General features: G+C 68.1%; 46 protein-coding genes, 3 tRNA genes and 2 pseudogenes (1 of these 51 running past the window's edge). 21 read left to right on the forward strand and 30 right to left on the reverse strand.

The genetic code is table 11. From position 1 onward, the window contains the following. The first annotated feature begins 1147 nt into the window (after positions 1-1147). A complete protein-coding gene (locus HWY45_RS36940) occupies positions 1148-1315 on the forward strand; it encodes a hypothetical protein (RefSeq protein ID WP_244111003.1) in 168 nt (55 codons plus the stop codon). 1149 nt (positions 1316-2464) lie between these two features. Here HWY45_RS36940 and HWY45_RS23780 read toward each other — a convergent pair. From HWY45_RS23780 to HWY45_RS23800, 5 genes are all read right to left on the reverse strand, one after another. After that, entirely contained in the window at positions 2465-3865 is a 1401-nt protein-coding gene (locus HWY45_RS23780; protein WP_059567358.1) for a sensor domain-containing diguanylate cyclase, read from the reverse strand. 303 nt (positions 3866-4168) lie between these two features. Continuing rightward, positions 4169-5347 (reverse strand): acetyl-CoA C-acyltransferase, encoded by a 1179-nt coding sequence (locus HWY45_RS23785; protein WP_059885084.1) that lies wholly within the window; start codon positions 5345-5347, stop codon positions 4169-4171. A 124-nt stretch (positions 5348-5471) separates the two neighbouring features. Continuing rightward, positions 5472-6104: a bifunctional nicotinamidase/pyrazinamidase gene (gene pncA / locus HWY45_RS23790; protein ID WP_059567362.1), complete on the reverse strand. Its 633-nt coding sequence runs from the start codon at positions 6102-6104 to the stop codon at positions 5472-5474. Between the two features lie 37 nt (positions 6105-6141). Then, on the reverse strand, positions 6142-8226 hold the full coding sequence (locus tag HWY45_RS23795; RefSeq protein WP_059885086.1) for a 3-hydroxyacyl-CoA dehydrogenase NAD-binding domain-containing protein: 2085 nt from the start codon (positions 8224-8226) through the stop codon (positions 6142-6144). Between the two features lie 163 nt (positions 8227-8389). Further along, positions 8390-10033 (reverse strand): 3-(methylthio)propionyl-CoA ligase, encoded by a 1644-nt coding sequence (locus HWY45_RS23800; protein ID WP_059885088.1) that lies wholly within the window; start codon positions 10031-10033, stop codon positions 8390-8392. A 155-nt stretch (positions 10034-10188) separates the two neighbouring features. Here HWY45_RS23800 and HWY45_RS23805 point away from each other — a divergent pair, with 155 nt between their 5' ends. The 5 genes from HWY45_RS23805 (at position 10189) to HWY45_RS23825 (ending at position 13992) form a co-directional block, all read left to right on the forward strand. Next, positions 10189-11766: a protein adenylyltransferase SelO gene (locus HWY45_RS23805; RefSeq protein ID WP_059885090.1), complete on the forward strand. Its 1578-nt coding sequence runs from the start codon at positions 10189-10191 to the stop codon at positions 11764-11766. 38 nt (positions 11767-11804) lie between these two features. Beyond that, positions 11805-12236 carry a peptide-methionine (R)-S-oxide reductase MsrB gene (gene msrB / locus HWY45_RS23810; protein ID WP_059809479.1) on the forward strand — a complete coding sequence of 144 codons (432 nt, stop codon included), beginning with the start codon at positions 11805-11807 and terminating at the stop codon, positions 12234-12236. A gap of 114 nt (positions 12237-12350) precedes the next feature. Further along, the gene (locus tag HWY45_RS23815) at positions 12351-12881 is read left to right on the forward strand and encodes a septation protein A (RefSeq protein ID WP_059567373.1); all 531 of its coding nucleotides are present in this window, start codon (positions 12351-12353) and stop codon (positions 12879-12881) included. A gap of 1 nt (position 12882) precedes the next feature. After that, complete coding sequence (locus tag HWY45_RS23820) at positions 12883-13203, forward strand: BolA family protein (protein WP_017332008.1); 321 nt, start codon at positions 12883-12885, stop codon at positions 13201-13203. A 9-nt stretch (positions 13204-13212) separates the two neighbouring features. After that, positions 13213-13992: a peptidylprolyl isomerase gene (locus HWY45_RS23825; RefSeq protein WP_059567375.1), complete on the forward strand. Its 780-nt coding sequence runs from the start codon at positions 13213-13215 to the stop codon at positions 13990-13992. A gap of 74 nt (positions 13993-14066) precedes the next feature. On the opposite strand, the gene HWY45_RS23830 is transcribed toward HWY45_RS23825, so the two are convergent. Both HWY45_RS23830 and purL read right to left on the reverse strand, forming a co-directional pair. Continuing rightward, the gene (locus HWY45_RS23830) at positions 14067-14597 is read right to left on the reverse strand and encodes a GNAT family N-acetyltransferase (RefSeq protein WP_059885092.1); all 531 of its coding nucleotides are present in this window, start codon (positions 14595-14597) and stop codon (positions 14067-14069) included. 4 nt (positions 14598-14601) lie between these two features. Next, positions 14602-18666 carry a phosphoribosylformylglycinamidine synthase gene (gene purL / locus HWY45_RS23835; protein ID WP_059885094.1) on the reverse strand — a complete coding sequence of 1355 codons (4065 nt, stop codon included), beginning with the start codon at positions 18664-18666 and terminating at the stop codon, positions 14602-14604. A gap of 229 nt (positions 18667-18895) precedes the next feature. Between purL and HWY45_RS23840 the strand changes: the two genes are divergently transcribed. The 3 genes from HWY45_RS23840 to pgi all read left to right on the forward strand — a co-directional run bounded on the left by HWY45_RS23840 (position 18896) and on the right by pgi (position 23522). Then, on the forward strand, positions 18896-20200 hold the full coding sequence (locus tag HWY45_RS23840) for an FAD-dependent oxidoreductase (RefSeq protein WP_059885096.1): 1305 nt from the start codon (positions 18896-18898) through the stop codon (positions 20198-20200). Positions 20201-20243: 43 nt separating this feature from the next. After that, on the forward strand, positions 20244-21788 hold the full coding sequence (locus tag HWY45_RS23845; protein WP_059885099.1) for an NAD(P)H-hydrate dehydratase: 1545 nt from the start codon (positions 20244-20246) through the stop codon (positions 21786-21788). Positions 21789-21899: 111 nt separating this feature from the next. Continuing rightward, positions 21900-23522, forward strand: a complete 1623-nt coding sequence (gene pgi / locus HWY45_RS23850; RefSeq protein WP_059885101.1) for a glucose-6-phosphate isomerase — start codon at positions 21900-21902, stop codon at positions 23520-23522. Between the two features lie 56 nt (positions 23523-23578). On the opposite strand, the gene HWY45_RS23855 is transcribed toward pgi, so the two are convergent. Next, positions 23579-24292: an ABC transporter ATP-binding protein gene (locus HWY45_RS23855; RefSeq protein WP_017332015.1), complete on the reverse strand. Its 714-nt coding sequence runs from the start codon at positions 24290-24292 to the stop codon at positions 23579-23581. Here HWY45_RS23855 and HWY45_RS23860 point away from each other — a divergent pair. Further along, positions 24291-24968 (forward strand): arylesterase, encoded by a 678-nt coding sequence (locus tag HWY45_RS23860; protein ID WP_059885103.1) that lies wholly within the window; start codon positions 24291-24293, stop codon positions 24966-24968. The genes HWY45_RS23855 and HWY45_RS23860 overlap by 2 nt on opposite strands. Positions 24969-25056: 88 nt before the next feature. On the opposite strand, the gene HWY45_RS23865 is transcribed toward HWY45_RS23860, so the two are convergent. The 7 genes from HWY45_RS23865 to tig all read right to left on the reverse strand — a co-directional run bounded on the left by HWY45_RS23865 (position 25057) and on the right by tig (position 33855). Further along, positions 25057-26991, reverse strand: a complete 1935-nt coding sequence (locus tag HWY45_RS23865; protein ID WP_059885105.1) for a SurA N-terminal domain-containing protein — start codon at positions 26989-26991, stop codon at positions 25057-25059. 318 nt (positions 26992-27309) lie between these two features. Then, positions 27310-27386: transfer RNA gene (locus HWY45_RS23870), tRNA-Asp, on the reverse strand. A gap of 23 nt (positions 27387-27409) precedes the next feature. Further along, positions 27410-27485 (reverse strand) — tRNA-Val (locus HWY45_RS23875). 182 nt (positions 27486-27667) lie between these two features. Next, complete coding sequence (gene lon / locus HWY45_RS23880) at positions 27668-30091, reverse strand: endopeptidase La (protein ID WP_059567391.1); 2424 nt, start codon at positions 30089-30091, stop codon at positions 27668-27670. A gap of 195 nt (positions 30092-30286) precedes the next feature. After that, the gene (gene clpX / locus HWY45_RS23885; RefSeq protein ID WP_010092138.1) at positions 30287-31558 is read right to left on the reverse strand and encodes an ATP-dependent Clp protease ATP-binding subunit ClpX; all 1272 of its coding nucleotides are present in this window, start codon (positions 31556-31558) and stop codon (positions 30287-30289) included. A 156-nt stretch (positions 31559-31714) separates the two neighbouring features. Then, positions 31715-32368 carry an ATP-dependent Clp endopeptidase proteolytic subunit ClpP gene (clpP, locus tag HWY45_RS23890; protein ID WP_010092137.1) on the reverse strand — a complete coding sequence of 218 codons (654 nt, stop codon included), beginning with the start codon at positions 32366-32368 and terminating at the stop codon, positions 31715-31717. Positions 32369-32508: 140 nt separating this feature from the next. Continuing rightward, a complete protein-coding gene (tig, locus tag HWY45_RS23895) occupies positions 32509-33855 on the reverse strand; it encodes a trigger factor (protein WP_059567393.1) in 1347 nt (448 codons plus the stop codon). A 369-nt stretch (positions 33856-34224) separates the two neighbouring features. Here tig and HWY45_RS23900 point away from each other — a divergent pair, with 369 nt between their 5' ends. Both HWY45_RS23900 and HWY45_RS23905 read left to right on the forward strand, forming a co-directional pair. Then, positions 34225-35370, forward strand: a complete 1146-nt coding sequence (locus tag HWY45_RS23900; protein WP_059885107.1) for a glycerate kinase — start codon at positions 34225-34227, stop codon at positions 35368-35370. A gap of 62 nt (positions 35371-35432) precedes the next feature. Further along, positions 35433-35882, forward strand: a complete 450-nt coding sequence (locus HWY45_RS23905) for a MarR family winged helix-turn-helix transcriptional regulator (RefSeq protein ID WP_059885109.1) — start codon at positions 35433-35435, stop codon at positions 35880-35882. A 66-nt stretch (positions 35883-35948) separates the two neighbouring features. Here HWY45_RS23905 and HWY45_RS23910 read toward each other — a convergent pair whose 3' ends face one another. After that, positions 35949-36947 (reverse strand): 2-dehydropantoate 2-reductase, encoded by a 999-nt coding sequence (locus HWY45_RS23910; RefSeq protein WP_059809504.1) that lies wholly within the window; start codon positions 36945-36947, stop codon positions 35949-35951. 80 nt (positions 36948-37027) lie between these two features. Beyond that, positions 37028-37180, reverse strand: a pseudogene (locus HWY45_RS23915) (LuxR C-terminal-related transcriptional regulator); the annotation flags it as partial. Here HWY45_RS23915 and HWY45_RS23920 point away from each other — a divergent pair. After that, a pseudogene (locus HWY45_RS23920) lies at positions 37181-37407 on the forward strand (class II histone deacetylase); the annotation flags it as partial. Between the two features lie 107 nt (positions 37408-37514). After that, positions 37515-37730: a hypothetical protein gene (locus HWY45_RS23925; RefSeq protein ID WP_017332029.1), complete on the forward strand. Its 216-nt coding sequence runs from the start codon at positions 37515-37517 to the stop codon at positions 37728-37730. Between the two features lie 29 nt (positions 37731-37759). On the opposite strand, the gene HWY45_RS23930 is transcribed toward HWY45_RS23925, so the two are convergent. The 7 genes from HWY45_RS23930 to HWY45_RS23960 all read right to left on the reverse strand — a co-directional run bounded on the left by HWY45_RS23930 (position 37760) and on the right by HWY45_RS23960 (position 46797). Further along, a complete protein-coding gene (locus HWY45_RS23930; protein WP_059885113.1) occupies positions 37760-38803 on the reverse strand; it encodes a DUF4438 domain-containing protein in 1044 nt (347 codons plus the stop codon). A gap of 71 nt (positions 38804-38874) precedes the next feature. After that, positions 38875-39726 (reverse strand): hypothetical protein, encoded by an 852-nt coding sequence (locus HWY45_RS23935; protein ID WP_059885114.1) that lies wholly within the window; start codon positions 39724-39726, stop codon positions 38875-38877. Positions 39727-39748: 22 nt separating this feature from the next. Next, positions 39749-40837 carry a hypothetical protein gene (locus HWY45_RS23940; RefSeq protein ID WP_059567407.1) on the reverse strand — a complete coding sequence of 363 codons (1089 nt, stop codon included), beginning with the start codon at positions 40835-40837 and terminating at the stop codon, positions 39749-39751. A gap of 65 nt (positions 40838-40902) precedes the next feature. Continuing rightward, positions 40903-42990, reverse strand: coding sequence for a hypothetical protein (locus tag HWY45_RS23945; protein ID WP_059885116.1), 2088 nt, complete (start codon positions 42988-42990; stop codon positions 40903-40905). Positions 42991-43051: 61 nt separating this feature from the next. Beyond that, a complete protein-coding gene (locus HWY45_RS23950) occupies positions 43052-44323 on the reverse strand; it encodes a hypothetical protein (RefSeq protein WP_059885118.1) in 1272 nt (423 codons plus the stop codon). Positions 44324-44354: 31 nt separating this feature from the next. Then, a complete protein-coding gene (locus tag HWY45_RS23955; protein ID WP_059809517.1) occupies positions 44355-45434 on the reverse strand; it encodes a serine/threonine-protein kinase in 1080 nt (359 codons plus the stop codon). Positions 45435-45459: 25 nt separating this feature from the next. Beyond that, positions 45460-46797: a hypothetical protein gene (locus HWY45_RS23960; RefSeq protein ID WP_150999170.1), complete on the reverse strand. Its 1338-nt coding sequence runs from the start codon at positions 46795-46797 to the stop codon at positions 45460-45462. A gap of 396 nt (positions 46798-47193) precedes the next feature. On the opposite strand from HWY45_RS23960, the gene HWY45_RS23965 reads away from it, so the two are divergent. After that, a complete protein-coding gene (locus HWY45_RS23965) occupies positions 47194-47700 on the forward strand; it encodes a helix-turn-helix transcriptional regulator (protein ID WP_059885123.1) in 507 nt (168 codons plus the stop codon). A 75-nt stretch (positions 47701-47775) separates the two neighbouring features. Here the strand turns inward: HWY45_RS23965 and HWY45_RS23970 are convergent. After that, positions 47776-47862, reverse strand: a tRNA-Leu gene (locus tag HWY45_RS23970). 224 nt (positions 47863-48086) lie between these two features. Between HWY45_RS23970 and hpnD the strand changes: the two genes are divergently transcribed. Further along, the gene (hpnD, locus tag HWY45_RS23975; protein ID WP_059809538.1) at positions 48087-48920 is read left to right on the forward strand and encodes a presqualene diphosphate synthase HpnD; all 834 of its coding nucleotides are present in this window, start codon (positions 48087-48089) and stop codon (positions 48918-48920) included. 7 nt (positions 48921-48927) lie between these two features. Here the strand turns inward: hpnD and HWY45_RS23980 are convergent, their stop codons facing one another. The 3 genes from HWY45_RS23980 to HWY45_RS23990 all read right to left on the reverse strand — a co-directional run bounded on the left by HWY45_RS23980 (position 48928) and on the right by HWY45_RS23990 (position 52069). After that, positions 48928-50142 carry a DUF1501 domain-containing protein gene (locus tag HWY45_RS23980; RefSeq protein WP_059885205.1) on the reverse strand — a complete coding sequence of 405 codons (1215 nt, stop codon included), beginning with the start codon at positions 50140-50142 and terminating at the stop codon, positions 48928-48930. 61 nt (positions 50143-50203) lie between these two features. Then, the gene (locus tag HWY45_RS23985; protein WP_059885125.1) at positions 50204-51679 is read right to left on the reverse strand and encodes a DUF1800 domain-containing protein; all 1476 of its coding nucleotides are present in this window, start codon (positions 51677-51679) and stop codon (positions 50204-50206) included. 111 nt (positions 51680-51790) lie between these two features. Then, on the reverse strand, positions 51791-52069 hold the full coding sequence (locus HWY45_RS23990) for a hypothetical protein (protein WP_059565533.1): 279 nt from the start codon (positions 52067-52069) through the stop codon (positions 51791-51793). A 258-nt stretch (positions 52070-52327) separates the two neighbouring features. Between HWY45_RS23990 and ompR the strand changes: the two genes are divergently transcribed. The 4 genes from ompR (at position 52328) to HWY45_RS24010 (ending at position 55805) form a co-directional block, all read left to right on the forward strand. After that, entirely contained in the window at positions 52328-53062 is a 735-nt protein-coding gene (gene ompR, locus HWY45_RS23995; RefSeq protein ID WP_004192636.1) for an osmolarity response regulator transcription factor OmpR, read from the forward strand. A gap of 41 nt (positions 53063-53103) precedes the next feature. Then, complete coding sequence (locus HWY45_RS24000; protein WP_059565535.1) at positions 53104-54462, forward strand: ATP-binding protein; 1359 nt, start codon at positions 53104-53106, stop codon at positions 54460-54462. Positions 54463-54652: 190 nt separating this feature from the next. After that, entirely contained in the window at positions 54653-55201 is a 549-nt protein-coding gene (locus HWY45_RS24005; RefSeq protein ID WP_059565537.1) for a peroxiredoxin, read from the forward strand. A 76-nt stretch (positions 55202-55277) separates the two neighbouring features. Beyond that, complete coding sequence (locus HWY45_RS24010; RefSeq protein ID WP_006764102.1) at positions 55278-55805, forward strand: carboxymuconolactone decarboxylase family protein; 528 nt, start codon at positions 55278-55280, stop codon at positions 55803-55805. Positions 55806-55925: 120 nt separating this feature from the next. On the opposite strand, the gene ispF is transcribed toward HWY45_RS24010, so the two are convergent. Further along, positions 55926-56411 (reverse strand): 2-C-methyl-D-erythritol 2,4-cyclodiphosphate synthase, encoded by a 486-nt coding sequence (gene ispF, locus HWY45_RS24015; protein ID WP_059885127.1) that lies wholly within the window; start codon positions 56409-56411, stop codon positions 55926-55928. A 28-nt stretch (positions 56412-56439) separates the two neighbouring features. Next, positions 56440-57150, reverse strand: coding sequence for a 2-C-methyl-D-erythritol 4-phosphate cytidylyltransferase (ispD, locus tag HWY45_RS24020; protein WP_059885129.1), 711 nt, complete (start codon positions 57148-57150; stop codon positions 56440-56442). Positions 57151-57257: 107 nt separating this feature from the next. Here ispD and mfd point away from each other — a divergent pair, with 107 nt between their 5' ends. Continuing rightward, positions 57258-57671 carry the 5' end (the start) of a transcription-repair coupling factor gene (gene mfd, locus HWY45_RS24025; protein WP_059565542.1) on the forward strand. 3063 nt of this gene lie beyond the right edge of the window, so the window shows 414 of its 3477 coding nt (coding positions 1-414); its start codon is at positions 57258-57260; its stop codon lies beyond the right edge, outside the window.

The following is a 57671-nucleotide window of genomic DNA, read 5'->3' on the forward strand; positions in this document are numbered from 1 at the left end:
TCAAGCCAGCCTCGGCTTCCTTCAAGATGCCGATGATCTGTTCTTCGGTGAATCGCTTTTTCATTGCCGTTCCTCTCTGGAACGGACTCTACACCGTCACCGTACTAAACGCGGGGAGCAGGTCACTGCCCCTTAATTTTGCCACAAACACCATAGAAGGCCGAAAGCGTACCTGCTCAGTCTAGGCAGTAACGGGAAGAACAGAAAAAAGTGCGAACGGTTGCCGGTTTGCGTTCGTCCTTGGTCAAGGCTGCGTTACAGGCGGGAATCGTTTCTCGATATTGCTGACCAATGACCAAAATGAGAGCGGATCGGCCATGCGAATGGGCCTGTGACGACGTGGATGGGTGACTCTTCATGGCCGGCAGTCGCCGTCCGTGGTCACCGGCAACTGGCCGAACGGCGAACTTCGTGCGGTACCGTTCGGGCCGCTGGTAAACTCGGGCTGCCAAAGCAACTTTCCCCGGTCACATGAGCACGCGACCCACGGCAGCACCTGCAACCGTCACCTCAATGATGCAGCAGTATCTGCGCCTTATCTGACAAGCCCTGACGCACAAAGCTACGCCAAGACCTACGCCGATAGTTTTGGCGATGGGCCGCGACCGACCCAGAGCAGCCGGTGGTCGAATTAAGCTGCCCGGTTCGAAAACTGCGGCTCACCCTGTAGAACTAGTGTCATATGTCCAGATCCAGGTCTGAGGACTGAGCGCTATCGAATAGACTGCGCACAAGTTCATAGTCACGATATTGTTGGGTCGTCGAGAAGAAGTATTCCTTAAAATTCTTTTTGTTGTCATATTTAATGTTGAATCGACCGACCTCCTCCACATCGTCGAACCTGTACGTGATTGATAGCGTGTACGTATCTTGATCCGTTGTGACCCTCGACGCATCATCATCGTAACGCCACTTTACCTCTCCACTCTCTGTGCGCTCGCGGAGTTGGACTACAAGGTTTTGGATTTTCTCAGGCAGCATCATTTGCTCCGGTTCGCAGGGTTGTGTTGCTCGACTGCCTCTTTGACCGTGAGCAGCATTTTCAAAATGGTACGCTTTTGGCCTTTGTTGAGCCCAGCCCCAGCGTTCACTCTGGTTGCCGAAAGTAGCTGGAGTTCTATTTCACCTAGCTCGCTCAAGTCTGGCGTTGCTGGCGTTGCTGGCATTGCTGGCATTGCTGGCGTTGCTGGCGTTGCTGGCGTTGCTGGCGTTGCTGGCGTTGCTGGCGTTGCTGGCGTTGCTGGCGTTGCTGGCGTTGCTGGTGTCGCTGCCGTCGCTGCCGTCGCTAGCGTTGCCGGCAAGGCCGCGCTCGTAGAGACATTGAACTTCGGGATAGTGCGGACACAAAGCTTCCGGAACTGTTGAAAGGCGCCAAGTGCGGCATCGTATCGTTCCTCGAGGACAGCACGCAAAGTGACGTCGATGGCCGAAATGCAGTCGCTAATCATCGAGGCGTCCTCCACTCGCCTCACCGCTGCGAGCGCCTCCTCCGTTTGCTTCTGCAGCGTCTTCGTGGCCTGGATCGAATAGGCGATCTCGGAAATGGCCAGCCATAGCGCAACGAGCGTAGCCACAGTTCCCCAGTATGAAACTATGTTCAGGTTCTCCTGGACAGGAACAATGTCACCACGGTAAATAAACGCGAGGGTTGCGCCGACAATGGCAACAACCCAAAAGATGCGCCGAGTATATATGTTGAGCATTCGGTAAATTATTCTTAGCAGGTCTCGCGACGCATTCTAAGTCGAAACTGCGCGAAGATGGGCGATCGGTGTCTTTCAGATGGCGGGAAGTGGATGCCATCGAAGGCCCGCTCCTGGCCGGTAGCTGTCGCTCGCCATCGGCAACAACCGGCCGGATGGCGACGAATCCAGTCTAACGGCTCAACATCCATGGTCGCGCTGTGGCCAGTCGATCCAGCACATGAAAAAGGGGGTATTAGAGTGGGTATCAAACGCCCACTTCGCCAACTAATTCATTACCAATCATCATCTTACAATCACAAATGTCAATGCAGTTTCCACATGACAATATGTCGAATCACTTCTTTGCTCCTGTTCGTGATGCTCCGCCGCACTGGCCGAGCCCTCTGCTGGCCGGGCATGCCCGGTGCGCCATCGTTCGCCTTCGGTCGCGATGATTCGCGATCGGACGGGAAAAAGCGCGTATCGAATCGGGTGGCCGACCGAATGTGCGGCGACGATACCCGCTTTTCCCCCTCCTGCTTGCCGACGTCAGCGCCCGGCAAGCGAAGGCAGGCACCAAGCCTACCAAACTTACCGGCTTCGATGGGTTGTATCTGGAGGGTGGCCGTTCGTGGCCGTGCGCGGGCCAGCGATGTCACGCACCTGAAAAACCGACCGGCGTCGCGACGCGTGAATCACCAGGGATGGGCATGCATCTCCACCGCGAACCGGGCCGCGATGAAGACGCTGGACTGGCACGTACTCGCGGCTTCAGGCCATCAATGCGCGACAACCCGATTGCGCCCTTCCCGCTTCGCCTGGTACAGCCGTTCGTCGACCGCGCGCAGCAGCGCGTCGACCGTGCCGCCGTCGATCCCGTATTGCGCGACGCCGACGCTGACCGTCACCTGCACCCGCTTGAAATCGAGCCCGAACGGCGCGCTCGCGATCGCCGAGCGCACGCGCTCGGCCGTCATCCGCGCGCCCTCGAGCGGCATCTCCGGCAGCAGCGCCATGAATTCCTCGCCGCCGACCCGCGCGAGCCCGCCCGCCGGCCGGATCGCCTCGAGGCATTGCCGCACGACGCCGCGCAGCACCTCGTCGCCGATCTGGTGCCCATACGCATCGTTGATGTTCTTGAAATTGTCCAGGTCGAGCGCGAGCAGGCAGAACGGCGTGCCGTCGCGTTCCGCGCGCTGGATCTCGCGTTCGACCAGCGCGATGAACTGGCGCCGGTTCGACGCGCCCGTCAGCGGGTCGGTCGCGGCCAGGTATTCGAGCTTCTGGTTGGTGCGCCGCAGTTCCTGCAGCGCGCTTTCGGTGCGCGCCATCGACTCCGACAGCCGGCTCATCAGGTCCTCCTGGCTGTAGATCGCCGAGAACGAGCGCGTGGTCTGCAGCGCCTGCACGACGCCATAGCTGAGCAGGAAGAAACCGCCCGCGAAGATCGCATGCGCGAGCCACCACATGTGATTCCACGGCTTGCCGAGAATGAACGCGAGCGACGACAGCGCGAACGCGGTGATCGACATCCCGTAGATCAGCATCAGCGGCGAGCGGATGCGCCGCGCGAGCAGCACGCCGACGTTCAGCAGCGAAAACACGAGCGCGCCACCTTCCATCGTGAGGCGCGTGCCGAGCGCGCCGGCCACCGGCGAATACGCGATGTACGCAACGGCGACGTCGACCACCAGGAAAAACACGATCCACGGCAGCCACGTGCGCACGCTCGTGCGCCGGTCGACGCGATCGGACGGCTGCGAATACGACATCAGGCCAATCAGCAGCAGGATCGACATCACGAGCCGCGATGCCGGCCCATACAGCAGGAACAGCCAGATATTGTGATGCGCCATGCCGGTGAACATCCCGTGCAGCGCATAGATCATCGCGAAGCCGAGAAAGCCGAGCGTCAGCCAGCGCAGCAGCGGCTCGCCGGACGAGCGGTAGCAGACCCACGTCACATAGGTGACGAACGCGCCCTCGAGCGTCGCCGCGGCAATCGCGAGTTCATGGAATACGTGGCTCTCGTAGGTCAGGCGAGGATCGCCGAAGAACCACAGGTAGGCAATGAGATACGCAGGCAACAGCGCAAACCCGACCATCAGGCACTTCGCGTAGATCTTCGCGACGGCGCTGACGGCGCGCGGCGGCTCGCCCGCAGAGAAAGTCGTGCTCAATTCGGCCCCCGATCGATCCGCTGCATTGTTCGAATGCGGAAGACGCCGGATCACGACACGCCGCCCGCTCCAGACCGCTCCAGACTTCGGGTCATGCACCGCGGTGGTCGGCTTGACGCGCGACGCGCGATCCGGCCCGCACTGCCGAAAGGCAAATGTCAGAGCTTAGTATAGGTGGGGCGATTCGTTTGACAAGTAAGGGGAAACGGCATCGCCACAATGGCACGAATTGAATCGTATACGGAATGGATCGTGAAGGCGGCCTTGCGATTCGCAATGAAGGCCGCCGCCGCCGCGCAATACTCAGAGGATTTCGAACAAGCCGGCCGCCCCCTGCCCGCCGCCGATGCACATCGTCACGACCGCGTATTTCACGCCGCGCCGCTTGCCCTCGATCAGCGCATGGCCGGTCAGGCGCGCGCCCGACACGCCATACGGGTGGCCGACCGCGATCGCCCCCCCGTTGACGTTGAGGCGGTCTTCGGGAATGCCGAGCGTGTCGCGGCAATACAGCACCTGCACCGCGAACGCCTCGTTGAGTTCCCACAGGCCGATGTCCTCGACCTTCAGCCCTGCCCGCTTCAGCAGCTTCGGCACCGCGAACACCGGGCCGACGCCCATCTCGTCCGGCTCGCAGCCGGCGACCGCGAAGCCGCGGAACACGCCGAGCGGCTGCAGGCCCTCCTTCTGCGCGGCATCGGCGCTCATCACCACGCACGCGGACGCGCCGTCGGAGAACTGGCTCGCGGTGCCCGCGGTGATCACGCCGCCCGGCACGGCCGAACGGATCTTCGACACGCCGTCGAGCGTCGTGTCCGGCCGGATGCCTTCGTCGGCCGACACCGTCACCTCCTTCGTGAACAGCCGCCCGGTCGCCTTGTCGGCGATGCCCGCGCGCACGGTGATCGGCACGATCTCCGCGTCGAAGCGCCCGGCCGCCTGCGCGGCGGCCGCCCGCAGCTGCGACTGCACGCCGTATTCGTCCTGGCGCGCCTTCGAGATCCCGTAGCGCTTCGCAACGTTCTCGGCGGTCTGCAGCATGTTCCAGTAGATCTCCGGCTTGTGTTCGAGCAGCCAGCCCTCAGCCAGCATGTGCCGGTTCATCTCGTTCTGCACGCACGAGATCGATTCGACGCCGCCCGCCACGTACACGTCGCCTTCGCCCGCGATGATCCGCTGCGCGGCGAGCGCGATCGTCTGCAGTCCGGACGAGCAGAAGCGGTTCACCGTCATGCCCGGCACGCTCACCGGCAGCCCCGCGCGCAGCGCGATCTGGCGCGCGATGTTGCCGCCGGTCGCGCCTTCCGGGTTCGCACAGCCCATGATCACGTCCTCGACGCGCGCCGGGTCGAGCTTCGCGCGCTCGAGCGCGGCGGCCACCACGTGGCCGCCGAGCGTCGCACCGTGCGTCATGTTGAAGGCGCCGCGCCACGATTTCGCCAGCGGCGTGCGTGCGGTCGATACGATTACGGCTTCGGTCATGCGAGTCTCCTGTCGATTCAGAGTTGGCGCTTTGGCGCTTACGCTGATCCCATGCAAAGCTGTCGATTCAGCGTTGGCGCTTTGACGCCCTCTCCCTGCTTCCGGGATTGAATGAGTGAATGCGCTACGCCGCAGGGCGTGCGCCGGCCGACGTGACTCGCGCCACGCCTGCCGCCTGCATCTGTTGCCATGCGCGCGCGAGCGACCCGTCGAGGTCGATCGCACGGCACGCGTCGTCGATCACCGCGGCCTCGAAGCCCGCCGCGCGCGCGTCGAGCGCCGACCACGCGACGCAGAAGTCGGTCGCGAGCCCGCAGCACCACACGCGCTTCGCGCCGAGTTCGCGCAGGTAGCCGGCAAGGCCCGTGCGCGTCGTGCGGTCGGCCTCGACGAACGCGGAGTAGCTGTCGACCTGCGCGTCGCTGCCCTTGCGGATCACGAGCCGCGCGTGCGGGATGTCGAGGTCGCGATGCAGCGCCGCGCCGTCGGTGTCCTGCACGCAGTGCACGGGCCACAGCACCTGCTCGCCGTACGGCAGCGCGAGCGTGGAGAACGGGGCGTGCCCCGGGTGGTTGGCCGCGAACGACACGTGCGTGCGCGGGTGCCAGTCCTGCGTGAGCACCACCTGGTCGAAACGCGCGGCGAGCGCGTTGATGACCGGCACGACCGCGTCGCCGTCCGGCACCGCGAGCGCGCCGCCCGGCATGAAGTCGTACTGCGCGTCGATCACGAGCAGCACGTCGTCGGTGTGTTTCATCGTCCCTCTCCCCAAGCTGTCGCGCGCCGCGCGGCGGTCAGCCGTTGAAGCCGCGTCCGGCCTGTGCAAGTTCGGCGATCGACGGCGCGAGCTGCCATGCGTCGCCGTTCGCGCCGGCCACGTAGCGGCGAATCGCCCGCTCGACGTTGTAGAGGCCGACCGTGTCCGCGTACAGCATCGGGCCGCCGCGCCACAGCGGGAAGCCGTAGCCGGTCAGGTACACCATGTCGATGTCGGACGCCTTCGACGCGATCTTCTCCTCGAGGATCTTCGCGCCTTCGTTGACGAGCGCGAACACGAGCCGCTCGACGATCTCGTCGTCGCCGATCTTGCGCCGCGCGACGCCGCGCTCCTGCGAATACGCGACGACCATCTCGTCGACCAGCGCCGACGGCTTCGCCTTGCGGTCGCCCGGCACGTAGTCGTACCAGCCCGCGCCGGTCTTCTGGCCGAAGCGGCCCTGTTCGCACAGGCGATCGGCGATCTTCGAATAGTGGAGGCCCGGATTCTCGACATAGCGGCGCTTGCGGATCGCCCAGCCGATGTCGTTGCCGGCGAGGTCGCTCATCCGGAACGGGCCCATCGCGAAGCCGAACTTCTCGATCGCGCGATCGACCTGCGCGGGCAGCGCGCCCTCCTCGAGCATGAACAGCGCCTGGCGGATGTACTGCTCGATCATCCGGTTGCCGATGAAGCCATCGCACACGCCCGACACCACCGCGGTCTTGCGGATCTTCTTCGCGATCGCCATCACGGTCGCGAGCACGTCCTTCGCGGTCGCTTCGCCGCGCACGACCTCGAGCAGCTTCATCACGTTCGCCGGGCTGAAGAAGTGCATGCCGACGACGTCCTGCGGCCGCTTCGTGAACGCGGCGATCCGGTTCACGTCGAGCGTCGACGTGTTCGACGCGAGGATCGCGCCCGGCTTCGCGACTTCGTCGAGCCGGCCGAACACCTGCTCCTTCACGCCGAGTTCCTCGAACACGGCCTCGATGATCAGGTCCGCATCCTTCAGGTCGTCGTAGGACAGCGTCGGCGCGATCAGCGCCATGCGCGCGTCGAGCTTCTCCTGCGTGAGCTTGCCCTTCTTCACCTGCGCGTCGTAGTTCTTGCGGATCGTCGCGAGCCCGCGCTCGAGCGCGTCCTGCTTCGTCTCGAGCAGCGTGACGGGCAGCCCCGCGTTGACGAAGTTCATCGCGATGCCGCCGCCCATCGTGCCGGCGCCGATCACCGCGACCTTGCGGATTTCGCGCACCGGCGTATCGGCCGGCACGTCCGGAATCTTGCTCGCTGCGCGCTCGCCGAAGAACGCGTGCCGCAGCGCGCGGCTTTCCGGCGTCATCATCAACGCGACGAAACCCTCGCGCTCGGCCACGCTGCCCTTGTCGAAGCCGTTCAGCACGCCGGCCTCGATCGCGTCGATGCACTTGTGCGGCGCCGGGAAATTCGGTGCCGCGGCCCGCGCCGAGTTGCGCGCGAACTGGATGAAGCCCGCGGCGTTCTCGTGGACGATCTTGCGATCGCGCACGCGCGGGTGCGGCCCCGGCTGCGCGCCCGCCTTGCGGGCGAACGCGACTGCCGCGTCGAGCAGGCCGCCTTCGGCCATTTCGTCGAACAGGCCGCTCTTCGCGAGCTGCTCGGACGGCACCGGCGCGCCCGACACGATCATGTTCAGCGCAACCTCGAGCCCGACCGCGCGCGGCAGCCGCTGCGTGCCGCCGGCGCCCGGCAGCAGGCCGAGCTTCACCTCGGGCAGCGCGATCTGCGCGCCCGGCGCCGCGATCCGGTAGTGCGCGCCGAGCGCGAGCTCGAGCCCGCCGCCCATCGCGACACTGTGGATCGCCGCGACGACCGGCTTCGCGCTCGCCTCCACCGCGCGGATCACGGTGTGCAGCGACGGTTCCTGCAGCGCTTTCGGGGTATTGAATTCGGTGATGTCGGCGCCGCCCGAGAAGGCGCGGCCCGCGCCCGTCAGCACGATCGCGGTGACCGCCGGATCCTGCGCGGCGCGATCGAGCCCTTCCATGAGCCCGAGCCGGGTCGACAGACCGAGCCCGTTGACGGGCGGATTGTTGAGCGTGATGACGGCCACGCCGTCGCGAGTCGAGTAATCCACTGCCATCTGCCTGCCTCCATGCATCGCGCGCCGGGGTGGCTGCGCTTCATTGTGCGCGGTCGATCGGCCGCTTGTCCAAGACGAACGGAGGCAGCATACAACGAAAAAGAACGGTCGTTCAATTTATTCTTGCGCCGATCCCGGGGACGGACCGGCGCAGAGCAGACGGCTACGGCTGGCTGGCCGCCGTCGGCAGCACGTAATCGCGGAACATCTCGCGCAGCTTCAGCTTCTGCAGCTTGCCCGTCGCGGTGTGCGGCAGCGATTCGACGAACACGACGTCGTCCGGGATCCACCATTTCGCGACCTTGCCGTCGTAGAACGCGAGCAACGCGTCGCGACTCACGTCGGCGCCCGCCCGCTTGACCACGACGAGCAGCGGCCGCTCGGTCCATTTCGGATGCGCGCACGCGATGCACGCCGCTTCGGCGACGGCCGGGTGCGCAACCGCGACGTTCTCGATGTCGATCGAGCTGATCCACTCGCCGCCGGACTTGATCACGTCCTTGCTGCGATCCGTGATCTGCAGGAAACCGTCCGGGTCGATGCTCGCGACGTCGCCGGTCGGGAACCAGCCGTCCGCGAGCGGCGATGCATCGCTGCGGAAGTAGTGGTCGACCACCCACGGCCCGCGCACCTGCAGCTCGCCGAACGCGACGCCGTCGCGCGGCAGCTCGCTGCCATCGTCGCCGACGATCCGCATGTCGACGCCGAACAGCACGCGCCCCTGCTTCTCGAGCAGCTTGCGCTGCGCGTCGCGCGGGCGCTGCGACTGCGCCCAGTTCAGCTTCGCCAGCGTGCCGAGCGGCGACATCTCGGTCATCCCCCATGCGTGGATCACGCGCACGTCGTAGTCGTCCTCGAACGTGCGCAGCATCGCCGGCGGGCATGCGGAGCCGCCGATCACCGTGCGCTCGAGCGTCGAGAACCGCACGCCCGCCTCGCGCATGTAGTTCAGCAGGCCGAGCCATACGGTCGGCACGCCGGCCGAGAACGTCACGCGCTCCGTCTCCATCAGCTCGTACAGCGACTTGCCGTCGAGATCCTTGCCGGGCAGCACGAGCTTGCCGCCCGTGAGCGGCACCGCGTACGGCAGCCCCCACGCGTTCACATGAAACATCGGCACGACGGGCAGCACCGCGTCCATCGCGGACAGGTTCATCGAATCGGGCAGCGCCTCGCCGTACGCGTGCAGCACGGTCGAGCGATGCGAATACAGCACGCCCTTCGGATTGCCGGTCGTGCCCGATGTGTAGCAGAGCCCCGATGCCTGCTGCTCGTCGAGACGCGGCCAGTCGTAGCGGCCGTCCTCGGCGTCGACGAGCGTCTCGTAGCACAGGTACGGCGTCGCGCCGGACGGCAGGTGCGCGGCGTCGGTCATCGCGATCCAGCCCTTCACCTGCGGGCATTGCGGCGCGAGCGCGTCGACCAGCGGCGCGAAATTGATGTCGAACAGGACGTAGCGGTCTTCCGCGTGCTGGATGATGTATGCGATCTGCTCGGGAAAGAGGCGCGGATTGATCGTGTGGCAGACGGCGCCCATCCCGCTGATGCCGTAGTACGCCTCGAGATGCCGGTAGCCGTTCCATGCGAGCGTGCCGACGCGGTCCCCGGTGTCGACGCCGAGCCGCGCGAGCGCCTGCGCGAGCTGCTTCGCGCGCCGTTCGCAATCGCGGTACGTGTAGCGATGCAGGTCACCCTCGATCCGCTTCGATACGATCTCGACATCGCCCGCGTGACGCGCGGCATGCGCGATCAACGAGGACACCAGGAGCGGCATGTCCATCATCTGGCCCAGCAACGGCTTTCCCATCGTGTTGTTCTCCGGAAGGTCGCGAATCGGTACACGGCCCCGGGCCGGCGCCAGCCCGTCGGCCGCGCGAACATGCCCTCGGGCACGGTGCGCGCGCGGCCATGCGGGCGGCGCAGCGCCGCCTTACAATATCGGCTTACCCAGAGGCGCTCAACATGTCGTTTTCCCGAAGCGCAGCCGACGCGGCTGACACCCTGCCCGACCTCCCCGATCTCGCCGCCACGCTCGGCGCCCCCGCCGACGGCGCATTCGTGCGGCTCGGCGCGGCGTTTCATACGCGCCTGCCGGCCGCGCTGCTGCCGGCGCCGTACGTGGTCGGCTTCTCCGACGAAGTCGCGCAACTGCTCGGGCTGCCGGCGTCGCTCGCGGCCCACCCCGAATTCGCCGCGCTGTTCGCCGGCAACCCCACCCGCGACTGGCCCGCGGAAGCAATGTCGTACGCGTCGGTCTATTCCGGCCACCAGTTCGGCGTGTGGGCCGGCCAGCTCGGCGACGGCCGCGCGCTGACCATCGGCGAGCTCGCGGGCGCCGACGGCCGCCGCTACGAGCTGCAGTTGAAGGGCAGCGGCCGCACGCCTTACTCGCGGATGGGCGACGGGCGCGCGGTGCTGCGCTCGTCGATCCGCGAATTCCTGTGCTCGGAGGCGATGCATCACCTCGGCATCCCGACCACGCGCGCGCTGACCGTGATCGGCTCCGACCAGCCGGTGGTCCGCGAGGAAATCGAGACGTCGGCCGTCGTCACGCGCGTGTCGGAGAGCTTCGTGCGCTTCGGCCACTTCGAGCATTTCTTCTCGAACGACCGCCCCGACCTGCTGCGCGAACTCGCCGACCACGTGATCGACCGCTTCTACCCGGCCTGCCGCGACGCCGACGATCCGTACCTCGCGCTGCTCGAGGCCGCGACGCTGCGCACCGCCGACCTCGTCGCGCAATGGCAGGCGGTCGGCTTCTGCCACGGCGTGATGAACACCGACAACATGTCGATCCTCGGCGTGACGATCGACTACGGCCCGTTCGGCTTCGTCGACGCATTCGACGCGAACCACATCTGCAACCACTCCGACACGCACGGCCGCTACGCGTACCGGATGCAGCCGCGCATCGCGCACTGGAACTGCTACTGCCTCGCGCAGGCGCTGCTGCCGCTGATCGGCCTGCAGCACGGGATCGCCGACGACGATGCGCGCGCCGAACGCGCGGTGGAAGATGCGCAGGCCGTGCTCGCGAAGTTTCCCGAGCGCTTCGGCCCCGCGCTCGAAGGCCTCATGCGCGCGAAGCTCGGCCTCGAACTCGAACGCGACGGCGACGCGGCGCTCGCGAACCAGCTGCTCGAAGTCATGCACGCGAGCCATGCGGACTTCACGCTGACGTTCCGCCACCTGTCGCAGCTGTCGAAGCACGACGCGAGCCGTGACGCGCCGGTGCGCGACCTGTTCATCGACCGCGACGCGTTCGACGCATGGGCGAACCTCTACCGCGCGCGCCTGTCCGAGGAAACACGCGACGACGCGGCGCGCGCCGCCGCGATGAACCGCGTGAACCCGAAGTACGTGCTGCGCAACCACCTCGCCGAAGTCGCGATCCGGCGCGCGAAGGAAAAGGACTTTTCCGAAGTCGAGCGCCTCGCGCAGGTGCTGCGCCGGCCGTTCGACGAACAACCCGAATACGCGTCGTATGCGGCGCTTCCGCCCGACTGGGCCGGCTCGCTCGAAGTGAGCTGCTCGTCGTGACGCGCACGCACCGACCATTCCATCAGGAGAAACGAAACATGTCCCAGGATTCAGACGACAAGTCCTATCCGTTCCAGAAGGACGACGCGGAGCTGCGCCGCCGGCTCACGCCGATGCAGTACGAAGTCACCCAGCATGCGGCGACCGAGCGCGCGTTCACCGGCGAATACACCGACACCGAGGATTCGGGCATCTACAAGTGCGTCGTGTGCAGCACGCCGCTGTTCGAATCCGGCGCGAAATTCCATTCGGGCTGCGGCTGGCCCAGCTACTTCAAGCCGATCAACGGCGAGGTGATCGAGGAAGTGATGGACTACACGCACGGAATGGTGCGTGTCGAGGTCCGCTGCAACCACTGCGGCGCGCATCTCGGCCACGTGTTCGAGGACGGCCCGCGCGACCAGACCGGTTTGCGGTACTGCATCAATTCGGCTGCGTTAAACTTCGACTCCCGGCCCGAAGACGAATAAGCGGCGTACGGGCGAGCCAGCCGGTCATCCGGCCGGTTCGCACCGGCCGCGCCCGGCGGGTCCCTACAACGGTGAAAGGCCGCGCCAGCGGCCTTTCACGCAGCTGCGATCACCATGAAATTCCTGTTCGATCTGTTTCCGATCATCCTGTTTTTCGCCGCCTTCAAGGTGTGGGGCATCTTCACCGCCACGGCTGTCGCGATCGTCGCGACGCTCGCCCAGGTCGCCTGGGTCGCATTTCGCCACCGGAAGGTCGACACGATGCTGTGGGTCAGCCTCGGCGTGATCGTCGTGTTCGGCGGCGCCACCCTCGTGCTGCATGACGAGAAATTCATTCAATGGAAACCGACTGTGCTGTACTGGCTGTTTGCAATTGGCCTGCTCGCCGCGCGCTATGCGTTCGGCAAAAACCTGATCGAGAAGATGATGGGCAAGCAGCTCACGCTGCCGCATCCCGTCTGGGACAAGCTGAACGTCGCATGGTCGATGTTCTTCGCGGTGCTCGGCGTCGCGAACCTGTACGTCGTGCGCAACTTCACCGAGTCGCAGTGGGTGAACTTCAAGCTGTTCGGCACGACGGGCGCGATGGTCGTATTCATCATCCTGCAAAGCCTCTGGCTCACGAAATACATGAAGGACGAATGACATGAGCGATGCCTTCCTGAACGCATCACCCGACGCGCGCATCGCGCTGATCGAGGCGCGCCTCACCGCCGCGCTGGCGCCCGCATCGCTCACGGTGCGCGACGACAGCGCGCAGCACGCGGGCCACGCGGGCGCCGCCGCCGGCGGCCATTTCACGGTCACGATCGTGTCCGCCGCATTCGCCGGCAAGCCGCGCGTCGCGCGGCACCGGCTGGTGTATGATGCGCTCGCTGATGCGATGCAGCGCGGCATCCACGCGCTCGCGATCGTGGCGTACACGCCCGAAGAATTCAACGCTTCTTCAATCCAGTCGTCTCATTAGGAATTCCCGATGACCCTGAAATCCCCCCGCCTGTGGGCCGCGGCAGTCGCTCTCGCGGCGGCGCCGGCATTCGCCCAGAACATTGCTGTCGTGAACGGCACGCCGATTCCGAAGTCGCGCGCCGACGCGATGGTCGCGCAGCTGGTCCAGCAAGGCCAGGCCGACAGCCCGCAACTGCAGCAGGCCGTACGCCAGGAACTCGTGAACCGCGAGATCCTGATGCAGGAAGCGATCCGCCGCGGCATCCCGAATCGTGCCGACGTGAAGGCGCAGGTCGCCGTCGCACAGCAGACCGTCGTGCTGCGCGCGATGATCGAGGACTTCCTGAAGAAGAATCAGCCGTCCGACACCGAGGTGAAGGCGCGCTACGACGAGCTCGTGAAGGGTGTCGCGAACCGCGAATTCCACCTGCACCACATCCTCGTCGACAACGAGCAGCAGGCGAAGGACCTGATCGCGAAGATCAAGGCCGGCGCGAAGTTCGAGGATCTCGCGAAGCAGTACTCGAAGGATCCGGGCTCGGGCAAGAACGGCGGCGACCTCGACTGGTCGGACCCGAAGGCGTACGTGCCGGAATTCGCGGCCGCCGCGACGAAGCTGCAGAAAGGCCAGATGACCGACGAGCCGGTGAAGACCCAGTTCGGCTGGCACATCATCCGCGTCGACGACATCCGCAGCATCGCGCCGCCGCCGTTCGACCAGGTCAAGGCGCAGATCGCGCAGCAGCTGGTCCAGCAGAAGCTGCAGGCGTTCGAGGAAAGCCTGCGCCAGCAGGCGAAGGTGCAGTAACGCCACGCGCTGTCCGCATGCGAAAAAGCCGCTCCTCGGAGCGGCTTTTTTCGTTCTGGCGGGCAGCGGCTCCGCTACGCGTAGAACGACGCGTGATACCGCACTTCGCCCGCCGCGCGCGGCGCGGCGTCGTCGAACGACAGCGCCGTCAGGTATTCGGGCGGCGCCTGCGGGAAGACGATCTCGCCCGCCGGCCCGAAGCCGAAGCGTGCGTAATACGCGGGATCGCCGAGCACCACGCAGCCGTGCGCGCCGAGCCGCCGCAGCGCGTCGAGGCCCGTGCGCACGAGCCCCGCGCCGACGCTGCGCCGCTGGCAGTCCGGCAGCACCGCGAGCGGGGCGAGCCCATACCAGCCGGGGCTGCCGTCGCCGATCGTCACCGGGGAAAACGCAACATGCCCGATGATGCGCTCGTCGCGCTCCGCGACGAGCGACACGCTCAGGCAACCGTCCGCGCGCAGCGCCTCGACGATCCCCTGTTCGAGCCGCCCGCCCTGCGGCGCATCGGCGAACGCGGCGGCGATCACGCGGGCAATCGCCGCGGCATCGCGCGCGCGCTCGTCGCGCAGCGTGACGATGTCGACCGGTGCGTGCGGATCGAACATCGCGTCAGCCGAGCCAGCGGCGCGCGTTGCGGAACACGCGCATCCACGGGCTGGCTTCGTCCCAGCCTTCCGGGTGCCAGCTCATCGTGACCGTGCGATGCACGCGCTCCATGTGCGGCATCAGCACCGTGAAGCGGCCGTCGGCGGTCGTCACCGACGTGATGCCGGCGGGCGAGCCGTTCGGGTTGAACGGATAGCGCTCGGTCGCTTCGCCGCGATGGTCGACGTAGCGCATCGCGACCGCGACGCTGCCGATGTCGCCCTGCTGCGAGAAGTCCGCATAGCCTTCGCCGTGCGCGACCGCGACCGGAATCCGCGAACCCTCCATCCCCGCGAAGAAGATCGACGGCGACGCCTGCACCTCGACGAACGAGAAGCGCGCCTCGAACTGCTCCGACTTGTTGCGCGTGAACTTCGGCCACGCTTGCGCACCCGGGATCATCGACGCGAGGCTCGACAGCATCTGGCAGCCGTTGCAGATGCCGAGCGCGAACGTGTCCGGACGCGCGAAGAACGCCGAGAACATGTCGGACAGGTTCGCGTTGAAGCGGATCGTCTTCGCCCAGCCCTCGCCCGCGCCCAGCACGTCGCCGTACGAGAAGCCGCCGCACGCCACCGCGCCCGCGAAATCGGCGAGCGTCACGCGGCCCGCGAGCAGGTCGCTCATGTGCACGTCGTGCGCGTCGAAGCCGGCGCGGTCGAATGCATAGGCGGTTTCGAGGTGCGAGTTCACGCCCTGCTCGCGCAGGACCGCGACGCGCGGACGCGCGCCGGTCGCGATGTACGGCGCGGCGATGTCGTCGGCCGGCTCGAACGTCAGCACCGGCGCGATGCCCGGGTCGGCCGCATCGAGCAGCGTGTCGTATTCGGCATCCGCGCAGGCCGGGTTGTCGCGCAGGCGCGCGATGCGCCAGCTCACTTCGGCCCACGCGCGATGCAGATCGACGCGCGGCGCGTCGAAAATCTTCTTCGCGTCGCGATACACCTCGATCACGTCGCGCTCGTTGACCGTGCCGATCACGTGCGAGCAGCTGGACAGGCCGAATTCGCGCAGCGCGCCGAGCACCGCGTCGCGATCCGTCGCGCGCACCTGCACGACGGCGCCGAGCTCTTCCGAGAACAGCGCGCGCAGCGTGCGGTCTTCGCGGCGGCCGCTCGTCTGCTTCGCCCAGTCCTTCGCATCGCCGTAGTCGGATTCGTGGTTTTCGTCGAGCGTCAGCATGTCGACGTTCAGCGACACGCCCGCGTGGCCCGCGAACGCCATTTCGCAGACCGTCGCCCACAGGCCGCCGTCCGAGCGGTCGTGGTACGCGAGCAGCTTGCCCTGCGCGTTCAGCGACTGGATCGCCGCGAAGAAGCGCTTCAGGTCTTCCGGATCGTCGACGTCCGGCACCGTGTTGCCGACCTGCTGCGTGACCTGCGCGAAGATGCTGCCGCCCATGCGGTTCTTGCCGCGGCCGAGGTCGATCGCGATCAGCACGCTGTCGCCGGCGTCGGCGACGCGCTGCAGCTGCGGCGTCAGGTGGCGGCGCACGTCCTCGACCGGCGCGAACGCCGAGATGATCAGCGACACCGGCGCGACGACTTCCTTCGCGACGCCCGCGTCGTCCCACTTCGTCTTCATCGACAGCGAATCCTTGCCGACCGGGATGCCGATGCCGAGCGCCGGGCACAGCTCCATGCCGATCGCCTTCACCGTGTCGAACAGCGCGGCATCTTCGCCGGCGGTGCCGCACGCGGCCATCCAGTTCGCGGACAGCTTCAGCTTGTCGAGCGACGCGATCGGCGCGCTCGCGATGTTGGTGATCGCCTCGCCCACCGCCATGCGGCCCGATGCCGGCGCGTCGATCACGGCGAGCGGCGTGCGCTCGGCCATCGTCATCGCTTCGCCCTTGAAGCCCGCGTAGTCGAGCGCGGTGACCGCGCAGTCGGCCACCGGCACCTGCCACGGGCCGACCATCTGGTCGCGCACCGACGTGCCGCCGACCGAGCGGTCGCCGATCGTGATCAGGAACGACTTGCTCGCAACGGTCGGGTGCTTCAGCACGTCGACGGCCGCCTGCGACAGCGCGACGCCCGTCACGTCGACCGGCGCGCGCTCGGTGCTCACGCGCGTGACGTCGCGGTGCATGCGCGGCGGCTTGCCGAGCAGCACTTCCATCGGCATGTCGACCGGGTATTCGTCGCCGCCGCTCGCCTGGTCGTCGACCAGTTGCAGCTGGCGCTCGTCGGTCGCGACGCCGACCACCGCGAACGGGCAGCGCTCGCGCGCGCAGATCGCCTCGAAGCGCGGCAGGTCGCCCGGCGCGATCGCCAGCACGTAGCGCTCCTGCGCCTCGTTCGACCAGATTTCGCGCGGCGACAGGCCCGACTCCTCGAGCGCGACCTTGCGCAGCTCGAAACGCGCGCCCTTGCCCGCGCCGTCGACGATCTCGGGGAACGCATTCGACAGGCCGCCCGCGCCGACGTCATGGATGCTCAGGATCGGGTTCTCGGCGCCGAGCTGCCAGCAGCCGTTGATCACTTCCTGCGCACGGCGCTCGATTTCCGGGTTGCCGCGCTGCACCGAGTCGAAATCGAGCTCGGCGGTGTTCGCGCCGGTCGCCATCGAGCTCGCCGCGCCGCCGCCCATGCCGATCCGCATGCCGGGGCCGCCGATCTGGATCAGCAACGAGCCGGCCGGCACGTCGTGCTTGTGCGTGTGCTGGTCGGCGATGTTGCCGAGGCCGCCCGCGATCATGATCGGCTTGTGATAGCCGCGCACCTGGCCGCCGACGTTCTGCTCGTACACGCGGAAGTAGCCGCCGAGGTTCGGGCGGCCGAATTCGTTGTTGAACGCGGCGCCGCCGAGCGGGCCGTCGACCATGATCTGCAGCGGCGACGCGATGCGGTCCGGGCGGCCGTACGGGCCGTGCGGCTCGTTCGGGTTGCGCTCGGCCACCGGCTGGGCCGCGTCGCGCGCGTTTTCCCACGGCTGACGGGCATCGGGCAGGTCGAGGTTCGACACGGTGAAGCCCGTCAGGCCGGCCTTCGGACGCGCGCCGCGGCCCGTCGCGCCTTCGTCGCGGATCTCGCCGCCTGCGCCGGTCGCCGCGCCCGGGAACGGCGAGATCGCCGTCGGGTGGTTGTGCGTCTCGACCTTCATCAGCGTGTGCGTGAGCTCGGTGTGACGGCCGTAGCGCTCGCCCGGCTCGCCGGCTGCGCCCGTGTTGCGCGGGAACCAGCGTTCCGCTTCGGCGCCCATCATGATCGACGAGTTGTCCGAATACGCGACGATCGTGCCCTGCGGGCTCAGCTTCTCGGTGTTGCGGATCATCGCGAACAGCGACATGTCCTGCGCCTCGCCGTCGATCGTCCACTGCGCGTTGAAGATCTTGTGGCGGCAGTGCTCGCTGTTCGCCTGCGCGAACATCATCAGCTCGACGTCGGTCGGGTTGCGCTCGAGCTTGCGGAACGCGTCGACCAGGTAGTCGATCTCGTCGTCGGCGAGCGCGAGGCCCAGCTCGACGTTCGCGCGCTCGAGCGCGCCGCGGCCCTGCCCGAGCACGTCGACGGTCGCGAGCGGCTTGGCCGGCAGTTCGTCGAACAGGTGCTTCGCGTCGTCGCGCGACGCGACCACGCTTTCGGTCATCCGGTCGTGCAGCGCCGCGGCGACGGCCGCGCGCGCTTCGTCGGACAGCGCCTTCTTCCCGCCGAGCAGGCCCGACTTCAGCGTGACCGTGTACTCGACGCCGCGCTCGATACGGCGCACGTGCGTGAGGCCGCAGTGCTGCGCGATGTCGGTAGCCTTGCTCGCCCACGGCGACACCGTGCCGAGGCGCGGCAGCACGACGAACGACTCGCCGGCCCCCTTCTCGGCCGCCGGCTCGAACGGCGCGCCGTAGTGCATCAGCGCGTCGATGCGCGCGCTGTCGTCGGCCGACAGCGGCTCACTGGCGTTGACGAAATGCAGGAACTGGCCGCGGACCGCGACGATGTTGGCGTCGATCTGCCTGAGCGTGTCGAGCAGACGGGTCTGACGGAAATCGGAAAGGGCCGAAGCGCCGGGAAAACACGAGAAGTGAGCCATGGGCTGGACTGACGTCGATGAGTCGCGCAAGGTGGCGACGTGGGGCGAAAGGAAGGCCGTAATTATACCCGGAAGTCGGCCGCCCAAGGCCCGCCCGTGCGCGCCGTCGCGGCGCGAACGCCGCCGGCCGCCGGTTTGGCGCTATCATTGCCGGTTCACCGGGCCGCACGGCCCGTCACGCGAATCACCCACCGGGCGGCCGTGTCGCCGCCCGTCATCGAAGCAATCCATGGATGTCATCGTCATCGGCGGCGGAATCAGCGGCGTCGCCACCGCCTACCAGCTGCGCGCGGCCGGCCATCGCGTCTGCGTGGTCGAGCGCCACGCGACCGTCGCGCAGGGTGCGACCTACGGCGATGGCGGCACGCTGCTGCCGAGCCCGCTCGACGTCTGGTTCGGACCGACCTTCATGCGCCAGCGCCACGCGCGCGACAGCGGCATCGTCTACAAGCCCGGGCTGAACGGCGCCGTGCGGCGCTTCGTGAAGCAGCTCGGCGCGCTGCGCGAACCCGACGCGTTCGCCGCCCAGTACGACCGGCTGCGCCCGCTGATCGACGCGTCGCGCGATACGCTCGCCGACATCGAAGCCCGCTTCGACCTCGAATTCGAACAGAAGACCGGCGTGCTGCACGTCGTGCGCGACGCCTCCGACTGGGACGCCGCGCAGCCCGCGCTCGAGCTGCTGCGCACGCTCGACCTGCCGCACCGGATGCTGACGGCCGCCGAATGCGCGGCGCTCGAGCCGTCGGTGCCCGCCGAACCGGCGTTCGCCGGCGGCGTGCTGCTCGAGACCGAGCGCACCGCGAACTGCCCGCTGTTCGCGAAGCTCGTCAAGCAACTGCTCGACGAGCACGGCGTGCAGTTCCGCTTCGGCGCGGAAGTCGCCGCGATCCGCACGGACACCGGCCGCGCCGCGGTCGAGCTCGCCCCGCCGCGCGGCGACCGGCGCGCGGCGAAGGCGCGCGAGGTCGACGTGATTTCCGCCGATGCGATCGTGGTGGCCGCGGGCGCGGGCAGCCTCGCGCTGCTCGAACGGCTCGGCATGCGCGTGCCGCTGCATCCGCTGCGCGTGCACACGCTGACCGCGCCGGTTGCCTACGTCGAACACGCGCCGCACCTGACCGTCGTCGATTCGGTCAAGCGGATCGCGATGACGCGAACTCAGCAGCGGCTGCGCGTCGGCGGCGGTGCGGTGCTGCAAAGCGCGCAGGACGCCGCGCGGCCGCTCGCCGAACCGCTCGCCGAGGCCGCGCTCGCGCTGCTCGGCCAGGCCGCCCACGACTGGGTGCCAGGCGCGGCGAAGATCTCCGCCGCGCTGTCGTGGCAAGGCACGCAGTTGCTGTCGCCGGACGGCCTGCCGGTCGTCGGTCCGACCCCGCATCCGCGCGTGTTCGCCAACTTCGGGCATGGGCCCGCTGGTTGGGGGCTCGCGTGCGGGTCTGCTAAAGTGGTGGCGGATTACCTCGGCGGCTCGACGCAGCACTGGCCCGCCGACACGCTCGCCGCGCTGCGCGCCGAGCGCTTCACGCACTGACCGGCCGCACGGGCATGCCCGGCGGCGCCACCGTCCCGCCGCCATGACCGTCGCCCACCCGCCTCCCCACCCCGAACCGATCGCGCTCTGGCGCGCCGCCGACCTGCGCGCCGCCGAAGCCGCCGCGGCCGCGGCGCTGCCGCCCCACGCGCTGATGGCGCGCGCGGGCGCCGCGGCCGCGCGCTGGCTGTCCGAGCGCGTGGCCGGCGACGACCGCCCCGTGTGGTTCGCGGTCGGCCCCGGCAACAATGGCGGCGACGCGCTCGTCGCGGCCGCGGAGCTGCAGCAGCTCGGCGTCGCGACGCAGGCGTGGATGCCCGTCACGGTAAAGCCCGACGACGCGCAATGGGCGCTCGGCCTCGCCCGCGCCGCCGGCGTGCCGGTGTCGGCCGAACCGCCGGCGTCGCTCGACGGCTACGCGTGGGTCGTCGACGGCCTGTTCGGCATCGGCCTTGCTCGCGCGCTCGACGGCGCGTTCGCCGCCGAAGCCGGCCGCATCGCCGCGCGCGCCCGCACCACCGGCCGCGTGCTCGCGCTCGACGTGCCGAGCGGGCTCGACGGCGACACCGGCCGGATCGTCGGCGCGGGCGCCGCGGTGGCCGCGACGCACACGCTGACCTTCATCGGCGCGAAGCCCGGCCTGTACATGGGCGAAGGCCGCGATCTCGCCGGCGAGATCGTAATCGCGTCGCTCGACGTCCCGCCTCCGGCCGCGCCGGACGTGGTGCTGAACGCGCCGGCCCGGTTCGCGGCCGCGCTGCCCGCACGCGCGTTCGCCTCGCACAAGGGCACGTTCGGCAGCCTGGCCGTGATCGGCGGCGACACCGGCATGTGCGGCGCGCCGATCCTCGCCGCGCGCGCCGCGCTGTTCGCCGGCGCGGGCAAGGTGCATGTCGGCTTCCTCGGCGCGGGCGCGCCGCCCTACGATCCGCCGTTCCCCGAACTGATGCTGCACCCGGCCGACGGCCTCGATCCGGGCGCGATGACCGCGATCGCGGCCGGCTGCGGGCTCGGCACGCGCGAGGCCGCGGCGACGCTCGTGCGCGACGTGCTCGCACACGATGCGGCCATGCTGCTCGATGCCGACGCACTGAACCTGATCGCCACGCACCCCGAGCTGGCGGCCGCGGTGGCCGCGCGCGGCGCGCGGGGCCTCGCGTGTGTCCTGACCCCGCATCCGCTGGAAGCGGCACGGCTGCTCGGCAGCGACACCGCGACCGTGCAGCGCGACCGCCTCGCGGCCGCCCACGCGCTCGCGGCGCGCTTCGCGAGCGTCGTCGTGCTGAAAGGCGCCGGCACCGTGATCGCCGCGCCCGACGGCCGCCTGACGGTCAATCCGACCGGCAACGCGGCGCTCGCGACGGGCGGCACCGGCGACGTGCTCGGCGGCGTGATCGGCGCGCTGCTCGCGCAGCGCGTCGCGCCCCATGCGGCCGCGCTCGCGGGCGTGTACCTGCACGGCCTCGCGGCCGACACGCTGGTTGCGGACGGCACGGGCCCGGCCGGCCTGACGGCCGGCGAACTCGCGCCCCGCGTGCGCACGCTGATCAATCGGCTTTTTTACCCGTGCAGGCGCGCGAACACATAACGCCGCTATACTGACTCCCCCGCCGACCGGCGGGCCCGCTCGTCCGCCGGCCGTTCGAACCCGAAGCGCCGGCGCGGCATTCCTCCCGATTCACGCTTCACTCGAACCGTCATGACGCTGAATTCGTTCCCCGCCTGGACTGCCCTTCAAACCCACTACGAACAGATCCGCGGCGCCCGGCTGCGCGACTGGTTCGCACCGGAAAACGACCCCGCGCCCACCCGTGCCGAGCGCTTCACGTTCTCCGGCGGCGGCCTTGCGGCCGACTTCTCGAAGAACCGCATCACCGACGACACGCTGCGCCTGCTCGTGCAGCTCGCACGCGAGGCCGGCGTCGAAGCGCGCCGCGACGCGATGTTCGCGGGCGACATCGTCAATCCGACCGAAGGCCGCGCGGCGCTGCACACCGCGCTGCGCGCGACCGATCCGCACGCGCCGTTCCACGCACAGGTCAGCGCCGAGCGCGCCAAGATGGCGACGTTCGCACGCGCCGTGCGCAGCGGCGCGTGGACCGGCTACACCGGCAAGCGCATCCGTCACGTGATCAACATCGGCATCGGCGGTTCGGATCTCGGCCCGAAGATGGTCGTGCACGCGCTGCACCACGTCGCGACGCCCGAGATCTCGACGCACTTCGTGTCGAACGTCGACGGCGCCGATCTCGCGCGCGTGCTCGAGCAGGTCGACCCGGAGGAAACGCTCGCGATCATCGTGTCGAAGACCTTCACGACGCTCGAGACGATGACCAACGCGCACTCGCTGCGCGACTGGTTCGTCGCGAAGGGCTGCCCGGAAAGCGCGCTGTCGAAGCACTTCGTCGGCGTGTCGGCGAACCCGGCCGAAGTCGTCCGGTTCGGCATCGACGAGAACAACGTGTTCGAGATGTGGGACTGGGTCGGCGGCCGCTATTCGCTGTGGTCGGCGGTCGGGCTGTCGATCATGATCGCGGTCGGCCCTGAGCATTTCGACGAACTGCTCGCCGGCGCGAACGACATGGACCGCCATTTCCGCGACGCGCCGCTCGAGCGCAACCTGCCCGTGCTGCTCGGCCTGATCGGCATCTGGTATCGCAACTTCTTCGGCTCGCAGAGCTACCTGGTCGCGCCGTACTCCGAGGCGCTGCATTTCCTGCCGTCGTACCTGCAGCAGCTCGAGATGGAGAGCAACGGCAAGTCGGCGCGCCTGGACGGCCGCTTCGTCGACTATCCGACCTCCGCCGTGACCTGGGGCGAGCCCGGCACCAACGGCCAGCATGCGTTCTTCCAGATGCTGCACCAGGGGCCGACGATCGTGCCGATCGATTTCATCGCGGTGCTGACGCCCGAGCATCCGCTCGCGAGCCATCACCCGAAGCTGCTCGCGAACTGCTTCGCGCAGAGCGAGGCGCTGATGCTCGGCCGCACGCTCGACGAGGCGCGCAAGGTCGCCGGCCCCGGCAACGAGGCGCTGGCGCCGCACCTGACCTTCCCCGGCAACCGCCCGACGACGACGCTGCTCGTCGACGCGCTGACGCCCCGCTCGCTCGGCGCGCTGATCGCGCTGTACGAGCACAAGGTGCTGGTGCAGGCATCGGTGTGGCAGATCAATCCGTTCGACCAGTGGGGCGTGGAACTCGGCAAGATCCTCGGCAAGGTGGTCGAGGCGGACCTGAACGGCGATGCGCTCGATCCGGCGAAGCACGACTCGTCGACGACGGCGCTGATCACGCGCGCACGCGCAGCGCTCGAACGCTGACGGAAACGACGCCGGCCGCGCGACGCATGGGTGCGGCCGGTTCGTCGAAGCGGCGATCAGGTGCCGCGGTGCACCGCGCGCGGCGTCACGATGCGGCCCGCATCGAGCATCACCGTCGTCGCGCAGCGGCGCGCGAGCTCGGGATCGTGCGTGACCAGCACGAGCGTCGAGCCGTGCGTGCGGTTGAGTTCGAACATCAGGTCGATGACCGCGTGGCCGGTCGCGGCATCGAGGCTGCCGGTCGGCTCGTCGGCGAACAGGATCGACGGATGGGTGACGAACGCGCGCGCGAGCGCGACGCGCTGCTGCTCGCCGCCGGAAAGCAGCTTCGGGTAATGCGTGGTGCGTTCGCCGAGCCCGACCTGCACGAGCAGTGCACGCGCGCGGTCGGCCGCGTCGCGCGCGCCGATGCCGCCTTGCAGCTCGAGCGGCAGCATCACGTTTTCGAGCGCGGTCAGGTGCGGCATCAGCTGGAACGACTGGAACACGAACCCGACCGCGCCGTTGCGCAGCGCGGCGCGCGCGTCCTCGTCGAGCTGCTCGAGCGGCTGGCCAAGCAGGCGAACCGTGCCGCTCGTCGCGCTGTCCAACCCCGCAAGCAGGCCGAGCAGCGTCGATTTGCCGGACCCCGACGCGCCGACGATCGCAAGGCTGCTGCCGGCGCGCACGGCGAGCTCGATGCCGTCGAGGATCGTCAGCTCGCCGGTTGCGTCGGCGACACGCTTGCTCACGCCATGGACTTCGATGATCGGATCGCTAATCTTGAGCATGGACACGACTATTGGCAGAAAGAGACGCGCGGCGCTCGCCGCGCTGTTGAGCGGTGCGCTCGCCGCGACCGCCGCCGGCCTCGCTTGCGCCGCGACCTCGCCGGCCGCGTCGCCAGGCCAGCCCGTGATCGTCGTGCTGGGCGACAGCCTGTCCGCCGAATACGGCCTGCCGCGCGACACCGGATGGGTCGCGCTGCTGCGGCAGCGGCTTGCGACCGAGCGAATCGATTATAGCGTCGCGAACGCGAGCATCAGCGGCGACACCACGAGCGGCGGACGCGCGCGGCTGCCCGCGGTCCTCGAGCGGCTCAAGCCCGCGATCGTCGTCGTCGAGCTCGGCGCGAACGACGCGCTGCGCGGCGTGCCGCTCGCGACGACCGAGCGCAACCTGCGCGAGATCGTCGCCGATGCGCAGCGCGCCCGCGCAAAGGTCGTGCTGGTCGGCATGTACGTGCCGCCCAACTACGGGCCCGACTACACGCAGAAGTTCCACGGCATCTACACGAAGCTGTCGAAGGACCTGCGCGTGCCGCTCGTGCCGTTCCTGCTGGCCGGCCTCGAAAACAAGCCCGAGATGTTCCAGGCCGACCAGATCCATCCGACGCAGCAGGCGCAGGGCGCGCTGCTCGACAACGTGTGGCCGTCGCTGAAGCCGCTGCTCAAGCCGCGCGGCTGAGCGCACGCCACGCGCGCGCCCCGTCTGCACCGGGCCAACAAAAAGCCCCGCTCGATGGCGGGGCTTTTTGCTGTCGACGAAGCGGCGATCAGTTTCCGCCGTCCTGCGTCGTGCTGGCCGTCGAACCGTACAGCTTCACCTTCGAACGGTCGCGCAGCGCGGCGAGATACGCTTCGCCTTCGCTCTGCGCATCGACCTGCGCCATCTGCTGCTGCGCGGCCGCGAGCTGCTGCGGGTCGACCGCGGAGCCCGGGATCACCGCGTTCACGCGATAGATCGCATAGCCGTCCGCGCCGAGATCGACGCCGACGTAGGCCGGCAGCGTCTTCGCATCGACCTTGTAGACCGCGCTCAGCGCCGCCGGCGACAGGCCGTGCGACTGCGTGCGCGAAACCGTCTCGGCCGCCGCGAAGCCCGAGGTCGCCTTCGACTTCTGCAGCTCCGCGAGCTTCGCCGCGCCGTCCTTCTTCGCGAGCTCGGCCGCCTGCTCGGCGATCACCTTCTGGCGCACCGTATCCTTGATCGCGTCGAGCGCGGGCACGGCGGCCGGCTTGTAGTCGGTCACGCGCGCCGAGATCAGCGTGTTGTTGCCGATGTCGATCGCCTGCGTGTTGTTCTGGCTCTTCACCGCGTCGTTGGCGAACACGGCGGCCAGGAACTTCGCGTTGTTCAGCGGGCTGGTCGGCGGCAGCGCCGGGTTCGGCGTCGGCGTGACGGTGGCCGTCTGGATCGTCAGCTTGTACTTGTCGGCGGCCGGCTGCAGGCTCTTCGCCTTTTCGTAGACGGTCGACGTGAAGCCTTCCGCGTTGTCCGAGAACGCCTTCGACGCATACTGCTGCTTCAGGTCCACGGCAATCGCATCCTTCACTTCCGCGAACGGCTTGACCGCCGCCGGCTTCACTTCGGTCGCCTTCAGGATGTGGAAGCCGAGATCCGACTGCACGACCCCGCTCACGTCGCCCTGCTTCAGCGCGAACGCGGCATCGTCGAATGCCTTGCCGCCCGCGGTCGAGCCGCGCGTGATGAAGCCGAGGTCGCCGCCCTTCGCCGCCGACGGCGCATCCTGCGAGCCCTTCTGCGCGATCTGCGCGAACTGGTCCGGATGCGCCTTCACGTCGGCGAGCAGCTGCTCGGCCTTCGCCTTCGCGGCCGCCTTGTCCGCGGCGCTCGCGTCGCTGGCCGCCGCGATGAAGATGTGGCTCACGCGCACCTGCGCTTCGGTGCGGAAGTGCGTCGGGTTGTCGTCGTAGTACTTCTTGATGTCCGCGTCGGTCGGCTGCGCGCTTGCCGCGGCGGCGGCCGGCGAATAGACGACATACTGGATCGTCGCGGTCTCGGGCGTCGCGAAGCTTTGCTTGTGCGCGTCGTAGTATGCGGCGAGCTGCGCATCGGTCGGCTGCACCTTCGACGCGTAGTCGCTCGTCTTCAGCACGAGCGCCTGCACTTCACGCTGCTGCGCGGCGAGTTCGGACAGGCGCTGCGCAAGGCTCTTCGGCGTGAACGCGCTCGACACGATGCTCGCCGGGATCTGCTGCAGCGACAGGCTGTAGCGCACGCGCTCCTGATACTGCTCAGGCGTCATGCCCTGGAACGACAGCAGCTGCGCATAGCGCTCGACGTCGATCGAGCCGTCCGGCTTCTTCAGCGACGCGATCATCGGGTCGCTCAGCAGCGCTTCGCGCACTGCGTTGTCGGATGCGGTCAGGTGCAGGCGCTGCGTCTCGTCGGCGAGCACGCGCTGCTGGATCAGGCCGTCGAGCACTTCCTTGCGGTGCTCGGGCGTATCGAACGCCTTCAGGTCGAACTGCGCGCCGAGCGCCTGGCGCGCGCGGTCGACCTGCTGACGGAACGCGCCGTCGAATTCGACCCGCGTGATCTTGTGCCCGTTGATCGCCGCGACGTTCGCGTTATCGTCGAAGAAGCCGCGGAAACCTTGGATCCCGACGAAACCCAGCCCCGGCAACACGATCAGGAGCAGGAGCGCCATCATCAGGCGCTGGTGATTACGGAAGAAATCGAGCATGCGTGACGGGGAAAATTGGACAAAACGTCCGATATTACAACAGCGGGCGGGAAAAAAGCGAAACTGACGCCGTGCTGGTGCAGGCACAAACGACCGACAAACAAAAATGCCCGCACGAGGCGGGCATTTATTGTTTTGGCGGAGCGGACGGGACTCGCCTACATCCTGCAGGCCGCGGATGCGCCTGCAGGCGCATCCCTTCGAGTCCCGCCGGAAGCCGCGCAGGCGGCTTCCTCCACTCCACAGCCACGTGCCCGCCCGCGGGCACAAGAAAAGCTACAAACAAAAATGCCCGCACAAGGCGGGCATTTATTGTTTTGGCGGAGCGGACGGGACTCGAACCCGCGACCCCCGGCGTGACAGGCCGGTATTCTAACCGACTGAACTACCGCTCCTTGGTCTTGCAGAATCACGAAACTGGTGGGTGCTGAGAGGCTCGAACTCCCGACCTACGCCTTGTAAGGGCGCCGCTCTACCAACTGAGCTAAGCACCCGCTTCGGATTCAATCTGGCTGCGATCTGCGTTTCGGCATCAACAACCAGCGAGCCCGCTACTTTAACCCATCCATCAACACTTTGCCAGCCCCCGAAACGCGAAATTTTTTGCAGCGCCGCGAACACATAAAAAAAACCCGCGGACACGCCGCGGGTTTCGTGAACAACCGTCACATGAGGCTCAGTGCTTGACGACTTCCGTCGAGCCGGCATCCTTCGCCGTTTCCGCGACCGGGGCCGCGGCCTTCGCCTCTTCTTCCGGCGGCAGCGGCGTCGGCGCGCGTTCGAGCGCGAGCTCGAGCACCTTGTCGATCCAGCGGACCGGCACGATCTCGATCGCGTTCTTCACGTTGTCCGGAATCTCCGCGAGATCCTTCACGTTCTCTTCCGGAATCAGCACGAGCTTGATGCCGCCGCGATGCGCCGCGAGCAGCTTCTCCTTCAGGCCGCCGATCGGCAGGACTTCGCCGCGCAGCGTGATTTCGCCCGTCATCGCGACATCGGCGCGCACGGGAATGCCCGTCAGCACCGACACCAGCGCGGTCGTCATCGCACCGCCAGCGGACGGACCGTCCTTCGGCGTCGCGCCTTCCGGCACGTGGATGTGGATGTCCTGCTTCTCGAACGCTTCGTCCTTGATGCCCAGACGCCGCGAACGCGAACGCACGACCGAACGCGCGGCCTCGACCGATTCCTTCATCACGTCGCCGAGCGAACCCGTGCGGATCACGTTGCCCTTGCCCGGCATCACCGCGGCTTCGATCGTCAGCAGGTCGCCGCCGACTTCCGTCCACGCGAGGCCCGTCACCTGGCCAACCTGGTTTTCCTTCGCCGCGAGGCCGAAGTCGTACTTGCGCACGCCGAGGAACGTATCGAGATTCTCGCCATCGACCTTGATCGCGCCCGATGCCTTCTTCAGCAGCAGCATCTTCACGACCTTGCGGCAGATCTTCGACACTTCCCGCTCGAGCGAACGCACACCGGCTTCGCGCGTGTAGTAGCGGATGATGTCGCGGATCGCCTGCTCGGTGACCTCGATCTCGCCTTCCTTCAGGCCGTTGTTCTTCTTCTGCTTCGGCAGCAGGTAGCGCTGCGCGATGCTGACCTTCTCGTCTTCCGTGTAGCCCGACAGGCGGATCACTTCCATCCGGTCGAGCAGCGGCGGCGGGATGTTCAGCGAGTTCGACGTCGCGACGAACATCACGTCCGACAGGTCGAAGTCGACCTCGATGTAGTGATCGGCGAACGTGTGGTTCTGTTCCGGATCGAGCACTTCGAGCAGCGCCGACGACGGATCGCCACGGAAATCCATGCCCATCTTGTCGACTTCGTCGAGCAGGAACAGCGGATTGCGCACGCCGACCTTGGTCAGGCTCTGCAGGATCTTGCCCGGCATCGAACCGATATACGTGCGACGGTGGCCGCGGATCTCGGCTTCGTCACGCACGCCGCCGAGCGCCATGCGGACGAACTTGCGGTTCGTCGCGCGCGCGATCGACTGGCCGAGCGAGGTCTTGCCGACGCCCGGAGGCCCGACGAGGCACAGGATCGGCGCCTTGACCTTGTCGACGCGCTGCTGCACCGCGAGATACTCGAGGATCCGTTCCTTGACCTTCTCGAGGCCGAAGTGATCCTCGTCGAGCACCTGCTCGGCGTTCGACAGGTCGTTGTTGACCTTGCTCTTCTTGCGCCACGGCAGGCCGATCAGCGTGTCGATGTAGTTGCGCACGACGGTGGCTTCCGCCGACATCGGCGACATCAGCTTCAGCTTCTTCAGCTCGGCGTCGGCCTTCTTCTTCGCTTCCTTCGGCATGCGCGCGGCGTTGATGCGCTTCTCGAGTTCCTCGAGGTCCGCACCCTCTTCGCCTTCGCCCAGTTCCTTCTGGATCGCCTTGACCTGTTCGTTCAGGTAGTACTCGCGCTGGCTCTTCTCCATCTGGCGCTTCACGCGCCCGCGGATGCGCTTTTCGACCTGCAGGATGTCGATCTCGGCTTCGAGCTGCGCGAGCAGGTGCTCGAGGCGCTCGACGACCGGGAACATCTCGAGGATGTGCTGCTTCTGGTCGAGCTTCAGCGGCAGGTGCGCGGCGATGGTGTCCGCGAGCCGGCCCGCTTCGTCGATGCCCGACAGCGACGTGAGGATCTCCGGCGGGATCTTCTTGTTCAGCTTCACGTACTGGTCGAACTGCGACACGATCGCGCGGCGCAGCGCTTCCGTTTCCGCGCTGTCCGCATGATCCGGTTCGAGCGGCAGGACTTCGCACGAGAATTGCGTTTCCTGCTCCTCGATCGACAGCGCCTTCGCGCGCTGCAGGCCTTCGACCAGCACCTTCACGGTGCCGTCCGGCAGCTTCAGCATCTGGAGGATGTTCGCGACGCAGCCGACCTCGTACATGTCCTTTTCGGTCGGCTCGTCCTTGGCCGCGGTTTTCTGGGCGACCAGCATGATGTGCTTGCCGCCTTCCATCGCTGCTTCGAGGGCCTTGATCGATTTCGGCCGGCCCACGAAGAGCGGAATCACCATGTGCGGGAAAACGACGACGTCCCGCAGCGGCAGCAGCGGGAGCGTGATGCGTTCCGGCGGGAGAAGTTGGGTGCCTGACATTTCATTTCCCCATGAGTGGAATCAATTGTTCGGTAATTGAGGCCGGCACTTCGGATTGCAAGGCCTTCAAGCGTGGGAAATATTCGGTAAGAAAGTAACCGCCGCGTGTCGAGTCAGATTACCCACAAGATAAACGAAAAAAAGCCGTCCACGCTTTGATGAACGGCTTTTTTCGTCAGTACATCGTCAAGCCGGTCAATTCGAACCCGCCACCTTCGGCGTGTCCTCGTAGATCAGCAGCGGCTTGCCGTCGCCGTCGATGACGTTCTCGTCGATGATGACTTTGCTGACCCCTTTCATCGTCGGCAATTCATACATCACGTCGAGCAGCGCCTGTTCGATGATCGAACGCAGGCCGCGCGCGCCGGTCTTGCGGCGGATCGCCTTGCGGGCGACTGCCTGCAGCGCGGCCGGGCGGATTTCCAGCTCGACGCGCTCCATCGCGAACAGCTTGTGATACTGCTTGACGAGCGCGTTCTTCGGCTCGACGAGAATCTTCATCAGCGCAGCCTCGTCCAGCTTGCCGAGCGTCGCGACGACGGGCAGGCGGCCGATCAATTCGGGGATCAGACCGAATTTGATCAGATCCTCCGGCTCGACCTCACGCAGCACCTCGCCGGCATCGCGCTCCTGCTTGCTCTTGACCGTCGCGCCGAAGCCGATGCCCGTTTTCTCGGTACGGTCGGTGATCACCTTCTCCAGCCCGTCGAACGCACCGCCGCAGATGAACAGGATGTTGGTCGTGTCGACCTGGATGAAATCCTGGTTCGGATGCTTGCGGCCTCCCTGCGGCGGCACCGACGCCATCGTGCCCTCGACGAGCTTCAGCAGCGCCTGCTGGACGCCCTCGCCCGACACGTCGCGGGTGATCGACGGGTTGTCCGACTTGCGGCTGATCTTGTCGATTTCGTCGATGTAGACGATCCCGCGCTGGGCCTTCTCGACCTCGTAGTTGCAGTTCTGCAACAGCTTCTGGATGATGTTCTCGACGTCCTCGCCGACGTAGCCGGCTTCGGTCAGCGTCGTCGCATCGGCGATCACGAACGGCACGTTCAAGAGACGGGCCAGCGTCTGCGCGAGCAGCGTCTTGCCGGAGCCCGTCGGGCCGATCAGCAGGATGTTGCTCTTCGACAGCTCGACGTCGTCCTTCTTGTCGAGATGCTTGAGACGCTTGTAGTGGTTGTAGACGGCCACCGCGAGGATCTTCTTCGCGCGCTCCTGCCCGATCACGTACTGATCGAGGATGTCGCGAATTTCCTGCGGGCTCGGCAGATCCGACCGGGACAGGCTGGCCTCGACGCCCGCGGCTGCCGCCTCGTCGCGAATGATCTCGTTGCATAGGTCGATACATTCATCGCAGATGAAGACCGACGGGCCGGCAATGAGTTTTTTCACCTCATGCTGGCTCTTGCCGCAGAACGAGCAATACAACAGCTTCTCGCTGTTCGAACCTTTTTTGTCCGCCATGAATGTATGAGCCTCCGGACAGGTAAATGACATGATACGCCGATGCTCCGGGCGCCACGACCTAGGGCGCGACCGGAGTCGGCTGGATGCGCTTGCCGCAGATGCTCAGGGCGTATCGGGACGTGCCGGCCCTAATGGGGCGGCACCCCACTAAGTTCACGGACGCTTCAGCAGCACCTGATCGATCAGCCCGTACGCCTTCGCGTCCTCGCTCGACATGAAGTTATCACGGTCGGTATCGCGCGCGATGCGCTCGACGTCCTGGCCCGTGTGCTGCGCGAGCAGCTGGTTGAGCCGTTCCTTCAGGTAGAGGATTTCGCGTGCCTGGATCTCGATATCCGACGCCTGGCCGCGCGCGCCGCCGAGCGGCTGGTGAATCATCACGCGCGAGTTCGGCAGCGCGAAGCGCTTGCCCTTCGCGCCCGACGCGAGCAGGAACGCGCCCATGCTGGCCGCGAGCCCCATGCACAGCGTCGACACGTCCGGCTTGATGAACTGCATCGTGTCGTAGATCGCCATGCCGGCCGATACCGAGCCGCCCGGGCTGTTGATGTACAGGCTGATGTCCTTGTCCGGATTCTCGCTTTCGAGGAACAGCAGCTGCGCCACCACGAGGTTGGCGGTCTGGTCGTTGACTTCGCCGACCATGAACACGAGGCGCTCCTTCAGGAGACGCGAATAGATGTCGTACGAACGCTCGCCGCGGCCGCTCGTTTCGACGACGATCGGAACCAGCCCCAGCGCCTGGGCCTCGAAGCCCTGCGGCGCGTTCGAAGCAAGCATGTCAAGCAATTCAGCGCGAGTGATCATTCAATGAACCTTGTTCGAATTGAAAATGGAACGGAGGAAAGCCGCCCGCTCAATCGCCATATTAATGGCAACCGCGCGCCTGACGTAAAAACGGCGTGCGGGCCGTCGCTCCGACAGCCGGCACGCCGCTAGAGCGACACTTACGCTTGCGCCGATGCGCTCGCGAGTGCCTCGAAGCTCACTTCCTTGTCCGTCACCTTCGCCTTGCCCAGCACGAAATCGACGACGTTGCTTTCAACGACGAACGCTTCCATCTCGGCGAGACGCTGCTGGTTCGAATAATACCAGCGGACCACTTCCTTCGGGTCTTCGTAGCTCTTCGCGAACTCGTCGACTTCCGCACGGATCTGCTCCGGCTTCGCTTCCAGGTTGTTCGCCTTCACCAGCTCGGCGAGCACGAGGCCCAACTTCACGCGGCGCTCGGCCTGCTCGGCGAACATTTCCGCCGGGATCGGCGCATCCTTCGCGTTCGGCACGCCGCGTTGCGCGAGGTCCTGGCGCGCCATTTCGACGAGGCGTTGCTGGTCCTGCTCGATCAGCGCCTTCGGCACCTCGAGTTCGGAAATCTTCAGCAGCGCGTCCATCACCTGGTTCTTGACGATCGACTGCGTGCGGCGCTTTGCCTCACGCTCGAGGTTTTCCTTGATCTCGCCGCGCATCTTGGCCAGATCGCCGTCTTCGATGCCGAGCGACTTCGCGAAGTCGGCGTCGATTTCCGGCAGGTGCGGCCATTCGATCTTCTTCATCGTGACCGTGAACTGGGCCGTCTTGCCGGCCACGTCCTTGCCGTGGTAATCGTCCGGGAACTTCAGGTCGAACTGGCGCGATTCGCCGGCCTTCAGGCCCAGCGCAGCCGTTTCGAATTCCGGCAGCATGCGGCCTTCGCCGAGCACGAACGGGAAGTCTTCCGCGGTGCCGCCCTGGAATGCGACGTCGTCGATCTTGCCGACGAAGTCGACCGTCACGCGGTCGCCGTTCTTGGCTGCGGTGTCCGCGCCGCCGTCGCCGTGCTCGCCGGCTTCGCCGCGTGCGTGGAAGTGCACGCGCTGCTTGCGCAGGATGTCGAGCGTGCGGTCGATTTCCGCGTCGCCGATCGACGTGGTCGAGCGCTCGACTTCAGCCGTCGCCAGATCGCCGATCTTCACTTCCGGGTAGACCTCGAACGTCGCGTCGAACGCGTATGCGTCTTCCGCCTGCTCCTGCTTCGGCGCGAAGCTCGGCTGGCCGGCCACGCGCAGGTTTTCCGCGCGGCTGATCGTGAAGAATTCCTGGCCGATCTTGTCGCTCAGCACTTCCGCCTCGACCTGACCCGCATATTGCTGCGCGACCATCTTCAGCGGCACCTTGCCCGGGCGGAAACCCGGCATGCGCACGTTCTTCGCGAGTTTCTGGATACGGGCGTCGATTTCCTTCTGCACCGTGTCTTTCGGCAGGGAAATCGTCACACGGCGTTCAAGCTTGCCGAGGTTTTCAACAACGTTAGCCATGGCTTCAATCGTCCTAAAATTATTCGAGCGAATCGGGTTTTCCTTGCCGTGCCTGCCTGGCGGCGTGATCGCACGCCGCGCCGGGGCGCCACGCCATCCATGCAAGCGCCGGGTGGGCAAGCGCAAGCGGCTCGGAGCACGGCTTTGGCCGGAAGAATCGACTATTCTAGCAAACAATTTTCCCTGTACCTCCAGATCCGCGCGCCGCGTGCGCGCAGCCGCCGCGCGGCACCCGGCGATGCACGCGGATCGCCGTTATGCCGCGCGCCATATCCACGCCGGCCCGCCATCCTGTAAGCTCCGATAGAGATCCCGCCGTGTTTGCGCGGCGCCGTTTCGTCCGACCAAACCAAGCCTTACGGAGACACCATGCCGCATCACCCGTCCGCGCCTGTCGTCGTCATCGCGCCCGATTCGTTCAAAGGCTCGCTTTCCGCGGCGCAGGTCGCGGACGCGATCGCCTCGGGCATCCGCCGCGCGCGGCCCGACGCCGTGGTGCGCTGCTGCCCGATGGCCGACGGCGGCGAAGGCACGCTCGACGCGATGCTCTCCGGCTGCGGCACGCGGCGCACGATGCGGGTGGCCGGCGCGTCGCTCGCGGCGCGCGACGCCGCGCTCGGCGTGATCGACGCGCGCACCGCGATCGTCGAGACGGCCGAGATCGTCGGCATCACCGATCCGGCCGGGATGAGCGTGCCGGTCGACGCGCGCAGCACGCGCGGGATGGGCGACGCGATTCGCCAATTGCTCGATGACGGCGTGCGCCGGTTCTTCGTCGCGCTCGGCGGCAGCAGCACCAACGATGCGGGCGCGGGGCTCCTCGCGGGGCTCGGGCTGCGCTGCCTCGACGCGGCCGGCCAGCCGGTCGAGCCGGTGCCGGCGCGCCTTGCCGAGATCGTGCGAATCGACGCGTCCGGGCTCGACCCGCGCGTCGCGGAAGCGGAATTCATCGGCATGTCCGACGTCGACAACCCGCTGACGGGCGCGCATGGCGCCACCGCGGTGTTCGGCCCGCAAAAGGGCGTGACGCCCGAGCAGGTCGCGACCCTCGATGCGGCGCTCGGCCATTTCGCCGACCTGCTCGAAGCGGCGCTCGACCGCCGCGGCCGCAACCTGCCGGGCGCCGGCGCGGCGGGCGGCCTCGGCTTCGCGCTGCACATGCTCGGCGCGCGCTTCGAAGCCGGCGCGGAAGTCGTCGCACGTCAGGTCGGGCTCGACGCGGCGCTCGCGGGCGCCGACTGGCTGATCACCGGCGAGGGCCGCTCTGACGTGCAGACGCTGCACGGCAAGGCGCCGTTCATCGCGTGCCGTCACGCGCAGGCCGCGGGCGTGCCGGCGTCGCTGCTGTCGGGCGCCGTCGACCCGGCCGCGCTGCCGCGCCTGTCCGAACATTTTTCCGGGTGCTTCTCGCCTGCGCCGGGTCCGATCACGCTCGACGTCGCGATCCGCGACGCCGCGAACCTGCTCGCGAACGAGGCGGAGCAGCTGACACGCCTGAAATACGGCACGCGCTGACCGTTGACCCGAGCGCGCGATACAGGAACAATCGGGCCCGCCCTTTTTCTTCAGGATTCGACATGAAAGGCCGTCAAGCCGGGCTCGATCAGTATCTGACCTATCGCCTCCACGTGCTCACGAAGCGCTCCGACCGCGGGATCGGCGAAGTGTACCGGGACAAGCTCGGCATCTCGCTGCCCGAGGCGCGCGTGATCGCAGCCGTCGGCGCGTTCGGCCCGTTCTCGATCATGGAGCTCGCGCGCCACACCAACCTCGACAAGAGCCAGGCGAGCCGCGCGGCCGAGGCCCTGCTGCAGCAGGGCCTGCTCGAACGCAGCGCGAGCGAGGAAGACGGCCGGATCGTGCTGATCGCGCTGACGCCGGACGGCCGCGCGCTGCATCGGAAAATCATGCCGATCGTGCGCAAATGGAACGACGGGCTGCTCGCGTGCCTGTCCGACAGCGAGCGCAACACGTTCGAGCGGCTGCTGGACAAGGTCGTCGCCCACACGCTCGAGCGCGACGAGTAACGCGCGCGACGCGCGATTCACGGCGCGCCGGCACGTCCGCCCGGGCATCATCCCGGCGCTCTGCCCCTATAGTCCGCTGTTCGCTGCGCGCTGGCGCAACAGGCCGAGCACCGCGTCGCAATACGGCGTCGGCACGCCGAGCTTGCGCCCCAGCTCCGGAAACACCCCCAGGATCGGCCCGACCTCGAGCGGCCGCCCCGCGTCGAAGTCCTGCAGCATCGACGTCCGGAACGCGCCGAGCTTGCGCGTCACCGCGATGCGCTCCGGTGCGCTCATGCCGGTGGACAGGCCGAGCTTCTCGCCGATCGCGGCCGCCTCCTCCATCATCCGCAGCGCCAGCGCGTGCGTGAACGGATCGTCGAGCAGCCGGTCGGCCGTCGAGCCCGTCAGCGCGCTCAGCGGATTCATGTTCATGTTGCCCCACAGCTTCGCCCAGATCTCGGTGCGGATCGCGGGCGTCACCTCCACGTCGAAGCCGCCGGCGGCCAGCGCCGCCGCGAACCGCGATGCGGCGCCTTCGAGCGCCGGCGCGGGCGCCCCGACGATCAGGCGATTGCCGCGCCCGCGGCGCACGACACCCGGCGCGTCGGTGCTCGCCGACAGGTGCACGACGCAGCCGATCGCCTGCGCCGGTGGCAGCGCCGCGGACACCGCGCCGCCCGGGTCGACCGCCTCGAGCGGCACGCCGTCGAGCGGCCCGGCACACCCGTGCGTGAACCACCACGGCAGGCCGTTCATCGCCGCGACGATCACCGTGCGCGGCCCGACGAGCGGCGCGAGGCGCGCGGCCACGCCCGGCAGCGCCTGCGCCTTCAGCGCGATCACCACGTAGTCCTGCACGCCGAGCGCCGCCGCGTCGTCGCTCGCGTCGAGCGCCACCGACGTCTGCGCGCCCGTTTCATCCAGCACGCGCATGCCGTGCGCGTTCAGCGCGTCGAGTGTCGCACCGCGCGCATAGGCGCTCACCTGCATGCCGGCCCGCGCGAGCGCGGCCGCGAGCAGTCCGCCGATCGCGCCGGCGCCGACGATTGCCGCGCGCACCGGCCCTGAATTCGTCTCGTTCATGGTGGGATTCCGTCTCCTCGAAGCTGACGAGCATAGCGCTCAATGGTTGCGCGCACAACCATCACCGCGCACGGCCATGCTCAGTCCCGCTCGCTGCCCGCGCCGAGCACGCTCGCGATCTGGCTCTTGTCGTGCATGCCGAGCTTGCGGTATGCGCAGCGCAGGTAGTGCCGCACGGTGGTCGGCGAGATCGCCATCTGCTGCGCGACCTCCTTGTGCGAGCACCTGGCGCCGCCGCGCAGCGGCTGTGCGCCGGGCGGCTCGTAGTCGTTCACGAAGGCGGCTACTCGGAGGCATACGTGCCGTTCTGCGGGCTCGCGATCGTCGAGGCGCTGGCGGGGGTGCGCACCGGCGCGCCGACCCGATGCTCGAGCTCGCGATCGCGCAGCAGCCCGGCGAACGGTTCCTCGCGTTCCAGCGCAGGCTGCTCGACGAGCTTGCGGCGTCGTTCGGCCTGTGACGCCTGCCGCGCGCGGCGATACGTCGTGCGGCAAGCCTTGCGCGATCGGCGCGGATGCGGTCTCCTGTGCGTTTGCGCTCACCGGGCCAGGAACCCGCACTCTTCCGATGAAACCGTCCCCGCACGAGAAGCCGCGCCGCCGGCCGTCGACCCTGATGCTGAATATCGTCGCGATACTCGTCGGCCTCGTCACGTTCGCGATCGGCGCCGGTTGGGTGATCTACAGCTGGATCGTCGACCGCGAAGCGCAGTATTTCGCGATTCCGCTGGTGTTCTCGGTACCCGTGATCGTCGCGGTCGCGATCCGGAGTTTCTGGGACTAGCAGCGCCGCAACGCCAGGCACCGCGCGCTTCACGCCATTCCCGCGCGACCGCCTGCGTCGAACGCCAGCCGCGCAGGCGGCTCGCGCAGCACGCGACGGCGCCGGCAGTCGATCTCGGCAAGCGTCGGGCGCTCTCGCGGCACCGCCGCACGGCGGATCCCGAAGATCTCGGCGAGATTCGCGCGCGGCGCGTGCATCGGGATCAGCACGTCGGCGGGGCCGGTCAGCAACGGCGTCACGCCGGGGCCATGGCCGCTGACCGTGCTGTCGCCGTGCACGATGACGCCGATGGTCACGCGGCCCGAATGATAGAGCGGGCCGCGGCGCGTATCGGCATCGGTGATCGCCACCATGTCGCCGAAGCGCAGGCTGCCGAGCCGGTAGCGTTCGCGGGTCGGCCGGTCGGACAGCTGGATGTCGTAATCGCCGCGCCATGCGGTGTTCTTGCCGAGGCCCGAGCCCATCAGGCGCGACGGCACGAGATGGGTGACCGGCACGTGCAGGCGCCCGTCCCGCGCCAGGATGCCCCAGCGGCGCAGCAGGCGCGGCGCGCAGTTCAGCACCTCGACGCGCGGCCACGCCGGCAGCCGCAGCCCGAGGCCGTGCGACACGATCTGCACGCGATCGCCGATCCGCAGCCGCATCAGCACGTCGGTCGGGAAATCCACCAGCACATGATTGACGCCGCCGTGCTTGCCGGTGACCATCCCGACCTTGCCGCAGCATGGCCCGCTGACCACCCGCGCCACATTGCCGACGCACGCGGCGGTCATCAGCGCGTTGTTGGGGCCGTCGCGCGGGCCGGTCACTTCGCGGCCGTTGTTGTGCAGCGCGACGCCGGGCTCCACATGGTCGCCGGCGAGGCCGACGCACAGATCGCCGATCCGCTTGTTCAGCGCGATGCCGCCGGTGCCGGGCAGCACGCGCGCGACACCGTCGTAGCCGATGCGATAGGCCGACGCCTGGCCGACCGGATGCGCGATCTGGCCGGCGACGGTGGTGGCGACCAGCTGGTCGGCGTTGATGCGTGGGCCCGTGCGGCCGTCACGCGGGATCGACAGGCTGCGGCTCATCGCGAATCTCCGATAGAGGGCGCCGGCTCGCCGCGCCGCCATCGCGGCGCAGCAGCGCGACACGTTGCCGCTTACAGGTAGTACCACCACGCGCGCACGTCGTCCCACGGGTTCGCGGCCGCGATCCGGTCCGGCGTACCCGGCCCTTCCTCCGCGCAAGGCTGGACGGGCATCCACCCCGCCTCGCGCATCGCCGGCACGACGTTCACATGCAACGCGACCAGCGGCGGCAGCGCCTGCGCCAGGCTTGCCAGCCCCGCCGCCGCGAGCGCGTCGCGCAGCAACGTCCGCTCGGCGGCGAACAGCGACGCGGACCGCTCGTCCGGCAACGGATCGAGCAGCCGCGCAGGGTGGCCGATGCGCGCGAGCGCCTGCACCGGCCAAGGCTCCCGCTCCGCCATCGCGGCCGTCAGCACCAGCGCGCCGTCCAGCGCCGCCGACAACGCGAGTGTGTCGACGCTCGCCTCGCGGTGATCCCAGCGTGACGGCCAGATGCCATGCAGCGGCGCGTCTTCAGGCCGCAGGCGCATCAGCAGCGCCTCGGCCAACGTTTCGTAATCCATGACGATGCCCGGATCGACGGCGCCGTCCAGCTGCGACTCGGCCAGGTTGTCGCCGATCCAGCGGAACGGCCACGCGCCCGCATCGGTGGCGTCGCGCAGCGCGATCCACGCGCGCAGCACGTCGGCCACCGGCCAGCGCGCGTCGGCGTCGTCGCGCTGCGACGCGGCGGCGAGACCGGGCAGCAGCAGCTCGCTCGCATCGATCACCTGCCAGAAGCTGCGCGTGAGCCACGGCTCCAGCACCCGCGACAGCCGCAACGCGAACGGCAGGCCGACGCGCGAGCCGAGCACCAGCGCCGGGTCGAGCACGCAAGCGAGCTTGCGGCTTCGCACCGAGACCAGCATGTCGTCCGCGCGCATGGCCGTTCACCCGCTCGCCGCGTCACGCGCTGATCGCCTGCGGGACGCCCAGCACGCTCTTCAGCGCAGGCGTCACGCCGGGGAAGCCGCGCCCTTCCGGCGTCATCCGGTAGGCCGCGAGCCACGCTTCCGCATGCGCGCCCATCGGCCGCACGACGTTCTGGAACAGGATCGGGTCGATCGCAGTCTTGAAATCGTTGTCGGCGACGAACTGCAGCATCCGCCGGCCGCTCTCGGCCATCTTGGCGCGCTGCGACGGCTCGGCCACCCCGCCGAGGTAGCGGTTCGACACGATCTCGACGACATCCCACTTGGTGTTCGCGTCGAACGCCTTCTTGATGTCCGGCGAATCCAGCAGCTTCAGCACCTGGATCAGGTAGTGCCCCGTCTCCATCGCCAGCGCGAAGATATTGCCGTAGGTCGAGCGGTCCAGCGCGTAACGCAGGTCGAGGCCGATGCGCTGGATCGTGCCGACGCTGCCGAACGGCCGCTGGTCGATCAGCTGGCCGCCGCGGATCACCTCGCCGATCAGCAGATCGCGGAAGTACTGGCCGATCGCGACCATGAAGCCGACCATCTGCCGATGGAAGTTGCGGTTGACGATCGCGCCGGCCGGCGCCTGCGCGTTGCCGTAGCTGAACGCGCGGCGATAGGCGATCATCCGGTCGGCCTTCTTGTAGCGGATCGGCTGCCACTTCTCGAGCAGGTACAGGCCGCGCGCGCCGGGGCCGCGCTGGATCCGCATCTTGCCGAGCCGGAACAGGCGCAGCAGCGTCTCCACCACCTCGAAGATCTTCATCCGCTCGTGCTGGTAGATGTAGTACAGCTCGGCCGCGGCATGCAGCTGACTCGGCACGATCGAATCGTCGAAATCCGGCTGCAGCGACGGATAGGCGATCTTGTCGAAGCCCACCTCGCCCTGCGGGCCGAGGCCCAGCAGGTCGAAGAAGCCGGCGTCGCCGCCGCCGTTCGGCTTGCCCAGCAGTTCGCCGAAACGCTGTTCGAACTGGTTGGAGAACGCTTCCCGCTGATCGGGCGGCATGCTCGCGAGCTGCTCCTGCAGGAACGTGTCCCACAGGCGCTGGATCGTCTCGTTGGTCTGAAAGTTCATGGCCTACTCCTGTGAGCGAAGTCGATGCGCGGAACGAACGACGGGCGTGGTGCGGCGTGCCGCCATCAAGCGCCGCTCTCGCCGTTGGGGCTTTGCCGCGGCCGCGACCGCCGCCGGCCGTTCACCACCTCGACATCGGTGCGGCCAGTGCCACCCTGCGCCGGTGACGGCAGTTGCGCGTTCTGCCCCGTCACCTCGGCATGGATGCGGGAGATATCGTCCCAGGAGGTTTCGGCGTCGCGCGGAATGCGCAGGTCACCCAGCCGATTCAGCCGATCGACGTGCATGCCTTCGTCCACGAGCCACAGGCCGCCATGCTGGAAGGCCGCGAGCACGCCGAGACCGGCGACGTCGAGACCCTCTTGCGCGTTCGAGCCTCCCACGGTCTTCTCCATCCCGCCGAAGACCTGGCCGACCGGCACGCAGCCGGAGGCCATCTGCTCGACGATCGGCCGCCAGTTTTCGTCGGTCTGCGCCTGCAGCATCAACTCGTGGCGCAGCCTCGCGCGCGCCGGAAGCGGCACGGTCAGGCCCGCGTCCTCGACGTTCGGGTACCGTGGCGCCACGTCGTGCCAGCCTTCGGCGGAACCGGGATCCCAGTAGGCCGCGAAGCGGCTGTGGTGATGCTTGCCCGCCTTCTGCGGGATCAGCAGTGCCTGCAGGTCGTTCAGTTGCTGGTCGACGCTCAGCGATTGACCGGCGTCCCGCGCGTTGTCGTCGAATGAACCGAGATAGGACAACGCGTCGACGTCCAGGGCCTGGGTCGAGGCTGCGGGCCTCGCCCAGCTCTGCGGGTAATGCGCCGCGAAGATCAGCACGCCGCAGGCCGCCGCCCGCAATTCGGGATCCCCGAAATCCTTGTCCCCGATCGCGTACAGGTCGATCGCGCGATCGATATCGAACAGGATCCGGTCGAGCACGATCTGCGCCTTGACCACGTTGTCGCTGCACATGCAGCGCGTCAGGCAGTCGATCGTCGACGCGAACTGGCCGCGCCGGTTGACCAGCTCGATCAGGCGGTTCTCCGCGGCGGTCAGTTGCGTCGAGCCGTACAGCCCGTACAGCAGCACCGTCGGCCGCGAGATCCGCAGCAGGCGGAATCCGCCGGAGTTGTTGAAGCCGTCGATGAAGAGCTGCAGCGCCTCCTGGAACCCGGCCAGCGCCGGCGACTGCGGATGTACCGCGTGCAGCGTGATCTGCACGAAGCGCTGGAAGCGGTTCAGCGGCGCCCACGCAGTCGCGCCCACGCGCCGCATGCCGCTCGTCGAGCCGCCGCCGGCCGCCTGCACGAGATCGTCCATCGCCCGCGCCAGTTCGGCTTCCGACAGCAGCGACCGGAGTTCGAGCTGGCCGCGCTCCTCGAGCACGCTGTAGAGCTGCCGGTACGCGTCGAGGCCGCGCGGCCAGGTGCTCTGGTTCAACGATTCCTGCGCGCCGCCGGACAGGTTGCGCAGCGCCACCAGCACCGCGTCGCGGCGCGCCTGCAGCTCGGAGTACGGCACCTGCAGCAGATAGCGGCCGCCCGCGAAGCCGTTGTTCGCGAGCGATTCGCCCATCAGCACCAGCAGCACCGCGCAGACTTCGTCCAGGCTCTGCGCGAGATTGCGGTAGTCCTCGTTGAGCTCCGGCGTCAGCGCGCCGATCAGCCGCGCGAGGCGCGCATATTCGCCGAGCTGGCGGCGCATCGCGAACGCGCGGTCGCGGCTGTATGCGTCGAGCCCCTGCTGCGCGGCGTTCACGCCATCGTCGATCAGGTCGTTGATCGCCGACTGCCACCCTTCCAGCTCGGGACGGATGTCCTTCGCGAGATTGCTGGACAGCAGCTCGGCCAGATCCTGGTCGACGTCGCCGCGCGCCTGGTCGAGATCGAGGCGGGTGGCGGTCGGGGCCGCCGCCGCCGCGGCCGGCAGCGACGGCGTGTTGAGGAACGGCAGCCCGCGCGCTTCGCCGCCGATCGCCTGCGCACGCGGATTGTTCTGGTAACGGTCGAGCAACGCGCGGGCGATCTGTGCCGGGTCGGCCGGATCGCCCACTTTCAGTTCGCGCCGGATCAGGTTGTCGAACGCGGTGCGCTGCGCGCCCGCGCTCGCCGGCGCGCTCGTCCCGCCGGACTGCGGCCAGCCGTTGTACGGAAGATTGGCGGGGATGGACATGGCGGTACCTCGCTGGAAAGGGCTGGACGGGTGTGGGTTCGATAGCTCGGCTCGCGCGGCCTCACGCGGCGATCCGCAACCGCGGCGCGCCGCGCGGCGGCGACAGGTGCGCGGTAAGCGTCGCGGTCACGCATTGCGCGAGCCGCTGCGGCGCGATGCCGCCGCCCGCGAGTGCGTAATGCGCGGCGCTGACGAGATGCCGCGGCGCGAGATCCGGCGCGCGCCCGGCGGCGAGCCGGCGCGCGCCGTCGCGAATCGCCGCCTCGTCGTCGGGGTGAAACGGGATGATGTCGACGAGCGCGCGCTGCGCGAGGTTGCGGCGGGTCTGGAACGCGATCTCGTCCACCACCTCGGGAATCAGGCGCGGCGCGCTCGCCATCAGCGGCGCCGGGATGCGATGGCCGGCGCTCGCGCGGTACAGGCCCTGCCAGACGCGCAGCAGCCGCGTCGCGTCGGCGCCGAAGCCGAGACGGCGCAGCATTTCGGCGAGCAGGTAGACGCGCAGGTAGGCCGTCGGATGCGCGCCGCCGGGCCGGTAGGTCATGGTCCGCGGCTGCGGATGCGCAAGGAAGTCGGCCATCCCCCACGCAGCGGCCGGCCCGCCGAGCAGGATCGCCGCCAGGTCCGCGAAGATCTCCTTGTGCCAGCGGCCGTAGATGCCGGCCAGGAACGGATCGCGCGCGCTGCCCATGATTCGCCGCAGCACGGCCTGGCGGTTTTCCTGCCAGATGCCGAGATCGGCCTGCAGGTTGTGCGCGACCTCGTGGAGAAACACGGACTGCCACGGTTGGTCGCGGTCCCACGGAATGCGGATCAGCGGGAACGGATTTTGCTCGCCGAGCAGGCGCGACAGCTGCACGCCGCGGCGCATCGTTGCGGGCGAGTAGCCGTGCTCCATGTAGCACACCGGCTTCAGCAGCGGGCCGTCGAAGATGCGCGGCGCGGCCTGGCGGACCGCCTGGTAGCAATCGTCGGCGATCGCGTCGTGGGCCGCCAGCGCCGGGCCGTAGCTCGTGCCGCGCTGCGCGAAGACTTCGTAGAACATGCCGAACAGGCGCCGGGCCCGATCGAGCTCCCGCTCGACCAGCGCGATGTCGATCAGCACCCGCTGCGGCGCGCGCCGCTCCCACTGCCGCAAGCCGGCAAAGCGCGCGCGGATGCGCTGCTCGACCTGCGCGAGGCGCGCGTTCGCCGCGTCGAAATGACGGGCGGACGGCGCGTACGGCATGTCCTGCGGGCGCAGGCCGACGAATGCGTTGTCGATCCGCGCCAGCCGCGACAGCCGGGCCGACAGGCCGCCGATCTTCGCTTGCAGAAAGCGGTGCAGGTCCATGGCCGGCTCCGTGAGCTCCGGTGGCGGAAGGTTAGCGAACGCCGCGGATCGTGATGGTCACCGGGCCGCGCAGGCGCACGTGCCGCACGCCGCAATGCGGGCACGCGCCGGCGGCCGCACCCGGCAGACGCCGCCCGGCGGTGGCCGCCACGCGGCGCGCCACGGGCGCGATCGCGCGTGCGACCGTCCGCGCGCCCTGGCCGCGCGGCGTCGCGCGGCGCGCGGCCGGCACCAGCGGCCGCGCCAGCCGGCGGATCGCCTGCGGCCGGCGCGCGACCTGCTGCGCGACCCGCCGCACGATCTGCGCCGCCGCGCGCGGCGCCACGCGCTGGCGCTGCACGATGCGCCGCGTCGCACGTACCGCGCGGGCGACGGCGCGAGCGGCCGGCGGCCCCTGCCGCCGCGTTGCCGTGCGCACCGCCCGGGCGACGCCGTGCACCGCCGCGCGCCGGACCTGCGGCGCGCTGCGCGCCAGCGCCGGCACCGCGCGCCGCACCAGCATGCCGGCGAGCACCGGCGCCGCCGCGTCGATGCCATCCTCGTCGAGGCCGTCGACCATCTCGTCGAACACCTCGAACTCGTCGGCGCCGTCGGCCAGCAGGCGGCCGGCAACGTTGGCGATCCGGCCGATCAACTGCGCCTGCGGCAGCGGGATCATGTTCGCGACCGGCGCGATCGCACGCGCGGCCGTGCCGATGCCGCGCCCGACGGTGCGCGCGACGCGCGCGAGCCGCCGGAAGAACTCGTCGCCGTCGGCCGCGTCGAGCGCATCGGCGACGGCGTCCTCCATCGCGTCGAACTCGTCGGCGCCGTCCCACTCGTCGGCCGCGTCGAACTCGTCGCCTTCGTCGGCCTCGTCCGCGAATTCGAATCCGTCGCCTTCATCGTATTCGTCGAACCCGGCGCCGCCGCCGCCCGCGAGACCGGCGACCACGTTGCCGATGCCGCCGAGCACCCGGCCGAGGAACTCGTCATCGCCCTCGTCGCCGTAGTCGCCTTCGTCGAAGCCGTCTTCGTCGAACTCGTCGTAGGCTTGCGTCGAAGCGCCGGCCGGACCTTCCGCGGCTTCGTACATGAGGTCGTCCATCACATCCGTTTCGAATCGGTCCATGGTGTGCTCCTTTCAGCGCCAAGAGTCAGTGGGAGGTGATCGTCAGCGTGACCGGGCCGCCGAGATGAAACGTGCGGCTCCGGCCGACGCGGGCGCTCCGCGTGCCGCGCCCGATATCCGTGGGGCGCGCGAGCGGTCTCGGGGCGCGCGGCGGAACCGCGCGACGGATCAGGCGCGGATTCTGCGCAAGCCGCCGGGCGGCCTGCGGCAGCCCGCGGCGCACCAGCCGCACGGCCTGCGGGGCCGGCAACTGACGTTGCGCGATGGCCGCGGCGGAATGCGCGAGACGCGGCAACGCACGCATCGCGTGCGGCGCGCGCGATCGCGCCAGTTCGCGCGCCGCCGATGCGACACCCCGCACCAGCGCGCGGCGCGCGGCCGCCGACAGCTGCGCGGCATTGCGAAAGCCGAGCCCGCGCGCGGCCGCGCGAGCCGCGAGGCCGATGATCGGCGGCAAGGCTTCGTCGACGCCGTCTTCGAGATAGAGATCCGCGAGCGCATCGAACGCGTCGTCCGCGCCGTCGCCGCGGCTCAGCAACTGGCTGATCTGCCCGAACAGGCCCTGCGCGCCGCCCGCCATCTGGCCGAACGAGCCGGCCGCTTGCCGGGTCTGCCGTGCGGCGCGGCCGACGCGTTGCGCGACCTGCCCGACCCGGCCGAGCGTGTCGGCCGCGCCCGGCGCGCCGGCGACCCGCGCCAGGCGCGCAAGGGCCTCGGCCGCCGGCGAAACGGCGTTCGCGACGTCATTGATCCGGCCCGCGACGGCGCCCGTGCGCCGCGCGATCGCGCCGGCCTGCCCTGCCGCACCGGCGGCCCGGCCCATTCCGCGGCCGATCACGCCTGCCGCGCGACCGATGCCGCCCAGCAATCGTCCGACGAATTCATCGTCGTCTGCCGCGTCGAGGCCATCGGCCAGCTCTTCTTCGAATGCGTTCCAGAGCGCCATGTCGTCGACGTCGTCACCTTCGTCGAACGATGCCGCATCCGCGTCGTCCTCCAGCGCGTCGACGGCGAAGTCGTCGCCTTCGTCGAACTGCTCGTCGCCGAACGCATCGTCGGCGCTCTGTTCGTCGAAGTGCTCGAACGCGCCCGTCTCGTCGCTCAGGTCGGCTTCGTCCGCCACGTCGCCATCGAATGGTTCGTTCATTGCCTTTCTCCGCGATCGATCCGCAACAGCAGGAATGCCGGCATGCGCCGCCGGCGACGCACGGCCGACCGACAACGTTGACCCAACTCTAGTGGAACGGCCTCGTCTGCAAATCGCCCGATCGGGCCGATTCGATCGCGCTCGCCGCGTCGTGCTGCCCCGGGCGAACGCGCGTATTAAGGCGACAGCGAACAAGCGCGTGCGAACGCTCGCCATTCATCGGCTTAACCCATATGGGGTAGCGCGTTTGGGGCGCGTCGCCGAGCTTGAATTTCATCTGACCTTGTGCCACAAAAGAGAGGTCGCAGCCGCGACGGACGGATGCATCGCAGCAGGGAAACACGCCGCGCGTTAAAGGGTTCCATCGACGGGAGGTCGACGGGCAACGGCACGGCAACGAGCGGAGCGCTTGCGCTCGCGCATCGATCAGGATTACAAACTCAGGAGACTGTGCTGCGCCTCCCGCGTGGGAGTGTCCACAACGCAGATCAAGTAACGAGCGCAGCACTTCACGGGTTCCGCATGGCCATGCGGCGGGCCCGGCCAACCATGTTGGGGGACCCTTCCGTGCCGGTATCTCAACCCGATGACGAGCGGTTGCCTGACCCGAGCATGTTCTGGATCGATCGGTCGGCGGCCGACCCGCCGCGGCCGTTGCCGCGCCCGTTCATCGGCCGTGAGATCGGCGAGGTGGAACTCGCGGGACGCAAGTGCCGCGTGCTGCTCGCCGACGGCGCCGAGGCGTTCGATTGCGACCTCGACCCTGCGCATCGCGCGCGAACGGCTGGTGCCGACGATGAGATCGTGCGCTTCGAGTTCGAGGGGCACCGCTATGTGCTGGTTGCCGAGGCGCGTCGACGCCGCGAAGTCGCGCCGGTTGTCGACCCGGCAGCCGGCATCGATATCGGCAGGCTGCTGAGCAGCCGCGAGATGCAGGTGGTGCAGTTGGTGTGTATGGGTTTTCTGACCAAGCAGATCGCCGATCGGCTGCATATCAGCGAATTCACGGTGCGGTCGTATTTGAAAACGATCTACGCGAAGCTGGGGGTGCGATCGCGCGCCGCGCTGGTGTTCCGGTTCATGAAGACCTTCAATGCGGATGCGGGGACGCGGGAGTGAAAAATGAAAAAACCCGCGAAGCGAGGGGCTGTCGCGGGTTTTTTTACGTCTTCCGGGGGAAGCCGGAATGACAGATGGTGCGTGAGGCCGGACTCGAACCGGCACACCCTTGCGGGCGTCAGGACCTAAACCTGGTGCGTCTACCAATTTCGCCACTCACGCGAATGAAGTGCCACCGCCGCTGGCGCGGCGAAGATCCGACGTATCGCCGGCACAAAAACCGGCACGCCCGATCAGGCGAGCGCGAGATTCTACCCGATCCGCGCGACGTTGTCTGCCCTTGATCGGCGGCGTTCGCGCGCCGATGCTAGAATCCCGCGCTTGACGCGTCCGGCGGTGCGCCACCGCGCGCACCCCAATACCGCTCCCCCGACACGATTCCGCACGTGAATTTCGACGACTACTGTCAGCAGAAGGCCGCGCCCGCCGGCTCCAGCGTCTACTACGCGTTGCGGCAGGCGCCGTTTGCCGTCCAGCCGCGCCTCACCGCCCTCTTCGCGCTGCGCCGCGAACTCGAGGAAACCGTCAAGGAAACCAGCGACCCGACCGTCGGCCACACCAAGCTCGCGTGGTGGCACAAGGAGCTCGCGGCGCTGGCCGCCGGCACGCCGTCGCATCCGGTGACCAAGGCGCTCGCGCAGCACCATCCGGCGATCGCGGCCGAGCACGATGCGCTGCGCGCGCTCGTCAGCGGCTACGGGATGGATCTCGAACAGGCGCGCTACCTCGACTTCGCGAACCTGCGGCGCTACATCGCGCAGGTGGGCGGCGGCTTCGCGTCGCTCGTCGCGCGCGCAAGCGCCGCGCGCCCCGCCGAGCCGCAGCCGTGGGCCGACGAGGTCGGCCACGGGCTGATGCTCGCGCAATTCGTGCAGGAACTCGGCAACGATGCGCGGCACGGCCGCATCTATCTGCCGATCGACGAGCTGCAACGCTACAACGTGACGGCCGCGGACCTGCTGAACCGTCGCTACAGCCCGGCGTTCACCGAACTGCTGCAATTCCAGACCCAACGCGCCCGCGACGCGCTCGCCGCCGCAGACACGGCGATCCCCGCCGCCGAGCGCCGTGTGCAGCGCACGCTGCGCGCGCAGCTCGCGCTCGCCGGCGCACTGCTCGACGAGATCGAGCGCGACGGCTATCAGGTGCTGCACCAGCGCATCGCGCTGACACCGATCCGCAAGCTGTGGATCGCGTGGCGCGCCGCACGCAGGCGCTGAAGCGCCGTCACGCCCTTAACAGCGGCAGCGGCTCGAAGCGCTGCTGCAGCACGCGGGTCGCGTCGAGCCCCCACCACGGGCCGAGCACGGTCGCGTAGAGCTGGCGGAAATCGACCGCAACCGGCAGGTTGCCGTTGCCGTCGAGCTGCCCGAGCGCCGGCGGCGCACCGTACAGCCCGCCCGCCACGCGCCCGCCCATCACGAAATGCGGCGCGGCCGTGCCGTGGTCGGTGCCGTTGCTCTGGTTCTCGCGCACGCGCCGCCCGAATTCCGCATACGTCATCACGAGCGTCTCGTTCCAGCGCCCGAGCTCGATCAGCGCATCGCGCATCGCGCTCATCCCTTCCGCGAACTGCTTGAGCAGCGCGGCCTGCTGGCCCGGCTGGTTCTGGTGCGTGTCGAAGCCGTTGAGCGTGAGCCGCAGCACCGCGACCCCGTCCTGCGCCCCCGCGCCCGACGCCTCGCACGCGGCCAGCACCTGCATCGCGGTCTTCACCGAGGTGCCGAACGCGCCGGCCGGAAACGCGGTCTTGAACGCGCGCATGCCGCCACGCGGGCGCAGCCGGTCCGCGGCCTTCACGATGTCGTTCTCGACGTCGATGATGTGCGCGAGCGCCGGATTCTGCTCGCGCAGCGACGACGGTTCGGCGAGCCGCGCGGCGCGGATGAATTGCGCCGGATTCACGAGTGCGATCGCACGCGCGCCGTTGGCGAGCGGCCCCATCTCGGCGCTGCCGAGCACGACGCCGTCCGCCGCGAAGCCGGCGGGCACGGGCGCCTGCGCGAACGTGCGCGTGAGCCAGCCTTCGTGCAGGTATTGATCGGAGCGCGACGCGGTATCCCAGATCTCGATCGAGCGGAAGTGCGACAGGTTCGGCTGCGGATAGCCGACGCCCTGCACGATCGCGACCTGCCGGTCGCGCCACAACGGCAGCAGCGGCGCGAGCGAAGGATGCAGCCCGGTGCGCTCGTCGAGCTGCAGCACCTGGTCGCGCTTGATGCCGATGCCGCGCCGGAACTGATAGTACAGCGGATCCGCATACGGCACGACGGTATTGAGGCCGTCGTTGCCGCCCTTCAGCTCGACCAGGATCAGCACGTTCGCATAGCCTGCCGCCTGCTTCTGCGCGGCCAGCGTCGCCGCGAGCGCGCCCGGCTGCCAGAGCGACACGCCCGCGGTCGCGGCGGCGCCGGTGAGCGCGAGGAAATCACGTCGGTTCATCGTGCGTCCTTTGCCGGCCGCGTCGCATGCGTGCATGCCGCGCCGGCGTCTCGGTTCGAGTTCATTTCAATTGATAGGCCGGATCCATCAGCAGCGCCTCGAGATATGCGCTGCCGGTCGACCCGGTGTCGATCGCCGCGACGGGCGGCACCGGCAGCACCGCGTGCTGCAGCTGAAGCTCGGTGGATAGCCCCGCGGCCGCCTGCGGCCGCACGCGGTATTGCGCGAGCCAGCGTTCGAGATCGAAGCGCAGGCCGCCGCGCCCGGGTTTCGGCGGCGCGCCGCGCGGCATGCCGACGTTCATCGTCGCCATCTCGCGGGCGCTTCCGTTGACTGCCGCAGGCCGCATGCCGGCCGTCTCGGTCGCGCGAAACAGCTGCTCGACGAACTGCTTGCGCGCAAGCAGCGTCGTGCTGTTGATCCACGCCGCGCCGCCCGGCCAACCTTTCACGTTCGGCGGATAGAACAGGTTCTGCCCGAGCGTGCGCACGGTGTTCGCGAGCATCTGCGGGTCGCCGTAGCCGACGTCGAACAGCCGCACCGTCCCGACCACGAACTCCGCCGGCGACTTGACCAGCACGCCGCGATTGCGCGGATCCCAGAACGCGTCGGTCGACCACAGCGCGCCGAGCGCCGCGCGAATCTCGTAGCCGCTCGCGCGAAAGCGTTCGGCGACCGTCTCCAGCTCGCCCGCGTCCGGCGTATCGGACACGAACTCGCGCCACAGCCTGGCCGCGATGAAACGCGCGGCCTGCGGTTGCTTCAGCAGGATGTCGAGGAAGCCGTCGCCGTCGAAGGCGCCGGTCTCGCCGAGAATCGTCTTGTCACCGGCATCGTGCCACTCCGGCCGCGCCACGAAGCGCAATGTGTCGGGATCGATCGTCCAGCCCGTCATCGCACGCGCGGCCTCGGTCACGTCGCGCTGCGTGTAATGTCCTTCGCCGAGCGTGAACAGCTCCATCACCTCGCGCGCGAAGTTCTCGTTCGGACGCCCCTTGCGATTGCTCGCGCCGTCGAGGTACTGAAGCATCGCCGGATCCTTCGCGACCGCGTGCAGCAGCGTGCCGAAATTGCCGAGCGCCTCGCGGCGCAGCAGCGCGTTCTGCGCGGCCATCGTCTGCGGAAACGGCACCTTGTCCTGCCCCGACGTGAAGTGCCCGTGCCAGAACAGCGTCATGCGCTCGGTCAGCGGCGACGGCGTCGCGACCATCTCGTTGATCCACGCCGCGCGCAATCCGTCGTAACGCTGGTTGCGCAGCCGCTGCGCGTCGCGCCGCTGGTCCGGCGCCTGCGCCTGGCGTTCGGCGCGCGTCGGCGGCAGTTCGCCGAGCCAGTCGGGCCACGTCGTAATGGGCTCGTGCCGCACGTTGCCGAGCACCTCGGCAACCGCCTGCGCGCGCGTCATGCCGACGAGGCGCGCGACGTCGGCGGGCGCCGGCGTGAAACCGGTGCGGCTCAGGAAGAACTGCGCGTCGTCGGCCTCGAGAGGCGTCTGCATCGCAGGCGGCAGCGACGGTGCGGTGTTCGCTCGACTCATGGTCTTGGGCTCCCGGAATGCGCGGTGCGCGCATGTGCCCATTCAACGGCATCCGGCGAACGAAAGTTGACTGGAAAATTGCTACGGAATCTTTCCGTACGGTGTGCGGGATCAGCGCTTGTACAGCTCGCGGACGGCGTCCTCGATGTGCTGGCGCAGCAGGTGGCGCTCCTCGGGCGTCATGTGCCCGTCGCGGCGGCGCTGTTCGAGATCGGGAGGCACGGCGGAGCGGGCGACGGTATCGGCGCGATCGTCCTGCTGCGGCGCCTTGCCGCGCGGCAGCTTGCGCGACGACGCCCCCTGCTCGGGGCGCTGCGCATATGCGAAGTTCGACGCATACGGACCGGCAAGCGCGATCGTCAGCATCAGTGCAATCCGGGCAGATCGCATGACCGTCCTCGCTTCTTTGGTCGATTTGTTCCCTTCGTCACGCGGCAACCGGCTACCTCTGGTACTTGAAAAACCCTGCGGAAATCGGGTGTGCAAACCATGAAAGATTAAGTGCAGGGAGTATCCACCGAATTTCGGCTAAGAGTAAAGGAATCTCTATAGCCTGCCTTTACTCCGTACCACACCACGGGTAAATTTTGTAACTGACTGTAACGTGCCAAAATACCCGGCCGTGCGCCATTTCCCATTCGCGATAAGATGCCGCTCATGGAAACGAAAAACCCCTCCAAGATTCTCGTCGTCGACGACGACCCGCGCCTGCGCGATCTGCTGCGCCGCTACCTCGGCGAGCAGGGCTTCAACGTGTACGTCGCGGAGAACGCGACCGCGATGAACAAGCTCTGGGTGCGCGAGCGCTTCGACCTGCTCGTGCTCGACCTGATGCTGCCCGGCGAGGATGGCCTGTCGATCTGCCGCCGCCTGCGCGGCAGCAACGATCGCACGCCGATCATCATGCTGACGGCCAAGGGCGAGGATGTCGACCGCATCGTCGGCCTCGAGATGGGCGCCGACGACTACCTGCCGAAGCCGTTCAACCCGCGCGAGCTGGTTGCACGCATCCACGCGGTGCTGCGCCGCCAGGCGCCGGCCGAGCTGCCGGGCGCGCCGTCGGAAACGACGGAGGTGTTCGAATTCGGCGAATTCTCGCTGAACCTCGCAACGCGCACGCTGACGAAGTCCGGCCAGGAGATTCCGCTGACCACCGGCGAATTCTCGGTGCTGAAGGTATTCGCGCGTCACCCGCGCCAGCCGCTGTCGCGCGAAAAGCTGATGGAACTCGCGCGCGGCCGTGAATACGAAGTGTTCGACCGCAGCCTCGACGTGCAGATCTCGCGCCTGCGCAAGCTGATCGAACCGGATCCGGGCAGCCCGCGCTTCATCCAGACCGTCTGGGGCCTCGGCTACGTGTTCATCCCGGACGGCGCCGCCTGACCTCCCCTCCTTCCGGTTTCGCCCGCCCCACGGCCCGTCCCATGCGTATCGACCGGCGCCTTGTGCAGCTCGCCTTCGGCGGGCTGTTCTGGCGCACCTTCCTGCTGATCGCGCTGCTGATCTCGTTCAGTCTCGCCGCGTGGTTCCAGAGCTTTCGTGTGATCGAACGCGAGCCGCGCGCGCAGCGCGTCGCGCTGCAGCTCGTCGCGATCGTGAAGCTCACGCGCACCGCGCTGCTCTATTCCGATCCCGACCTGCGCCGCGCGCTGCTGCAGGATCTCGAGAGCAACGAAGGCGTGCGCGTGTATCCGCGCGAAAAGACCGACAAGTTCAAGCTGCAGCCCGACGAATCGCTGAACCGGCTGATCGAGCACGACATTCGCAGCCGCCTCGGCGACGACACCGTGATCGCGCAGTCGGTCAACGACATTCCCGGCGTGTGGATCAGCTTCAAGATCGACGACGACGACTACTGGGTCGCGCTCGACCGCGACCAGCTCGACACCGTCACGGGCCTGCAATGGGCGGGCTGGGGCCTGTTCGCGCTCGCGCTGTCGCTGTTCGGCTCCGCGTTCATCACGAGCCTCGTGAACCGGCCGTTCACGCGGCTCGCGCTCGCCGCGCGCCAGGTCGGTTCGGGCCAGGCGCCCGAGCCGCTGCCCGAGCGCGGCATGGGCGTGGCCGCGGACACCAACCGCAGCTTCAACCAGATGGTGCGCGACCTCGAGCAGCTCGAGGCCGACCGTGCGCTGATGCTCGCGGGCATCTCGCACGACCTGCGCACGCCGCTCGCGCGGCTGCGCCTCGAAACCGAGATGAGCCCGTCCGACCAGGCGACCAAGGATGCGATGGTCGACGACATCGAGCAGATGGACCGCATCATCGCCGCGTTCATCGACTACGCGCGCCCGACCCAGCGCAAGCCCGAGCCGGTCGACCTGTCGACGATCGTGCAGGAAGTCGCCGCGCGCATCGCGGGCGAGGACGGCGTGCAGATCCAGACGCGGCTCGCGCCCACCGCCGTCATCGAGGCCGACGAAACCGACATGCGCCGGGTGATCGGCAACCTCGTCGAGAACGCGCGCAAGTACGGGCAGAGCCGGCAGGACGGCGTCGCGCGCATCGTGCTCGAGACGCGCGTGTCGCACACGCGCGTCGAGCTGTCGGTCAGCGACGAAGGCCCCGGTATCCCGGAAGACCAGCTGCCGCTCGTGATGCGGCCGTTCTACCGCGTCGATACCGCCCGCACCAAGGCGGACGGCACGGGCCTCGGGATGGCGATCGTGCAGCGCCTCGTCGGCCGCTATCGCGGCGCGTTGCGCCTGCGCAACCGCAGCCCGGAACCCGGGCTCGAAGTCACGCTCGAATTCCCCGGCGGCAAGGCGCGTGCGACGGCATGACGCGCCCGCATGCGTCGCATGCGCCCCACACTATCGAGGCGGTAGAAAAAATCTATGGCACTCGTTAGTCAAAATCTATTGAAGCACTTAATCAATAGTGTTATAGTCCGACCCATGCTGTCACATCACCGTTGCAGCACCGAGGTAGCTTGACTCAAGTCTTCTTCCCAACTCATACAGGAGTAACCGCATGAAAACCGTTGGCGATAAACTCGAAGCTTTCACCGTCGTGGCCGCGAAGCCGGGCTTCAACAACCACGAGGAAAACGGTCAGTCGGCATTCGAGACCGTCACCGAGGCGTCGTTCCCGGGCAAGTGGAAGATCATCTACTTCTACCCGAAGGACTTCACGTTCGTCTGCCCGACGGAAATCGTCGAGTTCGCGAAGCTGACGAAGCAGTTCGAAGAGCGCGATGCCGTCCTGCTGGGCGGCAGCTCGGACAACGAGTTCGTCAAGCTCGCATGGCGCCGTGAGCACAAGGACCTCGACAAGCTGAACCACTACTCGTTCGGCGACGTCAAGGGCGAGCTGATCGACCAGCTCGGCGTGCGCGACAAGGAAGCCGGCGTGGCCCTGCGCGCAACGTTCATCGTCGATCCGGACAACACGATCCAGCACGTTTCGGTGAACAACCTGAACGTCGGCCGCAGCCCGGCAGAAGTCCTGCGTATTCTGGACGGCCTGCAAACGGACGAACTGTGCCCGTGCAACCGTGCAGTCGGCGGCGCAACGCTGTAAGCGCATCGATGCACGAAGCCCGCAGCGCACTTGCTGCCTGCGGGCTTTTTTAACGGCCAACCCATAGGAGATATCAATGGAATTCATCGATTCGATTAAGGCACGTATCCCCGACTACGCGAAGGACATTCGCCTGAACCTCGACGGCACGATCTCGCGCTCGTCGCTCGAAGGCAACGACGCGGTCGGCGTCGCGCTCGCGGCGGCAGTGGCAGCGAAGAGCACGGTGCTCGTGAAGACGATCCGCGAGGCCGGTGTGCTGTCGCCCGAAGAGACGAACGCCGCGCTGACGGCGGCCGCGCTGATGGGGATGAACAACACCTGGTATCCGTATGTCGAGATGGCCGACGACGCCGACCTGAAGACGCAGCGCGCCGAGCTGCGGATGGGGGCATACGCGTCGCACGGCGGCGTCGACAAGCGCCGCTTCGAGATGTACGCGCTCGCCGCGTCGATCGTCGGCAAGTGCCACTTCTGCGTGAAGTCGCACTATGCGCTGCTGAAGAACGAGCAAGGCATGACCGTCACGCAGCTGCGCGACGTCGGCCGCATCGCGTCGGTGATCAACGCCGCCGCACAGGTGATCGCCGCCGAAGGCGAATAAGCGGCTGCCGGCCCTCGATCCGGCCACCCGCCCAAGAAAAATGCCACGCAACCGCGTGGCATTTTTTCGTTTCGGCGGGGCGCGCCACTTGCCGCGAACGCGCCCCGCGACGGCGCGGCGTCAGCCGGCCTGCTTCACCAGCAGCGCGGCAGCCTGCGCCTCGATGCCTTCGCCGCGGCCGAGGTAGCCGAGCTTCTCGTTGGTCTTCGCCTTCACGTTCACGCGGTCGAGCGGCAGGCCGAGATCCTCGGCAATGTGCGCGCGCATGCCTTCGATGTGCGGCGCGAGCTTCGGCGCCTGTGCGATCACGGTGCTGTCGACGTTCTGGATCACGAAGCCCGCGGCCTTCACGCGCGCCGCGCATTCGCGCAGCAGCACGCGGCTGTCCGCGCCCTTGAAGGCGGCGTCGGTGTCGGAGAAATGGCGGCCGATGTCGCCGAGCGCCGCCGCGCCGAACAGCGCGTCGGTGACCGCGTGCAGCAGCACGTCCGCGTCCGAGTGGCCGAGCAGGCCGCGCTCGTACGGAATCGTCACGCCGCCGATGATGAGGGGTCGCCCGGGGACGAGCTGGTGCACGTCGTAGCCTTGTCCGATTCTGAAGTCCATGCGTGTTCCGATTGAGATTGAGTGGGGGTCAGTTGGATTGGGGCGCGCGCGCGAGGATCGCCTCCGCGAGCGCGAAATCTTCCGGGTACGTGACCTTGAAGTTGCGCAGGCTGCCCTGCACGACGCGCGGCGTGTGGCCGGCCCATTCGATCGCGCTCGCCTCGTCGGTCAGGTCGTGCCCTTCCCGCTGCGCGCTCAGGATCGCGTCGCGCAGCATGCCGATGCGGAACATCTGCGGCGTCTGCGCCTGCCACAGCGCGTCGCGCGACTCCGTGCGCGCGATCGCGTCGCCGCCGGCCGGCACGCGCTTCAGCGTATCCGCGACCGGCAGCGCAACGATGCCGCCCACCGGGTCGTCCTTCAGCGCCGCGACCAGCGTGCGGATCAGCTCCGGCGTGATGCCCGGGCGCGCGGCGTCGTGCACGAGCACCCAGTCCTGGTCGGTCGCGCCGAATTCGGTCAGCGCCAGCAGGCCGTTGAGCACCGACGCCTGGCGCGACGCGCCGCCGCAGCGGCGCACCGCGAAGCGCAGGCCGGCGAAGCGGCGGGCGTCGAAATGGGTGTCGTCCGGCGCGAGGACGACGAGCGTCTGCGCGAATTCGCTGCACGCGTCGAACGCGGCGAGCGTGTAATGCAGGAGCGCGCGCCCGGCGAGCGTGCGGTATTGCTTCGGCACGGCCGAGCCGGAACGGCTGCCCGTGCCGGCGCAGGGAATCAGGGCGAAGAGTCGGGGAGTCACGAAATGAAACGCCGGAAAGGTGAAATCGAGAAGCGGATTTTATAATAGGTCTTTCGATCCGACCGGCGCACCGCGATGCGCCTGCGCACGCCACTCCTGCCGTCCCTATGCCAGACAACGCTTCCAACCCGCCCGCCTCGCCCGTCGCGCGCGTCAAGCCCGGCCAGCGCTTCGCCTTCGACGGCGCGCACGGCTGCGCCGATGCGCTCGCCATCGCCCGCTACCTTGCCGACAACCGCCACGACGTGCCGCTGCTCGCGGTGATCTGCGCGAACGCAGTCGACGCGCAGCGCCTCGCGCAGGAAATCGGCTATTTCTCCCCCGACGCGCGCGTGCGCCTGCTGCCGGACTGGGAAACGCTGCCGTACGACACGTTCTCGCCGCACCAGGACCTGGTGTCCGAGCGTCTCGCGACGCTGCACGACCTCGGCGAGGGCCGCTGCGACATCCTGCTCGTGCCCGCGACCACCGCGCTGTACCGGATGCCGCCTGCGTCCTTCATGGCCGCCTACACGTTCGCG

The organism is Burkholderia stagnalis (assembly GCF_902830275.1).
Lineage (GTDB): Bacteria > Pseudomonadota > Gammaproteobacteria > Burkholderiales > Burkholderiaceae > Burkholderia > Burkholderia stagnalis.

Bases quoted from the DNA above. Each gene is read 5' to 3' on its own strand.
- HWY45_RS23785 (WP_059885084.1), bottom strand. From the start codon at position 5,347: ATGACCGAAGCCGTAATCGTATCGACCGCACGCACGCCGCTGGCGAAA.
- pncA (WP_059567362.1), bottom strand. From the start codon at position 6,104: ATGAAACACACCGACGACGTGCTGCTCGTGATCGACGCGCAGTACGAC.
- HWY45_RS23795 (WP_059885086.1), bottom strand. From the start codon at position 8,226: ATGGCAGTGGATTACTCGACTCGCGACGGCGTGGCCGTCATCACGCTC.
- HWY45_RS23800 (WP_059885088.1), bottom strand. From the start codon at position 10,033: ATGGGAAAGCCGTTGCTGGGCCAGATGATGGACATGCCGCTCCTGGTG.
- HWY45_RS23805 (WP_059885090.1), top strand. From the start codon at position 10,189: ATGTCGTTTTCCCGAAGCGCAGCCGACGCGGCTGACACCCTGCCCGAC.
- msrB (WP_059809479.1), top strand. From the start codon at position 11,805: ATGTCCCAGGATTCAGACGACAAGTCCTATCCGTTCCAGAAGGACGAC.
- HWY45_RS23815 (WP_059567373.1), top strand. From the start codon at position 12,351: ATGAAATTCCTGTTCGATCTGTTTCCGATCATCCTGTTTTTCGCCGCC.
- HWY45_RS23820 (WP_017332008.1), top strand. From the start codon at position 12,883: ATGAGCGATGCCTTCCTGAACGCATCACCCGACGCGCGCATCGCGCTG.
- HWY45_RS23825 (WP_059567375.1), top strand. From the start codon at position 13,213: ATGACCCTGAAATCCCCCCGCCTGTGGGCCGCGGCAGTCGCTCTCGCG.
- HWY45_RS23830 (WP_059885092.1), bottom strand. From the start codon at position 14,597: ATGTTCGATCCGCACGCACCGGTCGACATCGTCACGCTGCGCGACGAG.
- purL (WP_059885094.1), bottom strand. From the start codon at position 18,666: ATGGCTCACTTCTCGTGTTTTCCCGGCGCTTCGGCCCTTTCCGATTTC.
- HWY45_RS23840 (WP_059885096.1), top strand. From the start codon at position 18,896: ATGGATGTCATCGTCATCGGCGGCGGAATCAGCGGCGTCGCCACCGCC.
- HWY45_RS23845 (WP_059885099.1), top strand. From the start codon at position 20,244: ATGACCGTCGCCCACCCGCCTCCCCACCCCGAACCGATCGCGCTCTGG.
- pgi (WP_059885101.1), top strand. From the start codon at position 21,900: ATGACGCTGAATTCGTTCCCCGCCTGGACTGCCCTTCAAACCCACTAC.
- HWY45_RS23860 (WP_059885103.1), top strand. From the start codon at position 24,291: ATGGACACGACTATTGGCAGAAAGAGACGCGCGGCGCTCGCCGCGCTG.
- HWY45_RS23855 (WP_017332015.1), bottom strand. From the start codon at position 24,292: ATGCTCAAGATTAGCGATCCGATCATCGAAGTCCATGGCGTGAGCAAG.
- HWY45_RS23865 (WP_059885105.1), bottom strand. From the start codon at position 26,991: ATGCTCGATTTCTTCCGTAATCACCAGCGCCTGATGATGGCGCTCCTG.
- lon (WP_059567391.1), bottom strand. From the start codon at position 30,091: ATGTCAGGCACCCAACTTCTCCCGCCGGAACGCATCACGCTCCCGCTG.
- clpX (WP_010092138.1), bottom strand. From the start codon at position 31,558: ATGGCGGACAAAAAAGGTTCGAACAGCGAGAAGCTGTTGTATTGCTCG.
- clpP (WP_010092137.1), bottom strand. From the start codon at position 32,368: ATGATCACTCGCGCTGAATTGCTTGACATGCTTGCTTCGAACGCGCCG.
- tig (WP_059567393.1), bottom strand. From the start codon at position 33,855: ATGGCTAACGTTGTTGAAAACCTCGGCAAGCTTGAACGCCGTGTGACG.
- HWY45_RS23900 (WP_059885107.1), top strand. From the start codon at position 34,225: ATGCCGCATCACCCGTCCGCGCCTGTCGTCGTCATCGCGCCCGATTCG.
- HWY45_RS23905 (WP_059885109.1), top strand. From the start codon at position 35,433: ATGAAAGGCCGTCAAGCCGGGCTCGATCAGTATCTGACCTATCGCCTC.
- HWY45_RS23910 (WP_059809504.1), bottom strand. From the start codon at position 36,947: ATGAACGAGACGAATTCAGGGCCGGTGCGCGCGGCAATCGTCGGCGCC.
- HWY45_RS23925 (WP_017332029.1), top strand. From the start codon at position 37,515: ATGAAACCGTCCCCGCACGAGAAGCCGCGCCGCCGGCCGTCGACCCTG.
- HWY45_RS23930 (WP_059885113.1), bottom strand. From the start codon at position 38,803: ATGAGCCGCAGCCTGTCGATCCCGCGTGACGGCCGCACGGGCCCACGC.
- HWY45_RS23935 (WP_059885114.1), bottom strand. From the start codon at position 39,726: ATGCGCGCGGACGACATGCTGGTCTCGGTGCGAAGCCGCAAGCTCGCT.
- HWY45_RS23940 (WP_059567407.1), bottom strand. From the start codon at position 40,837: ATGAACTTTCAGACCAACGAGACGATCCAGCGCCTGTGGGACACGTTC.
- HWY45_RS23945 (WP_059885116.1), bottom strand. From the start codon at position 42,990: ATGTCCATCCCCGCCAATCTTCCGTACAACGGCTGGCCGCAGTCCGGC.
- HWY45_RS23950 (WP_059885118.1), bottom strand. From the start codon at position 44,323: ATGGACCTGCACCGCTTTCTGCAAGCGAAGATCGGCGGCCTGTCGGCC.
- HWY45_RS23955 (WP_059809517.1), bottom strand. From the start codon at position 45,434: ATGGACCGATTCGAAACGGATGTGATGGACGACCTCATGTACGAAGCC.
- HWY45_RS23960 (WP_150999170.1), bottom strand. From the start codon at position 46,797: ATGGCGAGCGTTCGCACGCGCTTGTTCGCTGTCGCCTTAATACGCGCG.
- HWY45_RS23965 (WP_059885123.1), top strand. From the start codon at position 47,194: ATGTTCTGGATCGATCGGTCGGCGGCCGACCCGCCGCGGCCGTTGCCG.
- HWY45_RS23980 (WP_059885205.1), bottom strand. From the start codon at position 50,142: ATGAACCGACGTGATTTCCTCGCGCTCACCGGCGCCGCCGCGACCGCG.
- HWY45_RS23985 (WP_059885125.1), bottom strand. From the start codon at position 51,679: ATGAGTCGAGCGAACACCGCACCGTCGCTGCCGCCTGCGATGCAGACG.
- HWY45_RS23990 (WP_059565533.1), bottom strand. From the start codon at position 52,069: ATGCGATCTGCCCGGATTGCACTGATGCTGACGATCGCGCTTGCCGGT.
- ompR (WP_004192636.1), top strand. From the start codon at position 52,328: ATGCCGCTCATGGAAACGAAAAACCCCTCCAAGATTCTCGTCGTCGAC.
- HWY45_RS24000 (WP_059565535.1), top strand. From the start codon at position 53,104: ATGCGTATCGACCGGCGCCTTGTGCAGCTCGCCTTCGGCGGGCTGTTC.
- HWY45_RS24005 (WP_059565537.1), top strand. From the start codon at position 54,653: ATGAAAACCGTTGGCGATAAACTCGAAGCTTTCACCGTCGTGGCCGCG.
- HWY45_RS24010 (WP_006764102.1), top strand. From the start codon at position 55,278: ATGGAATTCATCGATTCGATTAAGGCACGTATCCCCGACTACGCGAAG.
- ispF (WP_059885127.1), bottom strand. From the start codon at position 56,411: ATGGACTTCAGAATCGGACAAGGCTACGACGTGCACCAGCTCGTCCCC.